This window comes from Kitasatospora sp. NPDC001660 (assembly GCF_053596725.1).
This window is the reverse complement of record NZ_JBSFGU010000033.1, coordinates 1-55,731: the sequence shown is the minus strand read 5'-3', so window position 1 is coordinate 55,731 and position 55,731 is coordinate 1. Positions and strand designations below refer to the sequence as shown.

Annotated in this window: 51 protein-coding genes and 1 riboswitch (1 of these 52 only partly in view); of the genes, 26 read left to right on the top strand and 25 right to left on the bottom strand. The window is 73.6% G+C overall.

Going from position 1 to position 55,731, the window contains the following annotated elements; genetic code table 11:
- Positions 1-433 carry the 3' portion of an ABC transporter ATP-binding protein gene (locus ACWCXH_RS28510; RefSeq protein ID WP_449804340.1) on the top strand. The gene continues 254 nt to the left of window position 1, outside the view, so the window shows 433 of its 687 coding nt (coding positions 255-687); its start codon lies off the left edge, out of view; its stop codon occupies positions 431-433.
- Complete coding sequence (locus ACWCXH_RS28505) at positions 430-2,670, top strand: FtsX-like permease family protein (protein ID WP_449804339.1); 2,241 nt, start codon at positions 430-432, stop codon at positions 2,668-2,670. Before ACWCXH_RS28510 ends, ACWCXH_RS28505 begins: the two co-directional genes overlap by 4 nt.
- 68 nt (positions 2,671-2,738) lie before the next feature.
- On the opposite strand, the gene ACWCXH_RS28500 is transcribed toward ACWCXH_RS28505, so the two are convergent.
- Together ACWCXH_RS28500 and ACWCXH_RS28495 are read right to left on the bottom strand one after the other, a co-directional pair.
- Positions 2,739-3,218, bottom strand: coding sequence for a nucleotide triphosphate diphosphatase NUDT15 (locus tag ACWCXH_RS28500; protein ID WP_449804338.1), 480 nt, complete (start codon positions 3,216-3,218; stop codon positions 2,739-2,741).
- 21 nt (positions 3,219-3,239) lie between these two features.
- The gene (locus tag ACWCXH_RS28495; protein ID WP_449804337.1) at positions 3,240-4,748 is read right to left on the bottom strand and encodes an SDR family NAD(P)-dependent oxidoreductase; all 1,509 of its coding nucleotides are present in this window, start codon (positions 4,746-4,748) and stop codon (positions 3,240-3,242) included.
- A 281-nt stretch (positions 4,749-5,029) separates the two neighbouring features.
- Between ACWCXH_RS28495 and ACWCXH_RS28490 the strand changes: the two genes are divergently transcribed.
- Complete coding sequence (locus tag ACWCXH_RS28490) at positions 5,030-6,469, top strand: GuaB1 family IMP dehydrogenase-related protein (protein WP_449804336.1); 1,440 nt, start codon at positions 5,030-5,032, stop codon at positions 6,467-6,469.
- Here ACWCXH_RS28490 and ACWCXH_RS28485 read toward each other — a convergent pair.
- The 3 genes from ACWCXH_RS28485 to ACWCXH_RS28475 all read right to left on the bottom strand — a co-directional run bounded on the left by ACWCXH_RS28485 (position 6,430) and on the right by ACWCXH_RS28475 (position 8,945).
- On the bottom strand, positions 6,430-7,263 hold the full coding sequence (locus ACWCXH_RS28485) for a DUF5995 family protein (protein ID WP_449804335.1): 834 nt from the start codon (positions 7,261-7,263) through the stop codon (positions 6,430-6,432). The two genes, ACWCXH_RS28490 and ACWCXH_RS28485, sit on opposite strands and share 40 nt — an antisense overlap.
- A 102-nt stretch (positions 7,264-7,365) precedes the next feature.
- Positions 7,366-7,755 carry a DUF3224 domain-containing protein gene (locus tag ACWCXH_RS28480; protein WP_449804334.1) on the bottom strand — a complete coding sequence of 130 codons (390 nt, stop codon included), beginning with the start codon at positions 7,753-7,755 and terminating at the stop codon, positions 7,366-7,368.
- A 98-nt stretch (positions 7,756-7,853) separates the two neighbouring features.
- Positions 7,854-8,945 carry a PP2C family protein-serine/threonine phosphatase gene (locus ACWCXH_RS28475; protein ID WP_449804333.1) on the bottom strand — a complete coding sequence of 364 codons (1,092 nt, stop codon included), beginning with the start codon at positions 8,943-8,945 and terminating at the stop codon, positions 7,854-7,856.
- 117 nt (positions 8,946-9,062) lie between these two features.
- Between ACWCXH_RS28475 and ACWCXH_RS28470 the strand changes: the two genes are divergently transcribed.
- Positions 9,063-10,013, top strand: coding sequence for an RluA family pseudouridine synthase (locus ACWCXH_RS28470; protein ID WP_449804332.1), 951 nt, complete (start codon positions 9,063-9,065; stop codon positions 10,011-10,013).
- Between the two features lie 190 nt (positions 10,014-10,203).
- Here ACWCXH_RS28470 and ACWCXH_RS28465 read toward each other — a convergent pair whose 3' ends face one another.
- The 4 genes from ACWCXH_RS28465 to ACWCXH_RS28450 all read right to left on the bottom strand — a co-directional run bounded on the left by ACWCXH_RS28465 (position 10,204) and on the right by ACWCXH_RS28450 (position 15,978).
- Positions 10,204-11,652, bottom strand: a complete 1,449-nt coding sequence (locus ACWCXH_RS28465) for a multicopper oxidase family protein (RefSeq protein ID WP_449804331.1) — start codon at positions 11,650-11,652, stop codon at positions 10,204-10,206.
- 577 nt (positions 11,653-12,229) lie between these two features.
- Positions 12,230-13,087 (bottom strand): DUF1259 domain-containing protein, encoded by an 858-nt coding sequence (locus ACWCXH_RS28460; protein WP_449804330.1) that lies wholly within the window; start codon positions 13,085-13,087, stop codon positions 12,230-12,232.
- Positions 13,088-13,388: 301 nt separating this feature from the next.
- Positions 13,389-14,444 carry a type III polyketide synthase gene (locus ACWCXH_RS28455; RefSeq protein ID WP_449804329.1) on the bottom strand — a complete coding sequence of 352 codons (1,056 nt, stop codon included), beginning with the start codon at positions 14,442-14,444 and terminating at the stop codon, positions 13,389-13,391.
- 328 nt (positions 14,445-14,772) lie between these two features.
- Positions 14,773-15,978, bottom strand: coding sequence for a cytochrome P450 (locus ACWCXH_RS28450; protein ID WP_449804328.1), 1,206 nt, complete (start codon positions 15,976-15,978; stop codon positions 14,773-14,775).
- A 435-nt stretch (positions 15,979-16,413) separates the two neighbouring features.
- Here ACWCXH_RS28450 and ACWCXH_RS28445 point away from each other — a divergent pair, with 435 nt between their 5' ends.
- Positions 16,414-17,199: an SDR family NAD(P)-dependent oxidoreductase gene (locus ACWCXH_RS28445; protein WP_449804327.1), complete on the top strand. Its 786-nt coding sequence runs from the start codon at positions 16,414-16,416 to the stop codon at positions 17,197-17,199.
- 105 nt (positions 17,200-17,304) lie between these two features.
- Here the strand turns inward: ACWCXH_RS28445 and ACWCXH_RS28440 are convergent, their stop codons facing one another.
- From ACWCXH_RS28440 to ACWCXH_RS28430, 3 genes are all read right to left on the bottom strand, one after another.
- A complete protein-coding gene (locus ACWCXH_RS28440; protein WP_449804326.1) occupies positions 17,305-17,712 on the bottom strand; it encodes a nuclear transport factor 2 family protein in 408 nt (135 codons plus the stop codon).
- Positions 17,713-17,900: 188 nt separating this feature from the next.
- Positions 17,901-21,584: a SpoIIE family protein phosphatase gene (locus tag ACWCXH_RS28435; RefSeq protein WP_449804325.1), complete on the bottom strand. Its 3,684-nt coding sequence runs from the start codon at positions 21,582-21,584 to the stop codon at positions 17,901-17,903.
- Positions 21,585-21,757: 173 nt separating this feature from the next.
- A complete protein-coding gene (locus tag ACWCXH_RS28430; RefSeq protein WP_449804324.1) occupies positions 21,758-23,218 on the bottom strand; it encodes an MFS transporter in 1,461 nt (486 codons plus the stop codon).
- A gap of 119 nt (positions 23,219-23,337) precedes the next feature.
- Here ACWCXH_RS28430 and ACWCXH_RS28425 point away from each other — a divergent pair, with 119 nt between their 5' ends.
- Positions 23,338-23,871 carry a winged helix-turn-helix transcriptional regulator gene (locus tag ACWCXH_RS28425; RefSeq protein WP_449804323.1) on the top strand — a complete coding sequence of 178 codons (534 nt, stop codon included), beginning with the start codon at positions 23,338-23,340 and terminating at the stop codon, positions 23,869-23,871.
- Between the two features lie 74 nt (positions 23,872-23,945).
- Here the strand turns inward: ACWCXH_RS28425 and ACWCXH_RS28420 are convergent, their stop codons facing one another.
- The 3 genes from ACWCXH_RS28420 to ACWCXH_RS28410 all read right to left on the bottom strand — a co-directional run bounded on the left by ACWCXH_RS28420 (position 23,946) and on the right by ACWCXH_RS28410 (position 26,384).
- On the bottom strand, positions 23,946-24,197 hold the full coding sequence (locus ACWCXH_RS28420) for a hypothetical protein (protein WP_449804322.1): 252 nt from the start codon (positions 24,195-24,197) through the stop codon (positions 23,946-23,948).
- A gap of 166 nt (positions 24,198-24,363) precedes the next feature.
- Positions 24,364-25,416 (bottom strand): serine hydrolase domain-containing protein, encoded by a 1,053-nt coding sequence (locus ACWCXH_RS28415; RefSeq protein ID WP_449804321.1) that lies wholly within the window; start codon positions 25,414-25,416, stop codon positions 24,364-24,366.
- A gap of 272 nt (positions 25,417-25,688) precedes the next feature.
- Positions 25,689-26,384, bottom strand: a complete 696-nt coding sequence (locus ACWCXH_RS28410) for an MSMEG_1061 family FMN-dependent PPOX-type flavoprotein (RefSeq protein WP_449804320.1) — start codon at positions 26,382-26,384, stop codon at positions 25,689-25,691.
- Between the two features lie 128 nt (positions 26,385-26,512).
- On the opposite strand from ACWCXH_RS28410, the gene ACWCXH_RS28405 reads away from it, so the two are divergent.
- Positions 26,513-26,827 (top strand): antibiotic biosynthesis monooxygenase family protein, encoded by a 315-nt coding sequence (locus tag ACWCXH_RS28405; RefSeq protein WP_449804319.1) that lies wholly within the window; start codon positions 26,513-26,515, stop codon positions 26,825-26,827.
- A 54-nt stretch (positions 26,828-26,881) separates the two neighbouring features.
- On the opposite strand, the gene ACWCXH_RS28400 is transcribed toward ACWCXH_RS28405, so the two are convergent.
- Positions 26,882-27,127, bottom strand: coding sequence for an SCO4226 family nickel-binding protein (locus ACWCXH_RS28400; protein ID WP_449804318.1), 246 nt, complete (start codon positions 27,125-27,127; stop codon positions 26,882-26,884).
- Positions 27,128-27,374: 247 nt separating this feature from the next.
- Positions 27,375-27,502: riboswitch (FMN riboswitch) on the top strand.
- Positions 27,503-27,711: 209 nt separating this feature from the next.
- Here ACWCXH_RS28400 and ACWCXH_RS28395 point away from each other — a divergent pair.
- The 10 genes from ACWCXH_RS28395 (at position 27,712) to ACWCXH_RS28350 (ending at position 36,504) form a co-directional block, all read left to right on the top strand.
- Positions 27,712-28,407 (top strand): riboflavin synthase, encoded by a 696-nt coding sequence (locus ACWCXH_RS28395; RefSeq protein WP_449804317.1) that lies wholly within the window; start codon positions 27,712-27,714, stop codon positions 28,405-28,407.
- Positions 28,404-29,051 carry a nicotinamide mononucleotide transporter family protein gene (locus tag ACWCXH_RS28390; protein WP_449804316.1) on the top strand — a complete coding sequence of 216 codons (648 nt, stop codon included), beginning with the start codon at positions 28,404-28,406 and terminating at the stop codon, positions 29,049-29,051. Before ACWCXH_RS28395 ends, ACWCXH_RS28390 begins: the two co-directional genes overlap by 4 nt.
- Before the next feature lie 14 nt (positions 29,052-29,065).
- On the top strand, positions 29,066-30,331 hold the full coding sequence (locus tag ACWCXH_RS28385) for a bifunctional 3,4-dihydroxy-2-butanone-4-phosphate synthase/GTP cyclohydrolase II (protein WP_449804364.1): 1,266 nt from the start codon (positions 29,066-29,068) through the stop codon (positions 30,329-30,331).
- A 49-nt stretch (positions 30,332-30,380) separates the two neighbouring features.
- Positions 30,381-30,854: a 6,7-dimethyl-8-ribityllumazine synthase gene (ribH, locus tag ACWCXH_RS28380; protein ID WP_449804315.1), complete on the top strand. Its 474-nt coding sequence runs from the start codon at positions 30,381-30,383 to the stop codon at positions 30,852-30,854.
- Between the two features lie 177 nt (positions 30,855-31,031).
- Positions 31,032-31,304, top strand: coding sequence for a phosphoribosyl-ATP diphosphatase (locus ACWCXH_RS28375; protein WP_030242547.1), 273 nt, complete (start codon positions 31,032-31,034; stop codon positions 31,302-31,304).
- A gap of 53 nt (positions 31,305-31,357) precedes the next feature.
- Complete coding sequence (gene hisG, locus ACWCXH_RS28370) at positions 31,358-32,206, top strand: ATP phosphoribosyltransferase (RefSeq protein WP_449804314.1); 849 nt, start codon at positions 31,358-31,360, stop codon at positions 32,204-32,206.
- A gap of 126 nt (positions 32,207-32,332) precedes the next feature.
- On the top strand, positions 32,333-32,770 hold the full coding sequence (locus ACWCXH_RS28365) for a PH domain-containing protein (protein WP_449804313.1): 438 nt from the start codon (positions 32,333-32,335) through the stop codon (positions 32,768-32,770).
- 236 nt (positions 32,771-33,006) lie between these two features.
- Positions 33,007-34,350 carry a hemolysin family protein gene (locus ACWCXH_RS28360; protein ID WP_449804312.1) on the top strand — a complete coding sequence of 448 codons (1,344 nt, stop codon included), beginning with the start codon at positions 33,007-33,009 and terminating at the stop codon, positions 34,348-34,350.
- Positions 34,347-35,393, top strand: a complete 1,047-nt coding sequence (locus ACWCXH_RS28355) for a hemolysin family protein (RefSeq protein ID WP_449804311.1) — start codon at positions 34,347-34,349, stop codon at positions 35,391-35,393. Before ACWCXH_RS28360 ends, ACWCXH_RS28355 begins: the two co-directional genes overlap by 4 nt.
- A gap of 115 nt (positions 35,394-35,508) precedes the next feature.
- The gene (locus ACWCXH_RS28350) at positions 35,509-36,504 is read left to right on the top strand and encodes an NAD-dependent epimerase/dehydratase family protein (protein ID WP_449804310.1); all 996 of its coding nucleotides are present in this window, start codon (positions 35,509-35,511) and stop codon (positions 36,502-36,504) included.
- Positions 36,505-36,527: 23 nt separating this feature from the next.
- On the opposite strand, the gene ACWCXH_RS28345 is transcribed toward ACWCXH_RS28350, so the two are convergent.
- Both ACWCXH_RS28345 and ACWCXH_RS28340 read right to left on the bottom strand, forming a co-directional pair.
- Entirely contained in the window at positions 36,528-38,495 is a 1,968-nt protein-coding gene (locus tag ACWCXH_RS28345; RefSeq protein WP_449804363.1) for an AAA family ATPase, read from the bottom strand.
- Positions 38,496-38,894: 399 nt separating this feature from the next.
- Entirely contained in the window at positions 38,895-39,506 is a 612-nt protein-coding gene (locus ACWCXH_RS28340; RefSeq protein ID WP_449804362.1) for a uridine kinase family protein, read from the bottom strand.
- A gap of 249 nt (positions 39,507-39,755) precedes the next feature.
- Here ACWCXH_RS28340 and ACWCXH_RS28335 point away from each other — a divergent pair, with 249 nt between their 5' ends.
- Positions 39,756-40,919 (top strand): acyl-CoA dehydrogenase family protein, encoded by a 1,164-nt coding sequence (locus ACWCXH_RS28335; protein ID WP_449804309.1) that lies wholly within the window; start codon positions 39,756-39,758, stop codon positions 40,917-40,919.
- Between the two features lie 104 nt (positions 40,920-41,023).
- Here the strand turns inward: ACWCXH_RS28335 and ACWCXH_RS28330 are convergent, their stop codons facing one another.
- Positions 41,024-41,479, bottom strand: coding sequence for a hypothetical protein (locus ACWCXH_RS28330; protein WP_449804308.1), 456 nt, complete (start codon positions 41,477-41,479; stop codon positions 41,024-41,026).
- Between the two features lie 229 nt (positions 41,480-41,708).
- Here ACWCXH_RS28330 and ACWCXH_RS28325 point away from each other — a divergent pair, with 229 nt between their 5' ends.
- From ACWCXH_RS28325 to fxsA, 4 genes are all read left to right on the top strand, one after another.
- Positions 41,709-42,149 (top strand): Lrp/AsnC family transcriptional regulator, encoded by a 441-nt coding sequence (locus tag ACWCXH_RS28325; protein ID WP_030058365.1) that lies wholly within the window; start codon positions 41,709-41,711, stop codon positions 42,147-42,149.
- A 30-nt stretch (positions 42,150-42,179) separates the two neighbouring features.
- On the top strand, positions 42,180-43,826 hold the full coding sequence (locus ACWCXH_RS28320; RefSeq protein ID WP_449804307.1) for an amidohydrolase: 1,647 nt from the start codon (positions 42,180-42,182) through the stop codon (positions 43,824-43,826).
- Positions 43,827-44,416: 590 nt separating this feature from the next.
- Positions 44,417-46,057 carry an apolipoprotein N-acyltransferase gene (gene lnt / locus ACWCXH_RS28315; protein ID WP_449804361.1) on the top strand — a complete coding sequence of 547 codons (1,641 nt, stop codon included), beginning with the start codon at positions 44,417-44,419 and terminating at the stop codon, positions 46,055-46,057.
- A gap of 55 nt (positions 46,058-46,112) precedes the next feature.
- Complete coding sequence (gene fxsA / locus ACWCXH_RS28310; RefSeq protein WP_449804306.1) at positions 46,113-46,691, top strand: FxsA family membrane protein; 579 nt, start codon at positions 46,113-46,115, stop codon at positions 46,689-46,691.
- A 139-nt stretch (positions 46,692-46,830) separates the two neighbouring features.
- On the opposite strand, the gene ACWCXH_RS28305 is transcribed toward fxsA, so the two are convergent.
- The 3 genes from ACWCXH_RS28305 to ACWCXH_RS28295 form a co-directional block, all read right to left on the bottom strand.
- Entirely contained in the window at positions 46,831-47,205 is a 375-nt protein-coding gene (locus tag ACWCXH_RS28305) for an RNA polymerase-binding protein RbpA (protein ID WP_030243354.1), read from the bottom strand.
- A 275-nt stretch (positions 47,206-47,480) separates the two neighbouring features.
- Positions 47,481-49,097 carry a hypothetical protein gene (locus ACWCXH_RS28300; protein ID WP_449804305.1) on the bottom strand — a complete coding sequence of 539 codons (1,617 nt, stop codon included), beginning with the start codon at positions 49,095-49,097 and terminating at the stop codon, positions 47,481-47,483.
- Positions 49,098-49,273: 176 nt separating this feature from the next.
- Entirely contained in the window at positions 49,274-49,468 is a 195-nt protein-coding gene (locus ACWCXH_RS28295) for a hypothetical protein (RefSeq protein ID WP_449804304.1), read from the bottom strand.
- Between the two features lie 388 nt (positions 49,469-49,856).
- On the opposite strand from ACWCXH_RS28295, the gene ACWCXH_RS28290 reads away from it, so the two are divergent.
- From ACWCXH_RS28290 to ACWCXH_RS28280, 3 genes are all read left to right on the top strand, one after another.
- Positions 49,857-50,261, top strand: a complete 405-nt coding sequence (locus ACWCXH_RS28290) for an ankyrin repeat domain-containing protein (RefSeq protein WP_449804303.1) — start codon at positions 49,857-49,859, stop codon at positions 50,259-50,261.
- A gap of 24 nt (positions 50,262-50,285) precedes the next feature.
- The gene (locus ACWCXH_RS28285; RefSeq protein ID WP_449804302.1) at positions 50,286-50,819 is read left to right on the top strand and encodes a GNAT family N-acetyltransferase; all 534 of its coding nucleotides are present in this window, start codon (positions 50,286-50,288) and stop codon (positions 50,817-50,819) included.
- A 64-nt stretch (positions 50,820-50,883) separates the two neighbouring features.
- Positions 50,884-51,957: a serine hydrolase domain-containing protein gene (locus tag ACWCXH_RS28280; RefSeq protein ID WP_449804301.1), complete on the top strand. Its 1,074-nt coding sequence runs from the start codon at positions 50,884-50,886 to the stop codon at positions 51,955-51,957.
- A gap of 152 nt (positions 51,958-52,109) precedes the next feature.
- Here the strand turns inward: ACWCXH_RS28280 and ACWCXH_RS28275 are convergent, their stop codons facing one another.
- The 3 genes from ACWCXH_RS28275 to ACWCXH_RS28265 all read right to left on the bottom strand — a co-directional run bounded on the left by ACWCXH_RS28275 (position 52,110) and on the right by ACWCXH_RS28265 (position 54,477).
- The gene (locus ACWCXH_RS28275) at positions 52,110-52,763 is read right to left on the bottom strand and encodes a vitamin K epoxide reductase family protein (RefSeq protein ID WP_449804300.1); all 654 of its coding nucleotides are present in this window, start codon (positions 52,761-52,763) and stop codon (positions 52,110-52,112) included.
- Between the two features lie 68 nt (positions 52,764-52,831).
- Complete coding sequence (locus tag ACWCXH_RS28270; protein WP_449804299.1) at positions 52,832-53,641, bottom strand: DsbA family protein; 810 nt, start codon at positions 53,639-53,641, stop codon at positions 52,832-52,834.
- Between the two features lie 164 nt (positions 53,642-53,805).
- Positions 53,806-54,477: a hypothetical protein gene (locus tag ACWCXH_RS28265; protein ID WP_449804298.1), complete on the bottom strand. Its 672-nt coding sequence runs from the start codon at positions 54,475-54,477 to the stop codon at positions 53,806-53,808.
- 250 nt (positions 54,478-54,727) lie between these two features.
- Between ACWCXH_RS28265 and ACWCXH_RS28260 the strand changes: the two genes are divergently transcribed.
- Positions 54,728-55,606 (top strand): CHAD domain-containing protein, encoded by an 879-nt coding sequence (locus tag ACWCXH_RS28260; RefSeq protein WP_449804297.1) that lies wholly within the window; start codon positions 54,728-54,730, stop codon positions 55,604-55,606.
- Positions 55,607-55,731: the final 125 nt, after the last annotated feature.

The window sequence follows — 55,731 nt, the reverse complement described above, 5'->3', positions numbered from 1 at the left end:
CTTCGTGTTCCAGTTCGGCCAGCTGGTACCGGAGTTGACGGCCGAGGAGAACGTCGCCCTGCCGCTGCTGCTGAACGGCGTGCGCCGCGCCGCCGCGCTGGCCGACGCCCGGCCGTGGTTCGCCCGGCTCGGCCTGGACGGCATGGAGAAGCGCCGCTCCGGCGAGCTGTCGGGCGGTCAGGCGCAGCGCGTCGCCCTCGCCCGCGGCCTGGTGGCCCGTCCACAGGTCCTGTTCGCGGACGAGCCGACCGGCGCCCTGGACTCGCTGACCGGCGAGCAGGTGATGGACCTGATGGTCGCCTCGGCCCGCGAGCAGGGCACGACCGTCGTCCTGGTCACCCACGAGCCCCGGGTCGCCGCCTACGCCGACCGCGAGGCGATCGTCCGCGACGGCCAGGCCCGGGTGCTCTCGGCGGGACCGGTGGCGCCGTGATCGCCTTCTCGCTCCGCCTGGCCGTCAGCGGCGGCCGGGAGGCGCTGGCCCGGCTGGCGATGATCGCGGCGGCCGTCGCGATCGGCGTCGGGCTGCTGCTCTCCACGTTCGCGAGCGTCAACGCGATCGGCCGGGCCAACGAGCGCCAGCTGTGGATGAATTCGGGCGCCAAGAGTCGCACCGAGGCGCCCGCCGCCGTCGACCCGCTCTGGTGGTACGCGCACGGCGACTTCTACGACGGCAAGGAGGTCTTCGAGGTCGAGGTCGCCCCGACCGGGCCCACCTCGCCCGTCCCGCCGGGCCTGACCAGGCTGCCGGCCCCCGGCGAGTACGACGCCTCGCCCGCGCTGGAGAAGCTGCTGCGCGACGTCCCGGCAGTCCAGCTGGGTGACCGCTTCCCCGGCCGGCTCGCCGGCACCCTGGGCGACGCCGCACTGCCTTCCCCGGACAGCCTGTCGGTGGTCATCGGCCGCACGGCCGACGAGGTCAGGGCCGGGCCGCGCGCCCGGCAGATCACGACGATCGCCACCGCCCTGCCCGCCGAGTGCGACAACGACTGCTTCGGCCACGGCGTGCGCGGCGACGCGATGACGCTCATCCTCACCGTGGTGGCCGGGGCGCTGATCTTCCCGGTGCTGATCTTCATCGGCACCGCGACCCGGCTGTCGGCCGCCACCCGTGAGCAGCGCTTCGCCGCGATGCGACTGGTGGGCGCGACACCGCGGCAGGTCTCGGTGATCTCGGCGGTCGAGTCCACGGTGGCGTCGGTGGCCGGCACGGCCGTCGGCTTCGGCCTCTACGCCGCGCTGCGCCCGCTGGTGGCCACCGTCCCGTTCACCGGGAGCCGGTTCTTCACCGCCGACCTGACCCTGACCGCCCCGCAGGTGCTCGGTGCCCTGGTGGGAGTGCCGGTCGCGGCGGCGCTCGCCGCGCGGTTCGCGCTGCGGCGGGTCACGATCTCGCCGCTGGGCGTCTCCCGCCGGGTGACGCCGCGGCCGCCGCGCGCCTGGCGGGTGGTCCCGCTGCTGGCGGGGCTCGGTGAGCTCGGCTACTTCGTCGACAACCGTCCGCCGACCTCCAACGGCCAGTCGGCGGCCTACCTGACCGGCTTCCTGCTGGTGATGCTCGGTCTCGTGATCGCCGGTCCGTGGCTGACGATGGTCGCCGCCCGGGGAGTGGCCCGGCGGACCAGCCGTCCGGCGGCGCTCATCGCCGTGCGCCGACTCGCTGACGACCCGAAGGCCGGGTTCCGCTCGGTGGCGGGCCTGGTGCTGGCGCTGTTCGTGGTCACCGCGACGGTGAGCATCATCGGCACGATCAACGCCAACCGCGGCGCGCTGAGCGGGGATCCGGAGGTGCGCAAGTCCGTCGTCCACGCCCCGTCGTTCGATCTGTTCCGCTCGGACCCGATGGGTGCCGTGCCCGATGGCCTCCTGGCTTCCGCCCGGGCCGTGCCCGGCTTTCGCGGACTGGCGCTGGCGCGCGACAACCCGGCCGGGTTCGGCAGGGAGTTCCACGGGCCCGACCCCATGCCCGCGCCCGCACTGGTGCTCTGCTCGGAGCTGGCGCAGGTCCCGGTGATCGGTCACTGCGCGCCGGGCGCGGCCGTCGCCCTCGTCCCGCTCTGGCAGTTCGTCGACCTGCGGGAGGCGAGTTCCCGGGAGTGGCCGGCCGCCCCGGTCTCCGCCCAGGAGGCCGCCGCGCTGCCGGTGCGGCTGATCTACACGACCACCGACGGCTCGTCGGCGGCGATGGAGCAACTGCGAACCCTCTTCACCAAGGCCTACCCGACGTACGAGGCCCGGATGGCCGCCGACTGGGGCACCATGTCGCAGCAGCAGCTCCAGGGCTGGCGCCAGCTCGCGAACGTCGTCCTGCTGACCACCCTGCCGATCGCCGGGTGCAGCCTCGCGGTGAGCGTGGTCGCCGGACTCTCCGACCGCAGGCGGCCGTTCGCGATCCTGCGGCTGACCGGGGCGCCGCTGCGGCTGCTGCAACGGGTGATCGGGCTGGAGAGCGCGATGCCGCTGCTGCTGGTCGCCGCGATCGCGATCGGGACGGGCTTCGCGGCGGCGGCCATGTTCCTCAAGTCGCAGATGGAGTACGACCTGGTGTCGCCGGGCGCGCTCTACTACGGGCTGACGGCCTTCGGCCTGCTCGCCTCGCTCGGCATCATCGCCTCGACGCTGCCGCTGCTGCGGCGGATCACCGGCCCCGAGGCCGCGCGCAACGGCTGACGGACCGTCAACCGGCTTCTGTCGAAAGGTGTCCCGGGGCAGCAGGGGAGCCCCGGGACACCGGCGTTTCAACCGATCCGGTACGCGTGCGTCCCCGGCCGGTGCACCACGTCCGTGCCCGGCAGCCACGCACCGAGGACGAGCGCGGACGGGTAGAACATCGGCTCCGGCAGGGCGTCCACCGGAAAGCGCTCCCAGCCCCCGCACGCGTGCGGCTCGGTGACCACCGCCTCGGCGACGCTCGGCGGCGCGAGCACGGCGGCGGTCAGCCGGGGCCGACCGAGCTCGTGGTCGAGCAGCACGGCGAGCACCCGCATCTCGTCGGCCGGCAGCACGATGCCGGTCTCCTCGGCGAGTTCGCGCGCCGCCGCCTGCTCGAAGGACTCGCCGGGGCCGTCCACCTTCCCGCCCGGCAGGCTCCAGGTGGGCGGCTCGCCGGCGGTCGTGCGGCGGCCGATCAGCACCCGGCCGTCCCCGGTGGGCACGATGACGCCGGCGCCGAGCATCGGCGCGGCCGTTGTGGTGGGCGCGGTCGGTGCGGAGGTCAACTCGCGGTCTCCTTCGGGGGCTTACCAGTTGGCGCGCTCGTAGTCCTTGAGGAAGCAGCCGTACAGGTCCTCGCCCTGCTCACCGCGCACGATCGGGTCGTACACCCGGGCCGCGCCGTCGACCAGGTCGAGCGGGGCGTGGAAGCCCTCGTCGGCCAGACGCATCTTGTCCGGGTGCGGGCGCTCGTCGGTGATCCAGCCGGTGTCGACGGCGGTCATCAGGATGCCGTCGCTCTGGAACATCTCCTGCGCGCTCGTGCGGGTCAGCATGTTGAGCGCGGCCTTGGCCATGTTGGTGTGCGGGTGGCCGGCGCCCTTGTAGCCGCGGGAGAAGACGCCCTCCATCGCGGACACGTTCACCACGTACTTGCGGCGGGACGAGGACGCGGCCATCGCCGGGCGCAGGCGGCTGATCAGGATGAACGGCGCGGTGGAGTTGCAGAGCTGCACCTCCAGCAGCTCCACCGGGCCGACCTCCGAGACGGTCTGCACCCAGCTGTTCGTGTCGGCGAGGTCGGGCACCAGGCCGCCGGCGTCGATCGCGGTGCCGGCCTCGATCCGGGCGGGCGTCGCCGAGCCGGTGACGAGCGCGAGCGAGGTGACGTCCTCGGCGGCCATCCGGTGCTCGCCGCCCGCCTGGTGGGGGAGCGCGGGCAGGTCGACGCTGCCGCTGCCGAAGCGGCCGATCGTGGTGGACTGCGGCAGCTCGCCGGCCGGCAGCGGCGCGGACTCGGCGGCGATCAGCTCGCGGTAGGACTCCGGCGGGCGGCGGACGGTCTGCGCGGCGTTGTTGATCAGGATGTCCAGCGGGCCGTCGGCGGCGACCTCGTCGGCGAGCGCCATGACCTGGGCCGGGTCGCGCAGGTCGATCCCGACGACCTTGAGGCGGTGGATCCACTCGGCACTGTCCGGCATCGCCGTGAAGCGGCGGATCGCGTCGTTCGGGAAGCGGGTGGTGATCGTGGTGTGGGCGCCGTCGCGCAGCAGCATCAGCGCGATGTACATGCCGATCTTGGCCCGGCCGCCGGTGAGCAGCGCGCGCTTGCCGGTGAGGTCGGCGCGGGCGTCCCGGCGGGTCCGGTTGAGCGTCGCGCAGGGCTGGCACAGGTTGTGGTAGAACGCGTCGACCTCGACGTACCGCTTCTTGCAGGTGTAGCAGGAGCGGGGCCGCTCCAGGATGCCCGCGATCTCGGTGGTGGTGACGGTGGTGAGACCGAACGCACCGGCCGTCTCGTCGTCGATCCGGGTGGGCGCGCCGGTGGCGGTGCGGGCGGTGACCGCGCGGTCGTTGGCGGTCTTGCGGGCCCGGGTCTCCTGGCGGCGGCGCTGCTTGAGCGTGCGGAATATGCCGCCGACGGCCCTGCGGACGGTGATCGCGTCCGGGTGGTCGACGTGCAGCTCGTCCAGCTCGGCGATCACCTCCAGGCAGAGCCGTAGGCGCTCGGGGTCGAGGCCGGGACCGTAGTCGATCTCCTCCTCGGCGCCCTCGTCCCGACCCTGGTCCTGCGTGATGTCCGTGCCCGCCGTCATGCCTGCTGCCGCTTCCCGTATCGCCTCGCCGTTACCGCGTGAATGCTACGGGAGCGGGCCCCGCCGGGGCGAAAAGTCGACCCTTTGGATGATCATCCAAGTCTACGCGCGGAGGACTGATCTTGGTTTGTGCACAGTGCCAGCAATCGTCCTCGAACTGGCTTTTGTCCCGACCGTCCCGGAGAATCGAACGTTGGGTGCCGGGCGCCCGAGTGCGCCCTGGCGGCATCGCCGCAACCGCACCCGAGGTGTAATTTCTCCCAGCCAGAGAGCCCCCCTTCATGCGCTTCCTGAACGACCTCAAGCCCTCGTACGACCTGACGTACGACGACGTCTTCATGGTCCCCAGCCGTTCCGCCGTGGGCTCCCGGCAGGGCGTCGACCTCTCCTCCAACGACGGCACCGGCACCACCATCCCGCTGGTCGTCGCCAACATGACCGCCATCGCGGGCCGCCGGATGGCCGAGACCGTCGCCCGCCGCGGCGGCCTGGTCGCCATCCCGCAGGACATCCCCACCGAGGTCATCGCCGAGGTCATCTCCTGGGTCAAGCAGCGCCACCTGGTGTTCGACACCCCGATCACCCTCGCCCCCGGCGCCACCGTCGCCGAGGCCCTGTCCCTGCTGCCCAAGCGCGCGCACGGCGCCCTCGTCGTCGTCGAGGACGGCAAGCCGGTCGGCGTCGTCGCCGAGTCCGACTGCCAGGGCGTCGACCGCTTCACCAGCCTCGCCGACATCATGTCCCGCGACCTGCTCGTGCTCGACGAGAACGTCGACCCGCGCGCCGCGTTCGACAAGCTCTCCGGGGCGCACCGCAAGCTCGCCCCGGTCGTCGACGCCGAGGGCCGCCTCGTCGGCATCCTCACCCGCAAGGGCGCGCTGCGCGCCACCCTGTACACCCCGGCCGTCGACGCCGCCGGCAAGCTGCGGATCGCCGCCACCGTCGGCATCAACGGCGACGTGGCCGGCAAGGCCAAGGCCCTCCTCGACGCCGGCGCCGACGTGCTGGTGGTCGACACCGCGCACGGCCACCAGGAGAACATGATCAGCGCGCTGCGCGCCGTGCGCGGCCTGGACCCGCAGGTCCCGATCGTGGCCGGCAACGTCGTCTCCGCCGCCGGTGTCCGCGACCTGGTCGAGGCGGGCGCCGACATCCTCAAGGTCGGTGTCGGCCCGGGCGCCATGTGCACCACCCGCATGATGACCGGCGTCGGCCGCCCGCAGTTCTCCGCCGTCCTGGAGTGCGCCGCCGAGGCGCGCCGGCTCGGCAAGCACGTGTGGGCCGACGGCGGCGTCCGCCACCCGCGCGACGTCGCCATGGCGCTGGCCGCCGGCGCGTCCAACGTGATGATCGGCTCCTGGTTCGCCGGCACCTACGAGTCCCCGGGCGACCTGCAGACCGCCGCCGACGGCCGCCAGTACAAGGAGAGCTTCGGCATGGCCTCGGCCCGCGCCGTGAGCAACCGCACCGCCCAGGACTCCACCTACGACCGGGCCCGCAAGGCGCTGTTCGAGGAGGGCATCTCGCACTCCCGGATGTTCCTCGACCCGGCCCGCCCGGGCGTCGAGGACCTGATCGACTCGATCGTGGCCGGCGTGCGCAGCTCCTGCACCTACGCCGGTGCCAGCACGCTGGAGGAGTTCCACGAGAAGGCGATCGTCGGCGTCCAGAGCGCGGCCGGCTACGCCGAGGGCAAGCCGCTGCACTCCAGCTGGGCCTGATCCGGCCGGGCCCGACCGCCCGCGTCGATCGCGCCTGCCGGCCGGTTCCTCGCTTCGGGGAGCCGGCCGGCGGCCGTTCGCGCCCCCGCGTCATGGTGGAGCCCGAGCGGCAGCAGGAGCGCGCGGCCGAGCAGCCCGACCGAGCCGTCCAGCGCGGTGGCGAAGGCGTGCGCGGCGCACGGCATCCGGCGCAGCTCCCACAGGGCCCGCACGGCCGACCAGGCCGCCTCGCGGGCGGCGTCCACCGACCAGGCACCCAGCAGGTGCGCGAGCGGCTCCGCCGGCTCCGGCAGCCCGGGCCCGGGCAGCAGTTGCTCCCGGACGGCGGCCTCCACCTCGGCGAGCACCCCGTTGACCCGGTGGTAGTCCTCCTCGACGTCGTCCGGCTCGCAGCCGAGCCGTCCGCACGTGTCGAGGACGGCCAGCGGGAGGTCGTGCTGGATGTGCGCGTTCATCCCGGCCAGTGCGAACTGCACCGGGTGCACCCCGGTGTGGGCGCGCAGCTCGAACAGCGGCCGCCAGCAGGCGGGCGGCTCCTGCCCGGCGGCGTCGGCCGCCACCGCGAGCAGGTAGCGCCCCGCGAACACCACGTCCAGCTCGGCCACCGCCGCCGGATCGGCGAAGTACGGGCCGCCGAGCCGCTCCCGGACGGCCTCCGTGACGGTGAGGTAGGCCCGGTTGAACACCGCCACCCCGTCCTCCGGCGGCAGCCCCGCCCCGAGCGCCCGCAGCCGGGCGACCACACCGTCGACCGTTGCGTCGTCCACCGCCGTGCCGTCCGCCGCACCGGGCATGGGCCACCCTCCGATGTCGATCGTGCACTGATCGCATCATCGTGGCAGCGCGTACGGCCGCCCGGTGCGCGCGGCGCGCAGCCGACCGGGGGACCGCGGCCGTCAGCCCAGCTCGTACTCCAGGACGTAGGTGTGCGAGCCGTCCTCGCCGACGGTCAGGTGGAACTCCCCGGTGAGCCCGGCCAACTCGCCCGAGCCGGTGCCCGGGACGACGCGTATCGTCACGCCGGTGGTGTCCCACGCCGCGTGCTGGAGCACGAACGAGCCCTTCCGCCCGTCCAGTTCGCCCGTCACGTGCTCCACCGCGACGTACGACGCCGGAGCACCCGCGGTGTCCCCGACGGACGTCATCCGCACCTCGCTCGTGCCGGTGATACCGCCCGTGAACGTCTTGGCGATCCGGATCCGGCCGAACGCCGCGCCCGCCCGCTCCTCCGTCTCCACCGGCTCGAAGGCGGTCAGCTCGAACGCCCCGCTCGCCCTGTGCCCCATGGCCCTCTCCCGCCGACGATCGTCTCCGCGGCTGACACCCCGTCGACCGCGATCAGAGCCTTGCACACGGCACTGACATCGATGCCCGCAGCCGTCGCTCACGGCTCCCAGCGGAGCGCGAGCAGGGCGGCGTCGTCGGCCAGCCCGGCGGCGCCGACCCAGTCGTCGACGTCCGCGAGCAGCGCGTCCAACAGGTCTGCCGGGCTGCCCGCGTACAGGCCGGACAGGCGTTCCGCAAGCGGGTAGAACCGGCCCCCGGCGTCCCGGGCCTCGGACACGCCGTCGGTGTGCAGGAGCAGCAGGTCACCGGGCCCCGGCTCGAAGCGGCCCGCCGGGTAGTGGTCGCCGGTCAGCCCGAGCAGGCCCAGCGGCGGCGCCGGGAACGGCGGCTCCAGCTCGCTCACACGGCCCGCGCGGCGCAGCAGCGGGTGCGGATGGCCGCAGTTCACGATCGTCACCGGTCCCCGGTCCGGTGGCACGTCCAGCAGCAGCGCGGTGGCGAACCGTCCGTCCTCCTGCCGGGCGGTGAGCGCCGCGTCCAGCCGCGCCGCGAGCCGGGTGGGGTCGGGCTCGGTCCGTGCGGCCTCCCGGAACACGCCCAGCACGTCCGCCGCCGTCTCCACCGCCGGAAGCCCGTGCCCCTGTACGTCGCCGAGCAGGATCCGCACCCCGAATCCGGTCTCGACGACGGCGTACAGATCCCCGCCGATCCGCGCCTCGGCCGCCGCCGCGACGTACCGCACGGCCACGCGCAGCCGCCCGATCCGCTCCGGCGGCGGGCGCAGCAGGGCCCGCTGGGCCGCCTCGGCCACCGTCCGGACCTGGAACAGCTCCCGTTCCCGGGCCGCCACCAGGACGACGTTGGCGGCGCTGGCCAGCGTCGCGGCGAGCACCGTGATCAGCGCGGTGACGTGCACCTCGGTCGGCAGCTCGGTGTTGGTGGACTCCAGCAGCCAGACCGCGAGGACGGCGACCCCGCCGGCGATCAGCGGCACCCGGGCCGTCCGGGTGCCCGCTCCGGCCAGCACCGGCGCCACCGCGAGGACGGGGGAGAGCGTCGTGCCGGGGCCGGTCACCAGATCGGCCACGACGGCGCCGACCAGCAGCGCGAGGGAGCCGCACAGCAGCAGCCGGGTGCGTCGCGGCAGGTGCAGCGGCGGCACACCGTCCGGACCGTCGTCGGCGGTCACGCGTCCTCCAGGGCTGAGCGGCTTGAGCGGGCCTACCTTCCACTCTGCTCTGCGCCCCCGGCGGGCGGCACCTCGGACGAGGACGGCCGGCCGTACCCGACTAGGCTGGTCCGCGAGATGAGACGCAAGAACCGCCGCCCGGCCTCCCCGCTCCCGCAGCGCAACGGCGTGGACCCGGTGCACCTGCGGCTGCCGGCCGAGGGCCCCTGGCCGACCGTCCGGGCCTACCTGGCCGAGAGGCTGCCGGCCGTGGCGGCCGCGCGGATCGACGCGGCGCTGCACGGGAGGGAGATCGTCGGCGAGGACGGTCCGGTCGCGCCCGACGCGCCGTTCCGGCCGGGCGCGCACCTCTGGTTCTACCGGGACCTGCCGGACGAGGTCCGCGTCCCGTTCGACCTGGAGGTGCTGCACCGGGACGAGCACCTGGTCGTCGTCGACAAGCCGCACTTCCTGGCCACCACCCCGCGCGGCAGGCACGTCGCCGAGACGGCCCTCTCCCGGCTGCGGCACGTCCTCGACCTGCCCGCGCTCAGCCCTGCCCACCGGCTCGACCGGCTCACCGCCGGCCTGGCCATGTTCGTGGTCAGGCCGGAGGACCGCGGCGCCTACCAGACCCTGTTCCACGACCGGCTGGTCCGCAAGGAGTACCAGGCGATCGCCCCCTACGATCCGGCGCTGAGCCTGCCGCGCACCGTCCGCAGCCACATCGTCAAGGAACGCGGGGTGATCGCCGCCCGCGAGGTCGACGCCCCGCCGAACAGCGAGAGCCGGATCGACCTGCTCGACCACCGCGACGGCCTCGCCCGCTACCGGCTCCGCCCGCTCAGCGGGCGCACCCACCAGCTGCGCCTGCACATGAGCGGGCTCGGCGTGCCGATCCTCGGCGACCCGGTCTACCCGGTGGTGCTGCCCGAACCGGCCCCGGACGACTTCCGCCGCCCGCTCCAGCTCCTCGCCGCCGCCGTCGAGTTCACCGACCCGCTGACCGGCCGCGAGCGCCGTTTCGAGAGCCGCCGCACCCTGTCCGCCTGGGCCGACCCTGAGGGTTGGGCTCTCGGCGCGTCCTAGGTTCGGCGAACGACGGGCCCCGGCCCGGTGGCCGATCCGCCGCCCGGCCCCGTGGCGCGATCGTGGGGGGCATGAACCCAGCACTGCCCACGGCCCCGCACTCCTCGGGAGTCTCGCGGGCCCCGGATACCCGCGAGACTGGCTCACGACCGTGATCACAGGTGGTCGAACGCCAGGACTCCCGACAGTGTCAGGCCCGGATGCCGGCGCGCCCGTGGCGGTGGTGCCGACGGTGCCGTCGCCGCCGTCGCCGCCGACCGGTTCCGGACGCCGACGATCCGGACCGGCTGGATCCGGACCCGGAGGCCTCCGAGGACGAGGACGAGCCGGAGAAGGCCTCGTCCGACTCCTTGCCGGGGCCTTCCGATTCCGCGGGCAGCACGTCGATCCGGCCCATCTGGCCGTGCGAGGAGTGCACCATGTGGTGGCAGTGATAGACGTACTGGCCCGGATAGTCGCCCCAGGTCATGGCGATCCGGACGGTCTGGCCCGGATAGATCGGGACGGTGTCCTTCAGCCCGGCCTCGGCCGGGCCGACCGGCTCCCCGTCACGGTCGAGCACCCGGAACCGCACCAGATGGGTGTGGAACGAGTGGGGGGCGTGGAAGACCCCGGCCGGCCGTTGGGTGGGGTGGTTGTGGATCGTCCAGATCTCGCTGGTGCCGAGGGTGGTCCGCACGTCGGTCCGGTCCGGGTCGTACTTGCGCCCGTTGATCCTGGTGTCCGGGAAGGTCGTCAGCCAGAACTCCCGGTGCACCGTCGCCTGCGGGATCGGCGGCAGGGTGGCCAGGACGTCCGGTATCCGGCTGTGGTCCTCGGCCGTCCGGGTGATGTCGAAGCGCAGCACCTCGGGCCGCTCGGTCTCCAGCGCGGCCGTGTTCTCCAGCACCACCGATTCGCCGACCGGGTAGCGGGCGAAGTCGACCACGATCTCGGCGCGTTCCGCGCCGGCCAGGGTCAGCTCGTCCCGCTTCACCGGCTCGGCGAGCAGTCCGCCGTCGGAGGCTATCTGGGTGAACGGCTCGCCGTCGGCGAAGCGCAGCGATATGTGGCGGTTGGGCGAGACGTTGAAGACCCGCAGACGGTACTTGCGCGCCGCCACCTCGAAGAAGGGCCGCTCCTTGCCGTTGACCAGCATGTGCGGGCACTCGTACGGGTCGGTGTAGACCAGCCTGCCGTCGGTCTCGATCCGGGCGTCCCGGATGAGCAGCGGGATGTCGAACTCGCCGCCCGGCAGCGGCAGGCTGCTCTCGTGCGGGTCGCTGAGCAGGTAGGCGCCGGCCAGGCCGCGGTAGACGTTCTCGGCCTCCAGCCGGTGCGCGTGGTCGTGGTACCAGAGCGAGGCGGCCACCTGATCGTTGAGATAGCGGTACTCGCGGGTCCCGCCAGGCTCGATGACATCCATCGGCAGGCCGTCGTACCGCGACTGCACCTGGCCGCCGTGCAGGTGGACGGAGGTGTTCACGCTCAGGTCGTTGGTCTGCTGGATCACCACCTCCCGGCCCTTGACCGCCCGGATGGTCGGACCGGGGAAGCAGTCGCCGTAGGCCCGGACGGTGGTCAGCAGCCCCTTGACGACCTCCACCCGGGTCTCGGCCATTCGCAGCCGGTACAGGTCCGAGGTATCCGTCCGCTCCACCGGACTCAGTACCGGGGGCAGCCGCATGGCGTGCGCGAAGGGGACGATCCGGGCGGCCCGCCCCCCGGGCTCCGACCTGGCCGTCGCCGGCAGTGTGACGGGCCCGGCCCAGGCCCGGCCCGATGCGTGGCCCCATGGGAGGAGGGCCGCGGGACCGCCTATGGTGGCGGCCCTGAGGAGGTCTCGTCGGTTCAGCATCCTCGGTCTTTCTGTCCGGGACCCGGCGGTCGGTATGTCGCCGGGTAGGTGGTAGCCGGCCGTGGTCGCCGGCCGCTCCGCCCCGTGGCTGCCGCGCACACGACGGCGCGCGGGCCCTGGCGGTGGCTGACCGTGCGGCTCGCGCCGCGCTTGGTAACCGCCCGCTGGCTCAGTATCAGCGGGCTTCGCGCGCTCTGCATCGCGACCGCATCTGCCCGGGACCCCGGCATCCCCGGGGCAACTCGCGTTCCCGGGACGTTCGGCGGCCACTTCGTGCAGGGGCGAGCACCCGGTGCGCGCTCCGGGCGTCCGGCCGCGCCCGTCGGGCCCGACACTCGTCGGGCACGACGGGGGAGGGCCGGGTGTCGCCACCGGTCGGTCAGGTGGTGGCCGGCACGACATTGGTGGCGGCGACCGCGCGGCGGACCGATCTGGCCAGGTCCACGGCATCGCCCTGGGCCCAGATGTGGGTGAAGAAGAGGCGCGGCTCGTCCGTCAGGCCGTGGTTGTGGAGTTCGACGAGTTCGATGCCGCCCTGCCGTAACAGCGCGAGCACCTCCTGGACCTCGGTGGCGACCATGGCGAGGTCGCCGCTGAGCGCGGCCCGTCCCCCGCCGAGCGGCTGGAAGTTGAAGGCCGAGGTCGCGCCCAGGCCGGGTGGCAGGACGTGCCCCTCGTCGACGAGGGTCTCGCGGCGGACGAAGACGCACGCATGGACGTCTTCGCCGCTCGTGCCCGTGGCCCCCAGCGCGGCGTCGATGCCGGCGGTGTCCAGATCGAGGGGCTGGGGCGCTTTGGGCGGGCGTGGTGGTGGAGTGCCGGTGCGGTCGAGCGCGGTCCGCAGCCCCTGGGCCAGTGCCATGGGGTCGTGGCCGTGTGCGCACACATGGGTCCACCAGACGTCCGGCGACTGCGCCGGCAGGTGTTTGTGGATGGCGGTCAGGGCGATCCCCTGCGCCTGAAGGGCGTCGGTGAACGCCGGCAGCTCGTCTCCGGTCACCACCAGATCGCCCATCATCAGGGTGCTGCCGTCGTCGTACCGGGCGAAGGAGGCGTGCGAGCCCAGCGCGAGTCCGGGGGTGATGTCGACGCCGCGGCTGACCACGCGCAGGTCGTGCCGCGGGAAGGGCGTGTGGTGGTAGGTGCTGCGGATGAGGTTGCCCGGTCGGCCGAGGGTGTGCGTGATGTCGCCCCACTCCGCCGCGCTGGTGGTCACCGGGATGGGGGCCGGCCCCATGGTGCCGGAATCATGGGCTGCGGCCGGCCCCGTGGCCGCATCCCCCGCCAGGCCGACCAGCATCGGTATCAGCCCGGCCGCCGCCAGCAGTGGCCGTCGCGGTACAGCGGGGGGAACAGGGTTCCCGGGGGTTGCGTCTTCGGTTTTCACAGGCACCTCCAGAGCCCGGGGAAGTAGGGGTGCCGGTCCCCGCGTCGTGGCCACGGCGGCGTGCGGGTGACGGCTCCCGCCCGGATCGGCCGACAGGGGTGTGCCGGCGGCCGGACGAACGATCGGATGGGGGAGCGGCTCGACTTCCCGGTCAGGAACCGGACGACGCCCAGGTGCCCAGGGACATCTCGGCGGTGATACCCGGGCCGAACCCGGCCAGCAGTCCCTGGTGGCCGTTGAGGGCCGACTTCTCGTCGAACATCCGGGCCAGGGCGTCGAGCACGACCGCACTGGCGATGTTGCCGTACTGGGTGAGGGTGGCCCGGCTGAAGCGGAACGCCTCGGGCGGCACCTCCAGGAAGCGGCTCAGGTCGTCCAGGATCCGTGGACCGCCGGCGTGGACGATGTAGAAGTCCAGCGCGCCCACGTCCCACTGGTGCTGCTCCGCCACCGCACGCAGGGCCGGGCTGAGCGGCTCCATCGTCCCTGGCACCCGTTTGTCCAGCTGGAAGTGGAATCCGGTGGAGCGGACCGCGTAGGAGATCCAGTCCTCGGTGTGCGGGATGAGGTACGAGCCGTTGCGCTCCAACCGGATCCCGGTCCCGCCCTCGCCCCGGACCACGGCGGCGGCGATCCCGTCGCCGAACAGGCCGTTGGACAGGAGCGAGCCCACGCCCAGGTCGGTGGGCTGGTAGCACAGCGAGCAGAACTCGCAGGCCACGATCAGCACACTGGCGCCCGGGTAGGCGCAGCAGAAGTCATGGGCCCGGTTCACCGCCGCGCCGCCGGCCGCACAGCCCAGTTGGGCGATCGGCAGCTGCCGGGTCTCCGGCCGGAAGCCCAGTTTGTTGATCAGCCATGCGGTGAGCGACGGCATCATGAAACCGGTGCACGACACATAGACGATCAAGTCGATCTGGGACGGCTCCACTTGGGCCTGTTCGAGGGCCCTGATGACCACCGCCGGGACACGGGCCTTGGACTCCGACTCGAAGATGGCGCTCCGGGCGTCCAGCCCCGGGTGCTTCAGCACCACGTCGATGGGCTGGACCAGATGCCGCGTCTGCACTCCGGTGTTCTTGATCAGACGTAACGCCAGTTCGAGTTGCGGATGGTCGTGGTGGAGCCTGCGCGCCAGTTCGAGGGTTTCCTCGTTGGTGATGACGTGCTCGGGTACGGCTATCGCCGGTTTGCACAGAACTGCCATGGGACTTCCTCCTGACCGGGCGGTGTTCCCGGTGCGACCCTGGCGGGGCGGGGATTCACCTCTCGACGGCAGCCGCTGCGAGCCCAACGCGTGGAGACGGCTCGACGGCGGGAGTCACCGGGCGGGACCCAACACAGTGACGGACGATCCGCCAGAGCGAGGATCGGATACTCGCCGTGCGGGCGGTCGTGCCGTCCGTGAGTTGGTTCGGGCCGCGTCAGCCCAATCTACGAAAGGTGTGTCCATCACGCACGTCGGCCCGCACACTCCGAGGTGTGCGGGCCGACGTGCGCGGCGATGCCGCCGGGTCAACCGTCCGCAGCCGCCGTCACCAGGTGACCGGCAGCGCGAGCGGGTAGCGCCAGATCGACGTGGTGTTCCACGCCACTTCCGCGGCAGGCTTCGCCAGCGCGATCCTGGGGAAGCGCTCCAGCAGTGTTCCGAGGGCGACTTCGAGTTCGGTGATGGCGAGCGGTGCGCCGAGGCAGTGGTGCGCACCCCAGCCGAAGGTCATGTGGGAGGGGCTGGTCCGCTCCAGGTCCAGCTCGTCGGGCCGGTCGAACTTGCGGCCGTCCCGGTTGGCGGTCAGGTAGGAGACGTGCACGATGTCCCCCGCCCGGATCGTCACCCCGCTCAGCTCCACGTCCTCGAGGGCCACCCGGGGGATGCCGACGCCCTTGCGGAAGGGGATGAAGCGCAGCAGCTCGTGGATCACCTGGGTGAGCGTCTCGGGCCGCTCGCGCAGTGCGGCGCGCACGTCGGGACGGGTGAGGATGGCGTACGAGAGGTTGCCGAGCTCGTACGTCGTGGTGTCCTGGCCGGTGATCAGCAGGACCATGGCCATCACGGTGAGTTCCTTCTCGTCGAGGACCTCGTCGCCGTCGCGGGCCGTGGCCAGCGCGCTGATCAGGTCGTCGCCGGGGTTCCTGCGCCGCTCGGCCGTCAGCTCGGCGAAGTACGCCCGCAGGTCGGCCTTGGCCCGTACCGCGTCCGGCTTGTTGTCCAGGCCCACGTTCATCATCGTCCGGGCGTTGGCGCGCAGTTGCGCGCTGTCGGCCTCGGGGATCTCCAGAACCTCGCAGATCGTGATCAACGGGAGCGGGTGGGCCAGGTGCTCCATGAGGTCGGCCGGGGGACCCTGGTCCTGCATGCGGTCCAGCAGCTCGTTCACCACGAGCTGGGTACGGTCCCTCATCCGCTCGATGTGGTCGGGTGTGAAGCCCTTGGACACCAGGCTGCGCAGGCGGGCGCTGGCGGGCGGGTCCATGACGTTGATCGCCTCGGCCTGGACGATCGGCTCGGGAGTCATGCGCGGGAAGTCCCGGCCGACGATGGCGTGGCGGCTGAAACGCCGGTCAGTGGTCACCGTGCGCACGTCGTCGTACCCCGTGACGAGCCACGCCTCCTCCTTGCCGTAGGGAAGGCGGATGCGGCTGACCGGTGCCTCGTTCATGAGCTGCCGGAGCGTCGGGTCGAAGTCGAGGGCCTCGGCGAAGTCGAACGGGCAGTTCCGGGCGCTGGAGTCGGTGGACATGCGGACCTCCAGGTCTGGGCTGTGCGGGCTGGATTGGAAGGCGGACGGAACGGACGGAGCAGCGGTACCCGATCGGTCGCCCGCACACACCGGTGGAGGTGCGGGACCGCCGGTAATTCATCCGTGCTGATCAGTGCCGGTGGCGGGCGGAGCGCTCGGTTTGCCTTCCTTCACCTGGATGGGCGCGCCGTTCCCTCCGGGGTGCTGCCCGGATTCCATCGGTCGGAGCCGGAGCGTCCCTCTCTGCGGCTGTCCCCACCTGTATGGAGCAGCAGTCCCATCAGCCGAAAGGCTGCGTCGACGGTACGGCGTTGCCGGAGGGAGTGACCCGGAGGGCTGGGTTCTCGGCGCGTCCGTCCTAGGTCCAACGAACGACGGCGCCCCCGGCCCGGTGGCCGATCCGCTGCCCGACCCCGCAGCGCGATCGTGGGGGGCATGAACGCAGTACAGCCCATCGCCCCCACGGCCCCCGTCGCCGTCGTCACCGGGGCCTCCCACGGCCTCGGGCTGGCCCTCGCCGAGGCCCTCGCCGCCGACGGGTGGCAGCTGGTGATCACCGCCCGCGGCGCCGCCGGACTCGCCACTGCCGAGGCGCGGCTGGGCGCCGTCACCAAGGTCGTCGCGCTGCCCGGCTCGATCGTGGACGACGACCACCGCGCCCGCCTCGCCCTGGCGTCCGCCGGGCTCGGCGGCGCGAGCCTCCTGGTCAACAACGCCGGCACCCTCAACGGCACCGACGACGCCACCGCCGAACCACTGCCCCGGCTCGCGGACGCCCCGCTGCCCGCGCTCCTGGAGACCTTCGAGGTCAACGCCCTCGCCCCGATCGCGCTCACCCAGCTCGTCCTGCCGCAGCTGCGCGCCCATGCCGGCGCGGTGCTCAACATCAGCTCGGAGGCGGCCGTCGTGCCGTACGTCGGCTGGGGCGGCTACGGCGCGAGCAAGGCCGCGCTCGACCTCGCCACCGCCGTACTCGCCCGCGAGGAGCAGGAGTTGAGGGTCTGGGCGGTCGACCCGGGCAGCATGCGGACCCGAATGCTCCAGCAGGCGAGCCCCGGCGAGGACATCTCCGGCGAGCCGCTGCCCGAGGAGGTCGCTTCCGTCCTGTTCGCCCTGCTCCGCGACCGCGTCCCCTCCGGCCGGTACCGGGCGGAGGACCTCGCGGCGCGAGCCACGGCAGAAGTCGCGGCGGACCGCACGACGGTCCGGGGTGGGCGATGACCGTTCTCACGCACCTCGGCGCTGTGCGCGGTGTGCGCGGTGTGCGCGGGGCGAGGACGGCGGTCGAGCCGCGCACCACGGGCAGGGAGGGCGATCGACGTGCGTTCAGGCGAACAGCGTCCGCGCGACGTGGTCGGTGTCGAGGTACTCCCGGACGGCGGTGATCAGCCCGTTCTCGACGGTGAACACGGCCGCGCAGTGGTTCTCGTACGCGCCGCCGTTCGCGGCCGTCCCCTTGGCGGTCCACTCGGCGACGGCCTTCGGGCCGTCCGCGAGGACCTGGGTGAGCGTCACCTCCAGCGGGGTGTCGGGGGCGAACAGGGTGCGCACCCCGCCGAGGAAGTCGCCGAGGATGGCGTCCTTGCCGCGCCAGACCCGCGACAGCGGCAGGTTGCCCGGGTACTCCCAGGTGGCGTCGTCGGCGAAGCAGGCGGTCGCGGTGTCGAGGTCGCCCTCGGCGATGGCGGTGACGTAGGCGGTGACGACGGTACGGGCGTCGAGCTGCTGGTTCACGGTGGCTCCTCTGGCTTCCTCCGGTCGGGGCTGTCCCGCCGTGCCACCAGACAACCGCGCGGCCGCCGCCCCGGGCCAACAACCGCAACGGGATGCCGACAACCGGCCGTTGTCGTGCCAGATCAGAGCTGGCTCAGGGCCGGCTCAGGGCTGGCTCGGCGTCGGCTCGGGGCCGGCCGAAGGCCCGCTCAGCGCGCGCTCGCGGTCCCGGGCGGCAGCTCCAGCTCGAACCAGACCACCTTGCCGTCCCTGGTCAGCCGGCTGCCCCACCGGTGGGCGAGCTCGTTGACGAGGTGCATGCCGCGCCCGCCCTCGTCCTCGGCCAGGGCGCGCCGCATGCGCGGGGCCTCGCTCTCCCGATCGGCCACCTCGACGGTGAGCATCCGGTTGCAGAACAGCCGCAGTTGGGTGGGGGATCCGGCGTGGACGAGGGCGTTGGTGATGAGTTCGCTGGCGAGCAGTTCGGCCCAGTCGGCGAGCGCGCCGAGCCCCCAGTCGGTGAGCGTCCTGCGGGTGAAATGACGGGAGTGCGCGACCATCGCGTGGTCACCGGTGAGCGGCAGGGTCGCGATCCGGTCGGAGCCGACCGGGCGGACCTGGGCCATGATGACGGCGATGTCGTCCTCGGGGGTGCGGCCGGTGAGTTCGGCGAGGACGGCGTCGCAGGTCTGCTCCAGCGAGCGGTGCCGGTCGGCGATCGTGCGGCAGAGCAGCCGCAGGCCCTCGTCGAGGTCGCGGCCGCGGCGCTCGACGAGTCCGTCGGTGTAGAGCGCGAGGATGGCCTCCTCGGGGAGGCTGAACTCGACGCTCTCGAACGGGACTCCGCCGACGCCGAGGGGTGCGCCGGGCGGCAGCTCGACCGTCCGGGCTCGCCCGGCGGGGTCCGCCACGACCGGTGGCAGGTGCCCGGCGCAGGCGGCGTTGCAGCGACGGTCGACGGGGTCGTAGATGACGCACACGCAGGTGGCGAACTGCCCTTCGCCGAGTGCGCTGGTGGCCTCGTCCAGTCGGTGCAGGACGCGCGCCGGGTCGATGTCGAGTGTGATCAACGTGCGGGCCACGGTGCGCAGTTGGCCCATGGTGGCGGCGGCCCGGATGCCGTGTCCCATGACGTCGCCGACGATCAGCGCGACCCGCCCGGACGGCAGCGGCACGACGTCGAACCAGTCGCCGCCCACCTCGCTGACGACGCTGCTGGGCAGGTAGCGGTAGGCGATGTCGAGGCCGAGCGTGCGGTGGATCTCCTGGGGCAGCAGGCTGCGTTGGAGGGTGAGCGCGGTGTCCCGCTCGCGCCGGTAGAGCCGTCCGTTGTCGATCGCGAGGGCGGTGCGCGCGGCCAGCTCCTCGGCGAGGGACTGGTCGGCCGGCCCGAACGGCACCGGGTTGTTGGTGCGGATGAACTCGGCACCGCCGAGCACGAGCCCGCGCGCCACGAGCGGCACCATCAGGTACGAGTGCACCCCCGCTGCCAGCCCGGGCTCGATCCGGTCGGGCGAGGCGGCGATCCTGCGCACGTCGGCCTCGGTGACCTCGGAGACGAGGATCGAGCGCCCGGTGCGCAGGCTCTCGGCGTACACCTCGGCGGACTGCGAGGTCTCGCCGACGGAGTCGGCGGCGCCGGTCATGGTGCCGGAGAGGGCGGTCTCGCCGATCGCGACCGCCCGCATCAGCACCGAGCCGTCGGAGGGGACGGGCCCGGGCTCCTCGCCGCCGAGCACGGCGTCGCGCAGGTCGACGGTGACGAAGTCGGCGAAGCGCGGGATCACGACCTCCAGCAACTCCCGTGCGGTGCGGTGCAGATCGAGCGTGGTGCCGATCCGGGCGCTGGCCTCGTTGAGCAGCGACAGCCGCTGCTGTGCGGCCCACGCCTCGTCCAGGGCGCGCTGCCGGGCGGCGGCCGCGTCGCGTTCGCGGGTGAACAGCAGCGCGTTGTCGATGGACACGGCCGCCCGCACCGCCAACTCCCCGGCCAGTGCGAGGTCTTCGTCCTCGTAGGGGCGGTCGGCGAGGGTGCGGTAGAAGCCCGCGACGCCGACCGGAGTGCCGCGCGCGATCAGCGGGACGACCATGAACGAGTGGACGTTCTGCTCGCGCGCCGCGGCCGTGCGCACCGGGTCGTCGGCGAACCAGGCCATCCCCTCCGCGTCCATCCGCGGCACCAGCACGGGCCTGCGGTTGGCCAGGCACCACGCGTACGGCGAGCCGGGCCGGAAGCGCTGGACGTCGCCGGTCCGGTCGATCGGGCGCAGGGTGGAGCCGTGCACGGAGTGGAAGGCCATCCGTCGCAGGAGCGCGGAGCCGTCCGCCGAGGCGCGGGCCTCGCGCTCGCCGCGGACGAGGTCGTCCAGCACCTCGACGACCACCGTGTCGGCCAGCCTGGGAGTCGCGACTTCGGCCAACTCCTGCGCGGTGCGGTCGATTTCGAGCGTGGTGCCGATCCAGGTGGAGGCCGCGTTGACCAGCGCGAGCCGCTCCTGCGCGGCCTTCGCCTCGCGCAGCGCCTGCTGGCGGGCGAGGACGGTCTGGTGCTGGCGCAGGTACAGCCGGGCGTTGTCGATCGCGACGGCGGCGCGGGAGGCGAGCTCGTCGCCGAGGGTGATGTCCGCGGCGGCGAAGGCCTCCCGGGCGCCGCGCCGCGAGTACACGATCATGCCGAGCGTCGTGCCGCGCGCCACCAGCGGGGTGATCCGCACCGACCGGGGCCGGTCGCCGAGGAAGGCCTGGCGGCGGCTCTCGGTGATGCCCGTTCCGAGCAGGGGCAGCTCCCAGGACGGCACGACGACCGTCCGCCCGGTGGCGAGGGCCCGCGCGTACGGGGAGTCGGGCGGCAGCTCGTACACGGCGTTGACGGGCAGGGACTCCGCCGGGTACAGCGGGTCGGTGGAGGCGAGGGCCAGGCGGCGCACCAGCAGCGGCGTGCGCGGGTCGGGCGGTTCGACGTTGCGCCCGGCGACCAGCGCCTCCAGGGCGAACACGCCGCTCATGTCGGCCACCCTGGGGACCATGGCGTCGGCCAGCTCGCGGGCGGTCTGCCGCAGGTCGAGCGTGGTGCCGATGGAGGCCGTCGCGTCGACGAGCAGGGCGAGGCGCTCCTGCGCCCGGGCGGCGCGGGCGTCGGCGCGGAACCGCTCGGTGATGTCGATGACGGTCGAGCTGACCCCGAGCACCCGCCCGCCCGGCTCCTCCAGCCGGAAGTACGAGGCGGACCAGGCGTGGTCGTGCCGCGGATCGCCCGGGGGGCGGCCGTGTGAGCGGGTGTCCACGACCGGGGTGCCCGTCTCCAGCACCCGGCGCATCACCGCCTCCGTGTCGGCGCCGTCGATGCCGGGCAGCAGCTCGGTGAGCCGGTGGCCCACGTGCGCCTGGACGGACAGGCCGGTGACCCGGGCCAGCGCCTCGTTGAGGCGGACGAACCGCAGGTCGGCGTCGAAGACGCCCATGCCGATCGGGGACTGCGTGAAGAAGCCGTCGAGGACGGCCAGGTCCGCCTCGATCCGGCGCAGCGTCGTCACGTCGGCGGCGATGGCCAGCACCAGCGGGCGCTCGCCGGGGCCGTCGATGGGGTGGGTGCGGAACTCCAGGTTCACGTGGTGTCCGTCCCGGTGCCGGACCGGGAACACGCCGGACCACGGCCGCCCGTCCAGGATCTGCCGGAACAGCTCCAGGACCTCGGGCCGCTCCTCCTCGGAGGTCAGCAACTGGGCGGCCTTGGCGCCGACGGCCTCGGCGGCGGTGTAACCGAGCAGTGCCTCCGCGTCGCGGCTCCAGTGCAGGATCCGCCCGTCGGCCTCGATCAGCGCGGTTGCGATCGGCACCATCAGCAGGGCGTCCTGCCGCGGCTCCCCCTGGCGCGGCTCGTTCTCGTTCACCATGGCCAGAGAACCGTCCGGAGATCGCTTCCACCAGCCCTGCTATCTTCGCACGCAGCCCCCGCGCACCGCTCACCGTGTCGACGGGCACGAGAAGTCGGCGTGACCGACTTCCTGCTCCGGCCCGGCAGGCCCGAGCGCGGGAAAGTCGGGCGGGCCGACGTCCCGTGCACCCCTCACCCTGCCGTGACCCGCTCTCGTGCGGGTGCTGCCGACGCCTCCGCCGTCCCGCTCGCGCGGGACTCGGCGGTGCGGGTGGCCATGGCCAGCAGCGCGCCCGCGAAGCACAGGCCGGCCGCGACCAGGACGGCCCGGTCGGTGCCCGCCGCCAGGGCGCGGGCCGCCGCCTCGTGGCCGGGGCCGCTCGGGTGGGCGGAGGCCGCCACGGCGACGGTGACCGCGACGCCGAGCGCCGAACCCAGGTACCGGGACGTGTTGTTGGCGCCGGACCCCATCGCCGCCCGGTGCGCCGGCACGCTGCTCACCGCCAGCCGGGCCAGCGCGGCGTTCAGCACGCCGCTGCCGATGCCCGCGACCACGAGCCCCGGTGCCGGCCGCACCCACGTGGAGTCCGGCCCCAGCCCGTACAGGCCGGCCTCGCCGACCCCGCAGATCAGCAGCCCGAGCGCGACCTGCGCGGTCGCCGACAGGTGTGCCGCCAGCCGCCGGGCCTGGAGCGCGGAGACCACCGAGAGACCCGACCAGATGGCCAGCACGCCGCCGACCGCCGGCCCGGACAGGCCGAGGACGCCCTGGAGCAGGGTGGGCAGGTAGCTCATGAAGCCGACCATCGACAGCCCGGTGAACATCGCCCCGCCGGTGGCCGCGATGAAGCCGGGGCTGCGGAACAGCGAGAGGTCCAGCATCGGCTCCCGCACCTTCACCTCCACCACCGCGAACAGCGCGAGCAGCAGCACCCCGAGCGCCAGCAGCACCAGCACAGGGGGTCGGCCCCAGCCACTGCGGCCCTCGGCCAGCCCGGCGATCAGGAGGGTCGTCCCGGCGGCGAGCGTCAGGACGCCGTACGGGTCGAGCGGGCGCGGACGGTCCGCGCGGGACTCGGTGAGGACGGCCGCCGCGAGCGCCGCGAGCGCCGCGGACACCACGGCGAGCCCGCCGCCGACCGCCCGCCACCCGGCCCACTGCCCGACCAGCGCACCGTAGACCGGGCCGATCGCGATGCCCAGGCCGACCGCCGCGCCCCACACGCCGAGCGCCCTGATACGGGCAGGTCCGGGCGGGAAGGCGTGGCTGATCAGCCCGAGCGCGGGCGCCAGGATCGCCGCCGAACCGGCGCCGAGCAGCACCCGGGCGGTGAGGTAGGCGGCGCCGCCGGGGGCGAGGGCGGCGAGCGCCTCGGAGGCGGCGAAGAGCAGCACGCCGAAGGTGAACACGCGCTTGCGCCCGTGGTCGTCGGCCGCGCTGCCGGCGGTGAGCAGCAGCGCCGAGATGCCGACCAGGGTGCCGGTGAGGATCCAGGTGCGCCCGGTGGCCCCGAGGTGGGCGGCCTCGGCGGTGGCGGCGAGCGAGGCGGTGGGGGCGGTGTAGGCGACCGTGACCAGTGCGGTCGCGACCGCGGTGGTGAACAGGGTGGCGCCGGGCCGGACGGGCGCGGCGCCGGTTGGTGCGGCGGACATGGGTGTTCCCTCCGGGGAGCGGCAGTGAGTCTGATGAATGAACCTGTTATCCGGGTGGCACGCTACCATCAAGAGTCTGTTGATTGAACCCACCCTGCGACTGGACTACGCTGACCGCCATGGCGCTCGGAACCGACTACGAACTGCAGGACTGCGCACTCGCCCGCGCCCTGGAGGTGGTCGGCGAACGCTGGAGCCTCCTGATCGTGCGCGACGCCTTCTACGGCGTGCAGCGCTTCAACGACTTCCTCACCCACCTCGGCATCCCGCGGGCCGTCCTCACCTCCCGGCTGGGCGCGCTCGTCGCCGCCGGTGTCCTGCGCAAGGAGCCGTACCAGCAAGCGCCGCTGCGCCACGGCTACCTGCTCACCGAGGCCGGGCTCGAACTGTGGGCGCCGCTCTACCTGTTGAGCCGCTGGGGCGGCCGGCACGCCACCCCGGACGGCCCGCGCCACCTCTTCGCGCACGCCGCCTGCGGCACCGACCTCGACATCGCGGGCGCGTGCCCGCACTGCGGAGGCCGGGTCGTCCCGCCCACCGAGGTCGTGATCCGGCCCAACCCGGGCCGCGAAGGCGCCCCGCGCACGGACCCGGTCTCGCTCGCACTGGCCCGCCCCCACCGGCTGCTGGAACCGCTCGCCTCGGCCGCCTGACCCGCCCGGCGGCGGGAACGCCGACGGGGCCGCCGGCAGCATGCCGACGGCCCCGCGCCACTCGCGGTCGACGCCTACGGGTGGAAACTGATCTCCGGGTTCTCCGCCGTCGGACCGTCCAGGACCGGCTGGTCGATGCCCTTCAGGTGCAGGTCGAAGAAGGCGGCGACGTGCTCGCGGGCGAGCTCGATCCCGCGCGTGGCCGTCATCGTGCTGCCGGGAGGCAGCGGAAGGCCGAGCACGAATGCGGTGGGAGGGGCCGGGGAAGCGGCCAGTGCGGGTGCGGCGACGACGGACAGCGGCAGGGCGAGCAGAAGGGCCGCCACCGCGGTCTGAGGGACGCTCCGATCGCCCTGCTCGCTCTGCTCGTCCGAGGCCGGGCGGCCGACGTTGGACGTAGGTCCAGGGGCTACCTCCTTCCTTGTCGCACCTCCTCGATCTCAGCACCACCTCTCCGGCTCGCACTCCTGCTCACTCGCCGGTTCCCCGGCTCTACGCCGACGCCGCGAACTCGTTCTGCAGCCTGCGCAGCAGCGCCGTCCCCGCCGAATCGACCGACCGCCCGCTGTTGACCAGGACCACCACCCCCACCTGCTTCTCCGGATCGAAGGCCACGAAGGACCGGAACCCGCCCGTACCGCCGTTGTGCCAGATCTGCAGGTGGCCGCCCTGCTGGGTGTGCAGGCGGTGGGCGAGCCACCCCAGGTGTATCCAGGCGAACGGGTTGACCCGGTGCCGTACCTCCCTGGTGAGCGAGATCGCGGGCGCCAGCGGCCCGTCCGGCTCGCGGCCGGCGGCCAGCTGGGCCCGCACGAGTGTCGCGAGGTCGGCGGCGGTCGAGCGGAGCGCCCCCATGCCTCCCAGACCGGCGAGGTTCCAGTGCGGCACCGCCCGCGCGCCCGTCGAGTGCCCCCGGGCGAGCCGGTCGGACTGCTCCTCGCCCGGCGTCACCACGGTGTCCGCGAGCCTGAGCGGCCCGCAGACCTCGCGCCGCACCAACTCCTCGTAGTCGACCCCGGCCCGCCCGGCGAGCGCGAGACCGAGCAGCCCGGCGCCGAGGTTGGAGTAGCGGAAGCTGCGTCCGGGCGTCGATCGCAGCTTCGTCCGGGCGAGCCCGGCGAGGACGTGCTCCGCCGTGCAGTGGGCGTACGGGTCGGACCGGCGCGAGGTGAACAGGCTGGCGGTCAGGACGCCCCGGGGCAGCCGGGGGAGCCCCGAGGTGTGCGTGGCGAGATCCTTCAGGGTGATCTCCCGCCCGTCCCGGACGGGGAGCACGGCACCGCCGGGGAGCAGCGCGGCGACCGGCTCCTCCAACCCGGTGGAGCCGTCGAGCACCAGCCGGGCGAGTGCGAGCGAGGTGAACACCTTGGTGACGGAACCGATTTCGAACAGCGTGCGCGGTCCGGGCGGGCCGCCGACCGGACCGGTGCGCCCGGCACCGTGGATCTCCACGGCGTCGCCGGCCAGCCCGGCGACCACCACACCGACGTGCCGGCCCGCGAGCCGGTCGGCGGTCCGCTGGACGAGGCAGGCGAGTTCGTTCATGGCTGTGAGCCTAGGCTTGCCCATCTGTGAATTCGTCAGCCCTCATGGTGATCTCCACCGCCTCCCCCTGCGCCCGCAGGAGTACGCCCCGCTGCGCTCGGCCGGACGTACTCCCGCGCCCCGCCCGCGCCCTGACGCCTGCTCGTCCAGCGCCGCACGGGGCAGAAGGCGTAGTCCAACCGCCCGTGAGAGCCGCCGCCCGGGGCACCGACACCTTCACCGTGCAGGCGGACGCAGCAGGACGCAGCAGGACGCAACCGGGACGAGAGCCCCTACTCGTACCGGTACAGCAGCGCGTCCCGCTCGTCCTGCTCGATCATCTCGATGGTCAGCGCGTCGTCCCGCAGGTGCGAGAGCGTGACCTCCGCCGAGCTCGGCTGGGCGTCCTTGGCGAGCCAGTTCCCGGGCTTCCACGCCGAGCCGCGCAGGAACGACTTCGGGCAGTGCGCGTACACCTCCTCGACGCCCACCACGATCGCGCTGCGCGGCGGCTTGCCGACGGCCGTCAGCTGCCGCAGCAGCTCCGGGTCGGTGGACACGCAGGCCCGCCCGTTGACCCGCAGGGTGGTGTCCCGCCCGGGGACGACGAAGAGCAGCCCGACCCGGCCGTTCTCCAGGATGTTGTGCAGTGTGTCCAAGCGCTTGTTGCCGGTGGCGTCCGGTATGGCCAGCGTGTACTCGTCGAGCACCGAGACGAGTCCGGCCGGCCCGCCGCGGGGCGAGACGTCGCAGCGGCCCTCGGCGTCGGAACTGGCCACGAAGACCATCGACGAGCAGGCGATCAACTGCCGCGCCACCTCGTGCAGCCGGTCCACCTGTTTCTGGCGCGCACGTTCGCCGGGCTGCTCGTAGACCTCACGCAGCTGCTCCGGGGTGTGCAGGGCCCCGGCCCGGAGCGCCGCGAAGAGGCCGTGTGGCCCGTCCTGCAAGGCGGTTGACGGAAGGGAAGTTTCCGATGTGCTGGTCATACCGGGGAATGTAGCCGGGCCAGTCAAGACACCCCCGGTGGCGGATCCGCCCCCACCCCTCCCCACCAGCGCTTTTCCGCCGGTTCCGCTGATAATGGGGCCAGGGACTTCCACGGGAGGTGGTGGTCGTGATCGTCAGGATCTGGGCCGGGCAGGTCATGGCCGGGCGCATCGAGGAATTCTGCATGCTGCTCACGACGCAGGTGATCCCGCAGCTCGGCCGCACCGACGGCTGCCTGGGCGGTGAGCTGCTGCGCTCGGTGACCGAGGACGGACACCGGGTGCTCGTGGTCAGCCGATGGCGCGACGAGGAGGCCCTGCGCGGGTACGCCGGGCCGATGTGGCGGATTCGGCCGGTCTGCTCCGAGGGCGAGCTGTGCTACCTCGTGCACCCGCCCGTGGTCACCCACTTCATGCCGATCGCCGCACCCGCCACGCTCTGAGCCACGGCCCTCCGAAGGAGCACGGCCCTCCGAAGGAACACGGCTCGCCGGAACTCAGATCGAGATCGGCACCGGATGGATCTCGTCCGCCGGGTGGCCCGTGCGCGTGTGGACCCGCTGCACGGCCTCCTTGGACGGCGCCTCGGACAGGCAGTACATCGTGCCCGAGTCGGGGTCGGCCCACGCCTGCTCGAACCGCACGCCCTCGTCGCCCTGGACCGCGAGGTCGGCCTCGTGGGCCTGCCTGAGCTGCTCCCCGGTGATCCCGTTCATCCCGTGGTGGATGTCCATGAACTTCATCGCTCTCGCCTCCGCAGCGTCCGGACCTCCGGACGTCCGGACCTTCCTCACCTTCCGTGAGTGCCCCTTCCACCAGCCTGCGCTCCCCACCGGCCGGCTACCACCCCACCGCGACCCCACCCCATCGCGGCCCCGCCCCGCCACCCCGGCGCAAATTCCCCGCCCCCGCGTGAAACAGCCCACAGCGAAAGCCTCTCCCCCGCCTTGCGCGCGCCGTGGCACAATGACCGCAACAGCAGTGACGTTCAGCGCACTCCGGGGTCGGTGAAAATCCGAACCGGCGGTTACAGTCCGCGACCCGTCCGCAGCCAGCGGCCGGTTGACCAGGTGAAATTCCTGGACCGACGGTTAAAGTCCGGATGGGAGGCGTGCGCGGGCGGACGAAGAGCAGTACCCGTGGCCCACGGTGGTCCACGGTCAGGTGGACGGCGGGAGCGCACGCGCTTCCGTGCCGGGCGAGCGATCTCCCGGCGGCCGCGGTACCCCGGCGACGGGTGTGCCACCGGCTCCGTGCACCGGTGCCCGTCCGTGTCATCTCCCCCTGCCGCCCCGGAGTCCGCGCCCCAAGCGCGAGGAGAACCCGGGTGTTCACCGGCATCATCGAAGAGCTCGGCGAGGTCGTGTCGATCGAGGAGATCGGCGACTCCTCGCGAATCCGCCTGCGCGGCCCGGTGGTCTGTGCGGGTGCGCGTCACGGCGACTCCATCGCGGTCAACGGCGTGTGCCTGACCGTGGTCGACACCCCCGAGCAACTGGCCGCCGAAACCGGCGAGTTCAGCGCAGACGTGATGGCGGAAACGCTTCACCGCTCCAGCCTCGGCGAGCTCAAGCCGGGCTCTGCGGTCAACCTGGAGCGCGCCATGGCGCTCGGCGACCGGCTCGGCGGCCACCTCGTGCAGGGCCACGTCGACGCGACCGGCACGCTGCTGGGCCGCGAGCCCGGCGAGCGCGACGCGGCCGGCGAACTCCGGTGGGAGGTGCTGCGGTTCAGCCTCCCGGAGACCATCTCCCGCTACCTGGTGGAGAAGGGCTCGATCACCGTGGACGGCGTGAGCCTCACCGTGGTCGAGGCCGCCCGCGACAGCTTCACCGTCAGCCTGATCCCCGCCACCCTCGCGCTGACCACGCTCGGCGCGAAGGCCGTCGGCGAGAGCGTCAACCTCGAAGTGGACGTGCTCGCCAAGTACGTGGAACGGCTGCTCGAATCCCGCACCCTGCCCAACCTGCCCGGCATCGGCATCGACAGCACTGGCACCGACACCACGGGGGAGTCCAAGTGAGCTGGCTCAGCGGTGAGGCCTTCACCGTCCTCGGCGAGCACGTGAAGTGGGCCGACATGATCGGCAACGTGCTCGGCCTGACCGCACTGGCGCTCGGCTGGCGCCGATCGGTGTGGAGCTGGCCGGTCCAGCTGCTCTCCGGCGCCGTGCTGATCGCCGCCTACCTGGGCGGCCACGTCCCGGGCCTGATCGGCAAGCAGCTGATCGTCATCGTCACCGCCGCCTGGGGCTGGGCGCAGTGGCAGCGCGGCCGCCGGGACACCGGCACGATCGCCGTCCGCTTCGCCACCTGGCCCGAGCGCGCGGCCCTGGTGGCCGGCACCGCCGCCGGGACGGTCGGCCTGGCGCTGCTGTTCCAGGCGTACCCCACCCTGTCCTGGAGCCCCTGGTCGGACGCCTACATCTTCGTCGGCACGCTGGCCGCGATGGTCGCCCAGGCGCGCGGCTGGCTGGAGTTCTGGTTCGCCTGGATCGCCGTCGACGTGGTCGGCGTCCCGCTCGCCTTCAACAGCGGCTACACCTTCTCCGGCCTCACCTACTCGATCTACTTCGTCCTGGTGCTGCTCGGTCTGCGCGCCTGGTGGCTGAGCACCCGTGAGCCGCGCACCCAGTCCGCCACCGTCCCGCAGGGAGTCACCGCATGAGCCGCAAGAGCAGCATGACGGCCAGTCAGTACGAGGGTCACGGCGAAGAGTTCGTGCTCGACCCGGTCGAGCGGGCGATCGCGGACATCGCCCTCGGTCGCGCCGTGATCGTGGTCGACGACGAGGACCGCGAGAACGAGGGCGACATCGTCTTCGCGGCCTCCGCCGCCACCCCCGAGCTGATGGCCTTCACCATCCGCTACAGCTCTGGCGTGATCTGCGCCCCGATGACCGGCGACGAGCTCGACCGGCTCAAGCTGCCGCCGATGACGCAGGTCAACGAGGACCGCAAGGGCACCGCGTACACCGTCTCGGTGGACGCCCGCGAGGGGGTCGACACCGGCATCTCCGCCGCCGACCGCGCCCGCACGGTCCGCCTGCTGTCCTCGCCCGGCACCGAGCCCGGCGACCTCACCCGCCCCGGCCACGTCTTCCCGCTGCGCGCCGTCGAGGGCGGCGTGCTGGTCCGCCCCGGCCACACCGAGGCCGCCGTCGACCTGGCCCGGCTCGCCGGGCTGGCGCCGGCCGGCGCGATCGCCGAGGTGGTCAACGACGACGGCACCATGGCCCGGCTGCCCGAGCTGATCGCCTTCGCCCGCGAGCACGGCCTCGCGATCATCTCCATCGAGGACCTGATCGCCTACCGCCGCCGCACCGAGCTGCACGTCGACCGGGCCGCGACCACCGCCCTGCCCACCGTCCACGGCGAGTTCACCGCCGTCGGCTACAGGGGCACCATCGACGGCGTCGAGCACATCGCCCTGGTGGCCGGCGGCCTCGGCCCGGACGGGCGGCTGCCGGACGGCGAGGACGTGCTCGTGCGCGTCCACTCCGAGTGCCTCACCGGCGACGTCCTCGGCTCGCTGCGCTGCGACTGCGGCCCGCAGCTGGAGGCCGCACTGCGCCAGGTCGCCGAGGCCGGCCGCGGCGTGGTGCTCTACCTGCGCGGCCACGAGGGCCGGGGGATCGGCCTGGCGCACAAGCTGCGCGCCTACGAACTGCAGGAGCAGGGACGGGACACCGTCGACGCCAACCTCGACCTCGGCCTGCCCGCGGACGCCCGCGACTACAGCATCGGTGCACAGATGCTCGTCGACCTCGGCGTGCGCTCGCTGACGCTGCTGACCAACAACCCCGAGAAGCTGACCGCGCTCACCGAGCACGGTCTCAAGGTCAAGGGGCGCGAACCGATCGAGATCGCGCCCGGCGAGCACAACCTGCGCTACCTGCGCACCAAGCGCGACCGGATGGGCCACGACCTGCCCGGCCTCGGCTCCTGACCACGCCCACACCCACTCGTACGACGAAGACGAACAGGAAGTAGCGAACATGAGCGGCCACGGAGCCCCCGAGCTGACCATCGACGGCGCCGCCGACCTCAAGGTCGCGGTCGTCGCCGCCCAGTGGCACGACCAGGTGATGAACGGCCTCCTGGACGGTGCCCACCGCGCGCTCAAGGAGCTGGGCGTCGCCGAGCCGACCGTCCTGCGCGTCCCCGGCACCTTCGAGCTGCCGGTGGCGGCCAAGCGCCTCGCCGACCGCGGCTACGACGCCGTGATCGCCCTCGGCGTCGTCATCCGCGGTGGCACCCCGCACTTCGACTACGTCTGCCAGGCGGCCACCGCCGGCCTCACCCAGGTCAGCGTGGACACCGGTGTCCCGATCGGCTTCGGCGTGCTGACCTGCGACAACGAGGAGCAGGCGATCGACCGCGCGGGCCTGCCCGGCTCCGCCGAGGACAAGGGCCACGAGGCCGTCACGGCCGCCGTCGCCACCGCGGTGACGCTGCGCGACGCCCGCTGACCGCCTGCCGACAACCCGCTGACGATCCGCCGACCAGCCCTGATCACTCCCTGATCATTCGCTGATCATGCGGCGACCATACGCGCCCGGTCCCGGACCGTGGACGTCCAATGGACCGTCCACGGTCCGGGACCGTTTACCGTGGGTCCGCCCGCACGCCGTAAGGTGAGTCCCATCATGGCTTCGAAGACATTCGAGGAGCTCTTCGCCGAGCTCCAGCAGAAGGCCGCCACCGGCGACCCCTCGTCCTCCCGCACCGCGCAGCTCGTCCAGCAGGGCGTCCATGCGATCGGCAAGAAGGTCGTCGAGGAGGCCGCCGAGGTCTGGATGGCCGCCGAGTTCCAGTCGGACGAGCAGACGGCCGAGGAGGTCTCGCAGCTCCTGTACCACCTTCAGGTGATGATGATCGCCCGCGGCCTGACGCTCGACGACGTCTACAAGTACCTCTAGAACACCCCGCTCCACAGAGCACACCCTCCCAACAGGTAAGGAACTGACCTCCCATGCTGCGCATCGCCGTCCCCAACAAGGGTTCTCTCTCGGGTCCCGCGGCGGAGATGCTCCATGAGGCCGGCTACCGCCAGCGGAAGGACCCCAAGGAGCTCGTCCTCGTCGACCCGAACAACGAGGTCGAGTTCTTCTTCCTCCGCCCGCGCGACATCGCCGTCTACGTCGGCTCCGGCCGCCTGGACGTCGGCATCACCGGCCGTGACCTGCTGCTGGACTCGCACTCCAACGCCGAGGAGGTGCTCGCCCTCGGCTTCGCCGGGTCGACCTTCCGCTTCGCGCGCCCCGAGGGCGTCGCCGTCGAGGACGTGAAGGGCCTGGAGGGCCTGCGCATCGCGACCTCCTACACCGGCCTGGTCGAGCAGCACCTCGCCGACCACGGCGTGAAGGCGACGGTCACCAAGCTGGACGGTGCCGTGGAGACCGCGGTGCAGCTGGGCGTCGCCGACGTGATCGCCGACGTCGTGGAGACCGGCACCAGCCTGCGCAACGCGGGCCTGGAGGTGTTCGGCGAGCCGATCCTGGTCTCCGACGCCGTCGTGATCCGCCCCAAGGGCGCCGGCGAGGACCCGGCGGTGGAGCAGTTCCTGCGCCGCCTCCAGGGCGTGCTGGTGGCCCGCCGCTACGTGCTGATGGACTACGACATCCGCGCCGAGAGGGTCGGCGCCGCCGTGGCGCTCACCCCGGGCCTGGAGTCGCCGACCGTCTCCCCGCTGCACACCGAGGGCTGGGTGGCCGTCCGCGCGATGGTGCTCCGCAAGGAGGCCCAGCGGATCATGGACGACCTGTGGGGCATCGGCGCCCGGGCCATCCTGGTCACCAACATCCACGCCTGCCGCCTCTGACCTCGCGCGTTGTGCGGGCCTCGGGCCCGCCGCGCAGGTAAGCAACGGTTGAATGGGGCGGGGCCGCCGACCGGCGTCCCCGCCCTCGCGCTGTCCGTCACCGAACCACCCCCACCGGAGACCCACGTGTCCACGCCCGTCGAGTACCCCGTCACCTGGGCCCCGCGCCGCACCCGGGCCGTGTTGCTGCCGGTCTGCGCGCTGCTGGTGGTGCTGTTCGCCGGGATGGCGATCGTGCTCCCGGAGAGCTGGCAGCTCAACGACCGGATCATGATGCTGTGCAGCGGTTTCGCGTTCGCGTGCGTCGGCCTGATGCTGGCCCGCCCCCGGGTGACGGCGGACGCCGACGGCGTGACGGTGGTCAACTTCGTGCGCCGCCGCCGGCTGGCCTGGGCCGAGATCGTCCGGGTCAACTTCCGCCAGGGCGACCCGTGGGCCACCCTCGACCTCTCCGACGGCACCTCGCTGGCCGCCGTCGGCATCCAGTCCGGCGTCGGCAAGGCCCAGGCGATCGCCAACGCCCGCGCCCTGCGCGACCTCGTCGAACACCACGCCAAGGTCTGACCCTCCGGGCCTGCGTCCAGGCCTCCCGCTCACCTGCGATTCCACGGCCCCGCAGCCCCCGTGGGGTCGAACGCACCTCCTACGGTCGAAACCGCTATGGTCTACGCTGGTAAAAGCGGGGCAAAGCTCCAGCTCTGCCCGAAACGACCTGAGGAGTGACACTCCCCCTCGATGGACGATCCGTCCGGTAGTACCTGCGCCGCCTCACTTCCGGTCCCCGGAAGGCGGGCGGCACTGTGATCACCGCCTGGCTGCTGTTGCTCGCGGCCGTCCTGCTCATCCTCGCCAACGGCCTCTTCGTGGCCGCCGAGTTCGCCTTCGTGACCGTCGAGCGCGGGGCGGTGGAGCGCGCCGCCGAGGCGGGCGACGCCAAGTCCGGCCGGGTCGCGCGGGCCCAGCGGCACCTCACCTTCGAACTCTCCGGCGCCCAGCTGGGCATCACCGTCACCTCGCTGGTGGTCGGCATGCTCGCCGAGCCGGCGCTGTCCACCCTGCTGAGCCCGGTGTTCACGGCCGTCGGCCTGCCCGACCCGGCCGCCCGCGGCACCGCGGTGATCGTCGGCATGGCGCTGGCCACCGTCCTGCAGATGGTGATCGGCGAGCTGGTCCCGAAGAACTGGGCCATCTCCCGCCCGCTCCAGGTGGCCCGCGCGGTCGCCGCGCCGCACATGGCGTTCTCGCACGCCTGCCGTCCGCTGATCAGCTTCCTCAACGGGGCCGCCGACCGTACGGTCCGCGCCTTCGGCATCGAGCCGCAGGAGGAGCTGGGACACGCCCGCACCCCCGCCGAACTGGTCGCGCTGGCGCGGCACTCCGCCAGGGCCGGTGCGATAGACGAGGAGTCGGCGACCCTGTTCGTCCGCACCCTCGGCCTCGGCGAGCTCACCGCGGAGTCCGTGATGACCCCGCGCGTGGACGTCGCCGCCCTCCAGCGCGGCGCCACCGCCTCCGACGTCGTCAACCTCACCCGGGCCACCGGCCTGTCCCGCTTCCCGGTCTACACCGACAGCCTGGACGAGGTCACCGGCATCGTCACGCTCAAGGACGCGCTGGCCGTCCCGGCCGTCAACCGCGGCCAGGTCCGGGTGGGCGAGCTGGCCTCGCCGCCGCTCCTGGTGCCCGAGACGCTGCCCGCCGAGCGCCTGCTCGACCAGTTGCGCCGGCTCCAGCCGATGGCCATCGTGGTCGACGAGTACGGCGGCACCGCCGGCGTCGTCACGGTCGAGGACATCGTCGAGGAGATCGTCGGCGAGGTGCAGGACGAGCACGACCCGGCCGACACCCCGGAACTGGTCCCGCTGCCCCCGGTGGACGGCCGGCCGGCCTGGGAGGCCGACGGCCGCGCCCGGATCGACCAGCTGGAGGCCATCGGCCTGCACGCCCCGGACGGCCCGTACGAGACGCTGGCCGGCCTGGTCGCGGACCTTCTCGGCAAGCTCCCCGAACCGGGCGAGCAGGCCCACCTGCCGGGCTGGCTGCTGACCGTGGAGGCGGTCGACCGGCACCGCACCAGCAAGGTCCGGCTGGAGCGCAGCACCGCGCACCCGGAGTACGCCGATGACGAGGACGGGACTCGATGACCGCGCTCCAACTGGCCGTCGCCGTCCTGCTGCTGCTCGGCAACGCGTTCTTCGTCGGCGCCGAGTTCGCGGTGATCTCGGTGCGCCGCAGCCAGATCGAGCCGCTCGCCGAGGCCGGCCACAAGCGCGCCCGCACCGTGCTGCACGCGCTGTCGAACGTCTCCGCGATGCTGGCCGCCGCCCAACTCGGCATCACCGTCTGCTCACTGGGCCTCGGTGCGCTCGCCGAGCCGACCGTCGAGAGCCTGCTGGAGGGCCCGTTCCACGCGATCGGGATCCCGTCCGGCCTGATGCACCCCCTCTCGTACGGGATCTCGCTGGCCGTGGTGGTCTTCCTCCACATGGTGATGGGCGAGATGGTGCCGAAGAACATGGCCCTGGCCGGCCCGGAGAAGGCCGCGCTGTGGCTCGGCCCGCCGCTGGACCGGCTGGCCCGCTGGCTCGCCCCGGCGATCAGCTTCCTGAACGCCTTCGCCAACGGTGTGCTGAAGCTGTTCCGGGTCGAGCCCAAGGACGAGGTCGAGTCGGTCTTCACCACCGAGCAGCTGATGTACCTGCTGGTCGACTCCCGGGACGCGGGCCTGCTCGACGAGGAGCGCCAGGAGCGCCTGGAGGACGCGCTGGAGCTGGGCCGCCGTCCGGTCACCGACGTCCTGCTCAGGCCCGAGCAGCTGGTCACCGTGGACACCAAGGTGACCGCCGCGCAGGTCGAGGAGCTGGCGCTGCGCACCGGTTTCTCGCGCTTCCCGGTCACCGACGGCGATCCGGCCGGCCACGGCTACCTGGGCTACCTGCACCTCAAGGACATCCTCGACGTGGAGGACCCGTCGCTGCCCGTCCCGGCCCGCCTGTGGCGCCCGATCACGGTGCTGCGCGGCAGCCTCCCGCTGGACGACGCGCTCGGCGCGATGCGCCGGGCGACCTGCCACCTGGCGGCCGTCCTCGGCCAGGACGGGCGCACGCTCGGCGTGGTCATGCTGGAGGACGTCCTGGAGGAGCTGGTCGGCGAGATGCACGACCCGGACCACCGCTCCGTCGCGTAACCTTCCACCGCCCCCGGCAACCCCCGTTTCGCTGACGGCGTGTCCGCTGCGGGCGATTCTGCCCAGAGCATGCACCCGTTCCCATGCCGGCCACCCGAGGAGCAGGGTGGTCGGCATGAGGCTTCTTTTGCTGGGCGGAACGAAGTTCGTCGGACGCGCCGTCGCCGAGGAGGCGCTGGCCCGGGGCTGGGAGGTGACGGCCCTCAACCGCGGTACGCAGCCCGCGCCCGAGGGCGTGACGGTGCTGCGGGGGGACCGCACCGCCGAGGGCGGGCTCGACGCCCTGCGGGCGGGGGAATGGGACGCGGTGGTGGACACCTGGTCCTGGGCCCCGGCGGCGGTGCGCGACAGCGCCGCACTGCTCAAGGACCGGGTCGGGCACTACGCGTACGTGTCGAGCTGCTCGGTGTACGACTACCCGAAGCCGCCCGCCGCCGACGAGTCCGCCGCGGTCGTCGGGGCCTCGCCGGACGCCGCGGGGGAGGTGCCGTACGCCGAGGCCAAGCGCGGCGCCGAGCTCGCCCTGGAGGAGGAGTTCGGCGGGCGCGCGACGTACGCCCGCGCCGGGCTGATCCTCGGCCCGTACGAGAACGTCGGCCGGCTGCCGTACTGGCTCGACCGGATCGCCCGGGGCGGCGCGGTGCTCGCCCCCGGCCCGCGCGACCTGCCGCTGCAGTACATCGACGCCCGCGACCTGGCGAACTGGATGCTGGACGCCTCCGTGGCCCGCCTCGGCGGCGCGTACAACGTGGTCGGCCCGGCCGGGCACGCCACCATCGGGACGCTCCTGGAAGCCTGTGTCCAGGCCGCCGGCTCGGACGCCGAACTGCGCTGGACCGACCCGGAGCGGATCGTGGCGGCCGGCGTCGAGCCGTGGACCGAGCTGCCGATCTGGATCCCGCCGGGCGACGTGTACGACTACATCCACAACGCGTCCGTCGCCCGCGCGGTGGCCCACGGGCTGCGCTGCCGCCCGGTGGCCGAGACCGTCCGGGACACCTGGGCCTGGCTGCAGTCGATCGGCGGCAGCGCCCCGCGGCGCACCGACCGGCCGTACGTCTGGCTCGACGCCGGGCGCGAGGCCGAACTGCTCAGGGGCCCCGGGGTCTGAGCGAAGCGATCCGGCGGCCGGGCTCAGCCCCGGCCGTCGATCAGCTCCCCGTACGCCTGGACGAGGTCCGGCAGCCGCAGCGTCGCCAGGTCCTCCCGGCCCGGCGGCTCGCGCAGCAGCGAGAGCCGCAGGTCCCGGTAGGCGCAGGACTTCTCGTACAGGGTGCGGATGAACCGGCCGTTGCCCAGCTCGTCGATCCAGCCCTCGCGCACCACGTGGGTGCAGATGCTGGCCAGCTCCTCGGCCGCGTCCTCGTCCCAGCCGTCGCCGTCCCGGCCGGCCAGCGCCGCGCCGATCGCGGTCAGTTCGCCCGGGCGGTAGCTGGGGAAGTCGACCCGGGTGGTGAAGCGGGAGTTGAGGCCGGGGTTGGTGGCGAGCAGCCGGTTCATGCCCTCGGGGTAGCCGGCGAGGATCACCACCAGCCGGTCGCGGTTGTCCTCGGCGCGCTTGAGGAGCACCTGGAGCGCCTCGTCGCCGTACGCGTCGCCCTTGGCGTAGCCGGAGTTGGAGAGGCTGTACGCCTCGTCGATGAAGAGCACGCCGTCCAGCGCGGAGTCGATCAGCTCGTTCGCCTTCACCGCGGTCTGGCCGAGGAACTCGCCGACCAGGTCGGCTCGTTGGGCCTCCACCAGGTGATCGCCGGAGAGCAGCCCGAGGGCGTGGAAGACCCGCCCGAGGATCCGGGCGACGGTGGTCTTGCCGGTGCCGGAGGGGCCGGAGAAGACGAAGTGGCGCTTGGGCGGCTGGACCGGGAGGCCCTGCTCGGCGCGGAGCCCAGCCATCCGCAACTGCGCGGACAGCGCCCGCACTTGGCGCTTGACCGGCTCCAGGCCCACCATCATGGCGAGTTCGGCCAGGGCGGCGTCCAACTCCCGTTCGTTGCCTCCCAGTTGAGCGCTCTCGGCGGGGGTCGTCCGGGGCGGCGCCTCGCCGCGCAGCGGCAGCGGCACGACGGGCGTGACGGGCCCGGCCGGCGCGGCCGAGCCCGAGCCCGAGCGCTCGCCGGCGGCCTGCGGCGGGGCGTCCGTCGGCGCCGCCTCCTCGACGTGCCCGCCGCCGTCCGCGTAGCCGGGCCCCTGGCCGTACGCGTCCTGGTACTCGACATCCTCGGGGAGGCCCTCGGGGGGAAGGCCGTCAAGAGGAAGGCCCTCGGGGGAGAGCCCGTCCGGGGAGAACGCCCCGGGCGATGGAGAACCCGGCAGGAGCCCCTCCGGCGACACCTCCTCCGGGTACGCCTCCTCCGCCCCGCCCGAGCGCCCGCTCTCCAGCAGTCCGTCCGCGAGTGCGTCCTCCGCCGAGATGGCGGCCAGCCGGGCGGCGGTGTCCATGAACGCCGGATCGGCCCGGTGCACCGCCCGGTACAGCGGCAGCGCCGCCGCGCTGCGCCCGGCCCCCTCGTACGCCCGCCCCAGCCAGTACCGCAGCTCCTTGCGCTGCGGCTGCTCGGAGCGGCAGCGGGCCAGTGAGGCCGCGAGCGGGGCCTGCGCCTGGGCGCACATGTCCAGCCGGACCCGCGCCATGCCGGCGAACAGCCCGGCCTCGATGCCGAGCATCGGGTCGTCGAGCAGCCGGTCGGTGTCCCGGATCAACTGCTCCCAGTCCTTGAGCAGATAGGACCGGCAGGCGTACAGGAACTGGGCGGACGGGTCCTCGCTGGGCGCCGGGCACTGCTCCAGCGCGCGGTCGAGTTCGGCCAGGTGCCTGCCGTCCAGCCAGTGCGAGGCGTGCGCCAGCGCGAGGTCGCGGGTGTCCTCCAGCACCGGCTGCACCCACCAGCCCAGCCAGTACCAGGAGCTGAGCGGCCGCCGGTGCTGCCGGCGCTGCTCGCCGAAGCGCTTCTGGTGGCGGTACATGGCGAGCAGGGCGGCCGAGGTGTCGCTGCGCAGGGCGTGCAGGCCGAGCCACGCGTCGGCCATGCCCGGGTCGAGCCGGACGGCCGCGCGGAACTCCTCCTCGGCGCGGGCGTACGCGCCCGCCGTGTAGGCGTCCATGGCACGCAGCCAGGCCCGGTCGGCGAGCCGGTCCGGGCCGCCCGCGTTGCTGTCGGAACTGTCCACCGTCGTCACTCACGCCCCCCGCGGTGTGGCCCGGGGCTCGGCCCGCGCGCCGCATGCGCGGAGCCGGCCGGTGGTCGCAAGCCCCCGGGGCGCAGATGCGCCTGGTGGAAATCGTACCGGGGCCGCGCTGATCCGGAAGGGTGCCGTACCGGGTCAAATGCGATCGTGCGCGCGGGCGTTGAGCACGTCGGCCGGTGGGGGAGCGCATTTCGCGACGGGCGCGGACGGCACCCCCGGCTCACGGGGGAACAAGCCGGGAGTGCCGGGTCCACGGTGGCCGGAAGTTCTCGTTCCGGCGCCTGGAAAGAACTTAAGTCGCAGTGACTGCGCAGGTCAAGGGCTTGTTGAAGGTTCACCGACGGTGCCCGGTGAGATCCGTCCGGTCACTCCGTCGACGCGCGTGCCGGCGTACGGGCGGCTCGCGTCGGCGGCGAAATGCGCCGATTCGGCGCGCGCCCAACCCACCCAGAACTCGGCCAGTTCCGGTCCGTCCCGCTCCTCGCCGCGTCGCCTGGCCGTCGCGGCGTCCAGCTCCATCCAGATCATCCGCGCCAGCCACGGCCGCACCTCCCGCCGCCCGGCCCCGACGCCCTCCACCAGCACCACCGGCGCCACCGGCACCGCGGCCGTGCCCGCGAACCGCCGCAGCGTCCAGTCGTACACCTCGTACGCGGCGTCCCGCCCCGCCGCCAGCGGCTCCAGCACCTGCTCGCGCAGCCGCCCGGTCCAGCCGAACGGCTCGGCGTGGGTGGCGAGATCGTCGAGGTGGACCACCGGCGCCCCGCCGAGCACGCCGGCCAGCCGCCCGGCGAACGTCGTCTTGCCCGAACCCGCGTGCCCGTCCACCGCGACCAGCCGCACCGGCCCGCAGGACGGCGGCAGCGCGCGCAGTTCGGCGGCGAGGGCGGCGAGGACGCCGGGTGCGACCGGCGTGACCGGCGCGATCAGGCCATCGCGGGTGTTCGGGGAATCGGAAGCAGCCACATCGTCAACCCTACGGTGCCGTACCCGGCCACTCCGGACAGTTCATCTGTGCAGGTCGTGACGGCGGCGCGGCTTTCGGGCATACTCACTTCGCCACGCCTGTGAACGGCCGTTCACCGCAACCCGGTGCCGGTCGGGCCGAGCTGCCACACCCGCGCCGGACCTGCCGAACCAGGATCCCGGCGCCCGATCGAGGAGGCGACAGCCGCCATGACCACCTCCCCTGCGAAAGCCGTGGACCGCCAGCTGCCCACCGAGGAGGCCCACGAGCTGCTGAGCCTGACCCGGGAGCTGGTCCAGCGCGAGCTCCGGCCGCGCGCGGCGGAGGACGAGGCCGCCGACCGCTTCCCGCGCGAGGTCTTCCGCACGCTCGGCGAGGCCGGCCTGCTCTCCCTCCCCTACGACGAGAAGTACGGCGGCGGCGCGCAGCCGTACGAGGTCTACCTCCAGGTGCTCGAGGAGCTGTCGGCCGGCTGGCTGGCCGTCGGCCTCGGCGTGAGCGTGCACACGCTCTCCTGCCACGCGCTCGCCACCTTCGGCACCGAGGAGCAGCGCGCCGCCTGGCTGCCCGGCATGCTCTCCGGCGAGCAGCTCGGCGCCTACTGCCTCTCCGAGCCGCAGTCCGGCTCGGACGCCGCCGCGCTGCGCACCCGCGCCCGGCTGGACGGCGACGAGTACGTGGTCGACGGCACCAAGGCGTGGATCACCCACGGCGGGCGCGCGGACTTCTACAGCGCACTGGTGCGCACCGGCGTGGACGGCCCCAAGGGCATCAGCTGCCTGCTGGTCCCCGGAGACCAGCCCGGCCTGTCGGCCGCCGCGCCGGAGCACAAGATGGGCATGCGCTCCTCGCCGACCGCGCAGGTGCACTTCGACGGCGCCCGCGTGCCGCGCGAGCGGCTGATCGGGGAGGAGGGACAGGGCTTCCAGATCGCCCTCGCCGCCCTCGACTCCGGCCGCCTCGGCATCGCGGCGTGCGCGATAGGCGTCGCCCAGGCCGCGCTGGACCTCGCGGTCGAGTACGCCGGCACCCGCCGCCAGTTCGGCCGTCCGATCGGCGAGTTCCAGGGCCTGTCGTTCATGCTCGCCGACATGGCGACCCAGATCGAGGCCGGCCGGGCGCTCTACCTGTCCGCCGCGCGGCTGCGCGACGCGGGCCGTCCGTTCTCCAAGGAGGCGGCGATGGCCAAGCTGTTCTGCACCGACACCGTGATGCGGGTGACCACCGACGCCGTCCAGGTCCTCGGCGGCTACGGCTACACCCAGGACTTCCCGGCCGAGCGGTACATGCGCGAGGCGAAGGTGCTGCAGATCGTCGAGGGCACCAACCAGATCCAGCGGCTCGTGATCGGCCGCCACCTCACCAGGGGCTGAGGCCCCCGCGGTACGGCCTCCGGCCGTCGCTCCAGGGTGCGGAGCGACGGCCGGAGGTTTTCCTGCCGTTGAATTTTCTCTGACGTACCGTCAACTCCCGTGCGTCACCGGCGGATCAGTCGACGCCGCTGTTCGGGGATGGTCGGCGTGACGGCCGCGACCCGCACCGGCCGGTGCGCCACCGCGTGCGAGAACGGCTGGGTGCGCCAGTCCAGGCCGGTGGGCAGCTTGAACAGCGCCTCGAAGCCGGTCGGGAGGCTGTCCGCCGGGGACTCCACCTCGGCGAGGTCGTCGGTCGGCGTGCCCGAGCCCGGGCAGATCGCGGGGGCGAAGGGGTTCCACGCGGTCGGCAGCAGGGCGTGCAGCGGCAGCCGCTCCTCGTCCGCGACGAGGGCGATCGGGCGCCGGCACTCGGGGCAGTGGACCCGGAAGATGTCCCAGGACTCGCCGTCGCCCGGGTCGGTGCTCGGCGTGGGGAGGTTCCCGACCGCGATGTCGTCGCGGCCGGCCACATCGTCGGTCTCGTCGGAGCCCAGGGCACGCTGGTCGGTAGCAGGCATGAGGATCCCCCTCGGGTCGGGCCCGGCGTGGTCGCCCGGGGCCACAACCAGCACTTCCCTCCCGCGCAGACACATAACCCTGCGGTCCGGCGCACCGTGATGCATCGGGTGTGTCCTTGGCCACATTCGCCCGGCATGTGCCCGCCTGGCACCCCACGCTGCGCCTGGTGACACCACCTGCGCCCACCGGGGCGCCCCACGCGCCCCCGACCGGGTAGGTTTGCGCACTGTGGAGGATCTCGACCAACGCATCGTCCAGCTGCTCCTCGAGGACGGCCGGATGAGCTACACGGACCTGGGCAAGGCCACCGGCCTGTCCACCTCGGCGGTGCACCAGCGCGTGCGCCGCCTGGAACAGCGCGGGGTGATCCGCGGCTACACCGCGATCATCGACCCCGACGCCGTCGACCTGGCGCTGACCGCGTTCATCTCGGTCAAGCCCTTCGACCCCAGCGCCCCGGACGACACCCCCGACCGCCTGGCCGGCCTGCCCGAGATCGAGGCCTGCCACAGCGTCGCCGGCGACGAGAACTACATCCTCAAGGTCCGCGTCGGCGCCCCCGGCGACCTGGAGGACCTGCTCGCCCGCATCCGCAGCGCCGCCGGCGTCTCCACCCGCACCACCGTCGTCCTCTCCACCCCCTACGAGGCGCGCCCCCCGAAGCTCTGAGCAGCAGCCGGCAGGTGCAGACTTGGGCGCATGACCGAACGCACCCTCCCTCCTTGCCCGCCCTCGGGCAGGAGGGGCCCCCGGACCGTCCTGTTGCGCGGCGGCGCCGTCTACAGCCCCGCCGACCCCTTCGCCACCGCGATGCTCGTGGAGGGCGAACACATCGCCTGGGTCGGCAGTGACGGCGCCGCCGAGGCGTACGCCGGGACCGCCGACGAGATCGTCGAGCTCGACGGCGCCCTGGTCACCCCCGCGTTCGTCGACGCCCACGTGCACGCCACCTCCACCGGGCTGGCGCTCACCGGCCTCGACCTCACCGGCAGCCCGTCCCTCGCCGCCGCCCTGGAGGCCCTCACCGCCTTCGTCGACGGCCAGGCCGGGACCGGCGGCGTGCTCATCGGCCACGGCTGGGACGAGACCGGCTGGCCCGAGGGCCGCCCGCCCACGCTCGCCGAACTCGACGCCGCCGCCCGGGGCGCGGCCGTCTACCTCTCCCGCACCGACGTCCACTCCGCCCTCGCCACCACCGCGCTGCGCACCCTCACCCAGGGCCTCGCCGACCGGCCCGGGTACGCCGCCGAGGGCCCGCTCACCAAGGACGCCCACCACGCCGTCCGGCAGACCGCGCTCGCCCACCTCACCCCCGAGCAGCGCCGCCGCGCCCAGCGCGCGACCCTCGCCCGCGCCGCCGAACTCGGCATCGGCGCCCTGCACGAGTGCGCCGGCCCGGAAATCTCCTCCGAGCAGGACCTGGCCGCCCTGCTGGCCCTGGCCGCCGCGGGCGAAGGACCCGAAGTCTTCGGCTACTGGGGCGAGTTGGGTGGTGTCGAGACGGCCCGCCGGCTCGGTGCGGTCGGCGCCGGCGGCGACCTCTTCGTCGACGGCGCGCTCGGCTCGCACACCGCCTGCCTGCACACCGCCTACGCCGACGCCGACCACACGGGCACCGCCTACCTGACCGCCGACCAGGTCGCCGACCACGTCACCGCGTGCACCGAGGCCGGGCTACAGGCCGGCTTCCACGCCATCGGCGACGCCGCCGTCGGCGCGGTGATCGACGGCGTCCGGGCGGCCGGCGAGCGGGTCGGCGCCGGCCGCGTCAAGGCCCTGCGCCACCGCGTCGAGCACGCCGAGGCGCTGGACGGCAAGGCCATCGCGGCCTTCGCCGAACTCGGCCTCACCGCCTCCGTCCAGCCCGCCTTCGACGCCGCCTGGGGCGGCCCGGAGGGCATGTACGTCCAGCGCCTCGGCGCCGAACGGGCCGCCGCCCTCAACCCGTTCGCCGCCCTGCTGCGCGCCGGCGTCCCGCTCGCGTTCGGCTCCGACGCCCCGGTGACCCCGCTCGACCCGTGGGGGACCGTCCGGGCGGCGGCCTTCCACCACACGCCGGAGCACCGGATCTCCGTCCGCGCCGCCTTCACCGCCCACACCCGCGGAGGGTGGCGCGCGATCGGCCGCGACCAGGACGGCGTCCTCGTCCCGGGTGCCGTCGCCAGCTACGCGATCTGGGCCGCCGGCGACCTGGTCGTCCAGGCCCCCGACGCCCGCGTCGCCGGCTGGTCCACCGACCCGCGCTCCGGCACCCCCGGCCTCCCCGACCTCACCCCCGGCCACCCCCTCCCGACCTGCCTGCGCACGGTCGTCCGCGGCCGCACGGTCCACCTGGCCGCCGAGTAGACGAGCAGGGCGGCCGGGCCGCGTGGGTTGACCGGATGACGATCAGCCCGCTGGCCCCCGCCCACTTGACCGTCCCGCGCACGCTGCTCGCCCAGGACTTCCGCCTGGAGCCCCTGGGCGAGCAGCACAACGCATCCGGTCCCGCCGCCCGATCGGGCAGCATCGAGCACATCCGGGCCACCCCCGGCCGGGCCGCCGGGCTCTCCCCGGAGCAGAACCTCGCCGACCTGTGCCGCCACGTCGCCGACTTCGCGAACCGCACCGCCTTCACCTGCACCGCCCTGGAGCCCGACCGGGACGAGGCGATCGGCTGCGTCCACAACCACCAGGACCGCACCGACCCGTCCGTGACGGCCGTCAGCTCCTGGGTCCGCGCCGACCGGGCCGACCTGGACGCCCCCTCCATCGCGCGGTCGCCACCTGGCCCGCCGCCGGCCGGCCGCTCGGCGAGATCCGCTACGCGCCCCGCTGACCAGGCCCCGGACCCATCCGTACCCTCCCCCTCGCCTCCCGGCCACCACCCGTTCCGGGGTACCTTCTTCGGACAGCGTCCGAACAACAAGCCACAGAGAGATGGTGCGCCGGTGACCATGTCCGTCACCCAGGAGCGGTCCGCTGCCGCACCCGAGCCGCCGGCCCCCGAGGGGCGGCCCGGCCGGCTCGCCCGGGCCCTCGCCAAGGTACGCGCCGGCCTGCCCAGGACCGGCCTCGCCGCGCTGGCCGGCCTGCTGCTGGCGTTCGCCTTCCCGCCGTACGACCTGTGGCCGCTGTCGCTGCTGGGCGTCGCCGCGCTCTCGCTGCTCACCCGCGGCCGCACGGTCCGCCAGGCGGCCTGGACCGGTTTCGCCTTCGGCTTCCCGTTCTTCCTGATGCTCCTCAGCTGGCTGCGCGTGGTCGGCTGGGACGCGACGGTCGGCCTGTCGACGATCGAGGCGCTGTTCATCCTGCTGCTCGGCGCCGGCCTCGCCGTCACCTCCCGGCTGCCCGCCTGGCCGCTGTGGGCCGCGTGCCTGTGGGTCACCCAGGAGTGGGCGCGCGACCGGCTGCCGCTCGGCGGCTTCCCCTGGGGCCGGCTGGCCTTCGCCAACACGGCGACCCCGTACACCCCGCTGGCCGCGGTCGGCGGCGCCCCGCTGGTGACCTTCGCGGTCGCCCTCTCCGGGGCCCTGCTCGCCTGGGTGGCGCTGCGCCTGCGCGGCCCGCGCCGCGCGCCGAGGGCCGCCGCCCTGGCCGCCCTCGGCGCGGTGGCCGCGCTGCTGGTCGGCTACCTCGTCCCGGTGCCGACCAAGGCCGACGACACCGTGAAGGTCGCGATCGTCCAGGGCAACGTGCCCCGCCCGGGCATGGACTTCCTCGGCCGCCCGATGATGGTCCTCAACAACCACGCCTCGGCGACCGAGCGGCTGGCCGCCGACATCAACGCCGGCCGGGCCGAGCGCCCCGACGTCGTGATCTGGCCGGAGAACTCCTCCGACCTCGACCCCTTCAGCGACCCGCTCGCCTACCGGCGCATCGACGAGGCCGTGAAGACCGTCGGCGTGCCCACCCTGGTCGGCACCCTGGTGGACGGCCCGGACGAGCAGCACGTCCAGAACGAGGGCATCGTCTGGGACCCGAAGACCGGCCCCGGCGCCTCCTACACCAAGCAGCACCCCGTCCCGTTCGGCGAGTACGTGCCGTTCCGCGCCCAGCTGATGAAGGTGATCACCCGCCTGCAGCGGGTCGCCCGCGACTTCTGGCCCGGCGACCACAACGGCGTCATGCAGCTCGGCCCGGCCCGGATCGGTGACGTGATCTGCTTCGAGGTGGCCTACGACGAGATCGTCCGCGACACCGTGGACAGCGGTGCCCGCGTCCTGGTCGTGCAGACCAACAACGCCACCTACGCCAAGACCGGCCAGCCCGAGCAGCAGCTCGCGATGTCCCGGCTGCGGGCGGTCGAGCACGGCCGGGCCGTCCTGATCGCCGCCACCAGCGGCATCAGCGCCGTGATCGCCCCGGACGGCACGGTGCAGCAGCGCACCGAGGAGCTGACGCCGGCGGAGCTGTCCGCGACCGTCCCGCTGCGCGACGGCACCACGGTGGCCGACCGGGTCGGCGCCGTCCCGGAGTGGACGCTCGCCCTCGGCGGCCTGCTGGCCTGCGGCGCGGGCCTGCTGGTCGGGCGTCGGCGGAAGGCCGCCGCCGGAACACCGGCCGCCGGGGAACCGTTGGACCAGGTGGTGCCGTAGCCGGCCCGGACCTCCCGTGCGGCGCGCAGAGCACCGCCTGGAGTGGATTCGTACCGTGACCCAGCAAGCTGCCCCCACCCGTCCGGCCCCGCGCGGAAAGCTCCGCCGGGTGCTGCCGCTGCTGATGACCGCCTGGCTGGTGCTGGAGATCTGGCTGCTGGTAGAGGTGGGTTCCCGGCTGGGCGGCCTCACGGTCCTGCTGCTGCTCGTCGCCGGCGCGGCGATCGGCGGCTCGCTGATCAAGCGGGCCGGGCTGAAGGCGCTGTCGGCGGCGATCGAGCAGAGCAGGAACCCGCAGTCCCAGCAGCCGCAGACCGGCACCTCGATGACGGTCCTGGCCGGTCTGCTGCTGATCGTCCCGGGCTTCCTGTCGGACCTCGTGGCGCTCACCCTGCTGTTCCCGCCGACCCGCGCACTGTGGCGGGCGGCCGGCCGGCGGCTGGCGGACAAGGCGCTGCGCAGCACCGCCGCCGTGGGCGCCGCCCCGTTCGCGGACGCGATGCGCCTGCAGGAGCAGATACGCATCCACCGCCCGGACGGCAAGGTGATCCAGGGCGAGGTGGTGGAGCCGGAGGCCGGCCCGCGCGGCCCGCAGGGCCCGGACACCAGCTACCGCCCGCCGATCGCGGGCTGAGCCCGACGCCCGGCCGGGCCCGCGCGGGCCCGGCCCGCCCTTCCCGCCCGACCCCGGAAGTCCGACCCCGGACACGCGAAAGGGACCCTGGTTCCCAGGGTCCCTTTTCGCGTCCTCCCGCCGAGGCGGGAGCGAGGGGTCAGGCGCTCTTGCGGGTGTCCCGCGGGTGCACCGCGAGGTTCATCCCGCCGGAGCGGAGCACGGCCAGCCGTTCGGCCAGCACCTCCTCCAGCTCCTCGCGCGTACGGCGCTCCATCAGCATGTCCCAATGGGTGCGTGTGGGCTTGACCTTCTTCTCCTCCGGCTCGTCGCCGTCGAGAAGAGCCGCCTCCTGGCCACAGAAGCGGCATTCCCAGGCCGGGGGGATCTCCGCCTCGACCGAGAAAGGAACCTCGAATCGGTGTCCGTTCTGACATGCGTACTCGACGGTCTGGCGGGGAGCCAGATCGATACCACGGTCGGTCTCGTAGCTAGTGGCCCCGAGTCGCGTGCCGCGGAGAGCTCGCTCGCTCATGAATCGTGCCTCCCGGGCTTATGGCCCACAGGACTAGTGGTCGCTGTTCTTCGTCGTTCGGTCAACGCTCGGCTTCCGACGAAGATTCCCGTCCCGGGACATGCGTCGTCTGTCGTGCCGCCCCTGTTTGTACCCACCAGCGCCCGATTTGTCACATCTGGCCGGTGATGTCACTCCAGGTGCCACCTATTTCACATCTGGTGATCGTGCGGGCTTTCTGTGACGAGCGTACCGGGACGGGATTCGGCGCTCGCCGCCGCCCCCGGTCCTTGCGGTCAGGAGATCGGACGGGAACGGATCATCGGCTCGCCGCCCGCGAGGTCGACGGGCCGGGCGTCGGGGGCCGGCTCGACCGGGAGGACCAGTGGGGGCTGCTCGGGGCGCGGCGGCGCCTCGGCGGCGGCCTCGGTGCGGGTGTCGCGGTGCGGCAGCAGGGCGATCACCGCGTCCCGCAGCGCGGCCGGGGCCTCGTCGTCCAGCGGGTCGACGGTGGCGGGCACCTGGAGGCGGACCGGGGTGCCGTTGCCGATGCGGGCGTAGCCGCGGCCGATCGGGGCGTGCGCGGCGGGCACGATGTCGAGCGGGGCGCCGAGCGCGACGTGGCCCTCCTCGGGGCCGGCCGGGCCGAGCACGACCCGGGCCCGGGTGGTGGCCCGCACGGTGGGGGTGATCCGCTCCCGGGCCTCGATGTCGTCGGCGATCACCACGGTGACCCGGGCGGCGCGGCCATGCCGCAGCGGGAGTTCCAGCAGGTCCTGCGGGTCGGGGCGGCCCTCGGCGTGGGCGAGCTCGCTGAGCTCGGTCGGGTGGTCGAGCAGCAGCCACAGCGGCCGGGTGACGTCCTCCGGCGGGGCGGTGCCGGTGTGCCGGGCGGCGTTGAGCGCGGCGAGCCGTCGGTCGGTCTCGTGGGCGGCCCACTCCAGCGCGGCGATCGCGCCGTGCAGGCTGGTCTCGACGGTGTGCACGCCGGGCCGGTTGACCAGGCAGGCGTGCTCGCCGGTGCCGGCGCCGTCGATCACCACGAGGTCGGCGTACGGGAGGGCCTGGAGCGCGATCGAGCGGACCAGGCTGGAGGTGCCGTAGCCGGCGACGCCGAGCGCGAGCAGGTGCGGTTCGCCCGAGCGTGGCCCGGTGCGCCAGATCACCGGCGGCTGCTGGGTGACGGCGCCGCCCTGGCCGACCGGGATGGTGCGGGCGGTGCCGTCCTCGTCGGTGAAGCCGAGCACGATCTCGCCGGGGGCGGCGACGAAGCGCTGGGCGACGATGTCGGTCGGCAGTGGGCTCAGCGCGACGACCCCCAGCTTGTTGGACTCCTCGTCCCAGTCGAAGCGGTATTCCCGGGCCCGCCCGGCCTTGCCCTGGATGACCTGCTCGATCCGGGCCCGCGCGGCCGGCTCGGTGTCGGTGAAGTACGGGGGGTAGGTGAGCTCCAGCCGGCAGAGCCGGCCCTCGCCGTCGAACTCCCAGGCGCTGAAGGCGCTCTTGTAGCCGCCCTCGAAGTGGTAGAGCGGGTTGGCGTCCTCCGGGCCGCAGAGGTAGGGCGTCAGGGCGGAGTAGAGCGCGGTGAGCTTGACGTCGGCGACGTCGGGCGCGGGCGGGGCGGGCGGCGCCTTGGGGGCCCGTCCGGCCCAGGTGGTGCTGGCCATGAGCGCGATCAGCGCGAACAGCAGGCCGTGCGGCAGCAGGTAGATGCCGACGAGCATCGCGGCGGACAGGAACAGCGTGGGGCCGCGGCGCTCCTTGGGGGTGGCCTGCCAGCGGTCCTTGGCCCAGCCGGCGTGGTGGCGCAGACCGCGGCCGATGACGGTGAGCGGGGCGAACATGTCGGAGGCGTGGACCCCGGCGGTCCGGGCGATCTCACGGCCCTTGCCGAGGTGGCGGTGGAGCGGCATTCCTTGACTCCCCGGGCGGGTGGGACGGGTGGAGGGGGTGCTGGGGCCTGACTGCGGGCTCCCGCCCGCGCGGCGGCCCTTCGGGCGGATGACGGGGGCTCCAGGACAGGCCCCCGGTACGGCGGGGCCCGGGGCGGTGGGATCCGCGCCCGGGCCCGTGCGGGGGAGTGGCGGCGCTAGAACTTGAGGCCGCCGAGCAGGCTGGCGAGGCTGGTGCCTCCCGCGGTGATGCTCGGTGCGATCGAGGAGCCGGCGATGTAGAAGCCGAAGAGGGCGCAGACGATTGCGTGGGACATCTTCAGTCCGTCCCTGCGGAAGAAGAGAAAGGCGATGGTGCCGAACAGGACGAGCGCGGAAACATTGAGGATCACGTTCTGCTCCTCGGGGAGGGGGACAGGGGCAGTGTCACGAAAAGTGCTCTAATCGTGACAAAAAGTAATAGATGATGGAACGGTGCAAATGGGTGGTTCCACCGTTCAATACCGCCGTGGGGCTCGGGTGGAGGTATGCGAGCCGGCAGGGGTGGGGCCGTGCGGGGCTCCGTTCCGGTGCGGCGAGGCATTCCCGACGGGTGGGCGGGAAGCTTCCCGCGGGTCCGGGAAGTTCGCTCGAACGGCTGCGCAACCATCCCGCCGGCGTGTCGTGCCCCGGCACGGCCCGCATCCGCTATCCGGACGCGTGCTGGCCCGGGCGTCGCCCCGGCCGCTACGGTGCGGTTGCGCACAGTTCCCGCCACCGCCGACCAGGAAGGCCCCCGCCATGACCGACGCCGCCAGCCAGCAGCCCGACGCCGAGGTGATCGCGCTCGCCGGGAAGCTCTTCGACGCCGCCCGGGCCGGGGACACCGCCGCCCTGGCCACCGCCGTCGACGCGGGCGTCTCCGCGAACCTCACCAACGGCAGCGGCGACACGCTGCTCATGCTCGCCGCCTACCACGCCCACGCCGGCACGGTCGCCGCGCTGATCGAGCGCGGCGCCGACCCCAACCGCGCCAACGACAAGGGCCAGACCCCGCTCGCGGGCGCCGTGTTCAAGGGCGCGGTGGACGTCGTCGACGCCCTGCTGGCCGGCGGCGCCGACCCCGAGGCCGGCTTCCCGTCCGCCGTCGAGGCCGCCGCGATGTTCGGCAAGACGGACCTGCTCGCCCGGTTCGAGGGCCGCTGAGCCGAGGTCGTAGGCTCTTCGACCATGGAGAGCACCGCGGCGCAGAGCGCTACGGCCAAGGCCGCCGGCACAGTCGAGTTCCGCGTCACCGGCTACGGCCACCCCGACGCCCAGGCCCTGTCGGCCGAGGTGCAGCAGGAGTACGTCCGCCGCTACGGCGACCCGGACGAGACCGTGCTGCGCCCCGACGACTTCGAGGCGCCGGCCGGACTGTTCCTGATCGCCTACCTGGACGGCCGGCCGGTCGCCTGCGGCGGGTGGCGGGCCAAGCAGGCCGGCCCGCACGGGCTGCGCGACGGCGACGCCGAGCTGAAGCGGATGTTCGTCGTCCCCGACGCGCGCGGGCGCGGCCTGGCCAGGGCCGTGCTGCGCCGCCTGGAGCGGACCGCCGTCGAGGCCGGGCGCACCCGCTTCATCCTGGAGACCGGCACCGAGCAGCCCGAGGCCGTCGCGCTGTACCGGTCCGAGGGGTACGAGGCGATCCAGAAGTTCGGGATCTACCGCGAGCACCCGCAGAGCATCTGCCTCGGCAAGGAGTTCACCTCCGCTTCCGTCTGACCGGCCGTCCGCCGGGTAGGCTTCGGGCGGGACGGGTTCGGGGCACCTTCAGGGGGACGGACGGATGAGTCGGCAACCGCCTGCACCCGACCGGCTCCCCGCATTGGCCGCGCCCGGCGGGGAACTGGACCGGCTGGTCCGCGGCGGTGCGCGCGGGGCCGGGACGGGGGCCGTCTGGGCCGTCGGCGACGCCGGGGGAGCGGTCGGGCAGGGCGGCCACGGGCCGCTCGGGCAGGGCTCGTACGCGTGGCTGTCGCCCGGGCCGGACACCCGGTACGACCTCGCCAGCCTCACCAAGATCGTCGCACTCTGGCCGTGTGCCGGGGGGCTGTGGCAGGCCGGCCGGCTTCCGCTCGACGAACCCCTCGGGCGCTACTGGCCGGCCACCTCCGGACACCCCGCCGGCGAGGTGACGGCTCGTCAACTCCTCACCCACACCGCCGGATTGCTGCCGAGGACGAACTTCGAGCGGCTCTACGGCCGCAGCCTCGCGGCGATCCGGGCGGGCGTGATCGCCGCCCCGCTGCACCGCGCACCCGGCACGGCCGTCGAGTACACCGACCGCGCCGCCGTCCTCCTCGGCCACCTCGTCGAACACCTCGGGGGCGCCCCGCTCGACGAGCTCGCCGCGCGCTGGATCTGGCGGCCGCTGCGCATGGCCGACACCCGCTACGGCCCGCTCGGCCCCGGCGACACCGCCCACACCGCGCCCACCGAGTACGACGAGGCCCTCGGCGCCCACCTGCGCGGAGTCGTCCACGACCCCTCCGCCCGCCTCCTCGGCGGCGTCTGCGGCAACGCGGGCGCCTTCTCCACCGCCCGCGACCTCGCCCGCTTCCTCACCGCCCTGCTCGACCCACCGCCCGGACTCTCCTGGGGCGACCCGTGGATCGTCGAGTCCCTGCGCGAACAGACCGGCGGCCTCGCCCCCGCCCGCGGCCTGTCGTGGCTCTGCGCCCCCGGCACCGACCCGGCCGACGGCACCTTCGTCCACTACGGGTTCACCGGCACCGGCATCTGGATCTCCCGCCGGCTCGGCCGCTGGGCGCTGCTGCTCACCAACAAGGTCCACTACGGCCGCGAGGTCCAGCCGCTCACCGACCTGCGCAACGCCTTCCGGCGGGCCGTCTTCGGCTGAGGGCCCCGGGACACCCGATCGCTTCCCGGCGGCGCGATGGACCCCGGTGAGGGCCCGGCCGAGGAGATCGCCGAGTGCGGCGTCCTCACCCCGGCCCGGGCGACCGCGCCGCTCCACTCGACGGGGTGCCTCGGCCGACGAGTGGCGAGTCGTCAGATCAGGGTGCTCCAGTAGTACCAGAACCGGTTGAGGATCAGCAGCGCGATCACCGCCGCCCACAGCGCCGGCAGCGCCCAGTGGTAGCGCGCCGCCTCCCGCACGACCGTCCGCAGCCGCGGGCCGACCGGGATCACGCCCGACCGCAGGTTGTGCAGCGTCGTGTACCAGAACAGCGCCACCACCGTCGCCCACACCACCATGCAGTACGGGCACAGCGCGCCGATCTCGTACAGCGCCTGGTCGATCAGCCAGTGCACGAACACCAGGCCCAGGAACGTCCCCGCCTGGAGGCCCAGCCAGAACCAGCGGCGGTACGCGGCGCCGGCCAGCAGGCCCGCGCCGATCGCCGCCAGCGCGCCGAAGGCGGCCAGTCCGATCAGCGGGTTCGGGAAGCCGAACACCCCCGCCTGCTCGGTGCGCATCACCGAACCGCAGCTGATCACCGGGTTGATGTTGCACGTCGGGACGTACGACGGGTTCTCCAGGATGCGGAGCTTGTCGAAGGTCAGGACGGCGGAGGCCGCCAGCCCGATCAGCCCGCCGAGGAACAGGAGCAGCGAGAACGCCCGGCCGGCGCCGATCGGGGCGGAGCCCGGGGCGGGACCGGCGGCGGGACGGGGGACGTGCACGGAGGCAGGGGCGGTCACGGCAGCACACTCCGGTGGCTGGGAGGGGAGCCGGCCCGGCCGGGATTCGGCCGGGCCGGTGGAGCTCACTACAGGCCGGCGGCCTGCTTGACCTGCGCGGTGAACTGCTCCGGCGTCGCCGGGCTCTGGCCGGCGAACAGCGTGATCGCCTTGCCGTCCACCTTGACCGTCGGCGTGCCCTGCACCCCGCTGTCGTTGAACGCGTCCGCGACCTTCGCCGCCCACGGCGCGTAGGTCTTCTCGTTGACCGCCTTGACGAACGCGTCCGTCTTCAGCCCGGGCACCTGGTCGGCCAGTTCGAGGATCTTGTCCGTGTCGCCGAAGCCGTCGACCCGCTCGTCCGGCTGGTTCTTGTAGAGCACGTCGTGGAACGCCTTGAACTTGTCCACGCCCTCGTTCAGCGCGGCGCCGGCCGCGGCCAGCGCGGTGCGCGAGCCCTTGCCGCCCAGCGCCTTGTCCAGGAACGCGGCCAGGTGGAACTCGACCTTGATCTGGCCGTCCGCGGTGAGCTGCTTGACCGTGTCGCCGTCGGCCGCCTCGAAGTGCTTGCACACCGGGCAGCGGAAGTCCTCGTACACCTCCATGGTGTGCGGGGCGTCGGCCTTGCCGTAGGTGATCACGGTGCCGTCCGGGCCGGAGGCGTTCGCCGGCACGACCAGCGCCGTCGACGCGGCGGCCCCGGCGGACGTCTCCTTGTCCTTCTTGGCCGAGCTGACCGCGATCGCCCCGCCGCCCGCGAGGGCGAGCACGGCGACGGCCGCGACGCTGACGACGATGCGCTGACGGCGCTTGGCGGCCGTCTGCTCGCGGCGCTGCGCCTCCTGGATCCGCTCGCGGGCGCTGATGCGCTGGGACTGCTTGCTGTTGGCCTGGGCCATGGGAGTCAACTCCTGTACGCGGCGCGCGGGTGCGCGCGGGATGCCTCGCTCGGGCATGCCGAGGGGCGGGGCGGGTGAACGCGGGAGTTGTGCGCCGTGCCTGCGGTGCCCCCGGGCCTTCCGCGGCCGGGGACGTCCGTGGGAATTCGGGGGGAATCCGGAATTCAGCAGGCGGGCGCGAAGGCCGGCGGGCCGCGCCGGGGCGCGGGGCTGAGGACCACGTCCTCGCGACGGGGACGTTCCGGGCCGGACACCGGCAGCGGCACCCGCAGCACCGGGCGTACCGGCGCCGGGACCAGCAGCAGGAGCAGCGCCCGCAGCGGCACCGCCACCGACTGGCGCAGCGCGCGCAGCGCCCGGGCCAGCCCGGTCAGGGCGGCGTCGCCCAGCCGCAGCCAGGCGGAGGCGGCCAGCGCGATCAGCAGGTGCACCAGCAGGACCAGCAGTTGGGCAGCGGCGGGCGCGACCGGCCCGTCGTGCCCGAACGGCCCGGACAGCAGCGACCCGTCCACCGAACCGCCCCCGCACACCAGCAGGTTCATGCCGTGCGCGGGCACGTGCTCGCTCAGGATCGGACCACAGCCGGTCTGGCCGAGGTTGAACGTCGTGTTGAGCAGCAGCTCCACCGGCACCATCACGGCGGAGATGTGCAGCAGCCGCCGCTCCCCGCCGGCCAGCGCGGCCGACACCAGGAAGACGACGGCGGTCGCGGCGACCACGAGCGTGAGCGGCAGCGGGCGACCCGTGATGACCACCTGGCCCAGCGCGGACAGCGGCACGGCGAGCGCGGTGAACACCGCGGCCCGCAGGGCCCTGGTCGCACGGGTGTACGTCATCACGTTCGGGAGTATGCCACGATCTTTACACCCGGCACGAGGGCGCGTGGGGGACGGACCGGTGCGCCTGCCCGTCGGTGGTCCTGCGGCCATGTGGATGACGGGCTGTCAGCGGACCGCGTGGCGGGGCTGCGCACGGTGTACGGGCGGTGGACGCCCGGTGGACAACGGGGGCCGGCGGACTAGCCTGGAAGGCGCTCCGACGACTCCGACTCCGGACACCCCGACCTCGGTGAGGGGGTGAACGCTCATGGCCCGGCCCGACGCCACGGTGGGGCAGGTCCTGCTCGCCCGCATCGAGGCCCAGGCGGTCGTGCTCGCGGGGCTCGACGACGCCGTCCGCGCGGACGAACAGGACGCGGTCCACCGGATGCGGGTCGCCTGCCGGCGGTTGCGCAGTGCGCTGTGGACGTACCGGCGCCTCTTCGCGGCCGGCGCCACCGACGAGCTGGTGGCCGAGCTGAGGTGGCTGGCCGCCGCCCTCGGCCGCGCCCGGGACCGTGAGGTCCTGGCCGAACGGCTCGCGGCGCGCGCCCGGGAACTGCCCGCCGAGTGCGGCCCGGAACGGGTGGCCGCGGCGCTGGAGCGGTGGGGCGGGGCCGAGTACCGGCGGGTCTGGCCCGAGGTGGTGGCAGCCCTGGACAGCCCCCGACGCCGGGCCCTCGCCGCCGGACTGGCCGGTCTGCTGGCCGACCCGCCCCTGCGGGGCCGGGCGGGCCGACCGGCCGTCCCCGAGCTGTCGCGCGTCGCCGCCCGGGAGCAGCGGCGCACGGGCCGGCGGGTGCAAGCCGCCCTGGCCGCGGAGGCCGGGGACCGCGACCGCGCCCTGCACGAGGCCCGCAAGGCCGCCAAGCGCGCCCGCTACGCCGGCGAGACCGCCGCCCCGGCGGTGGACGGGGCGGCGGAACGGTACGTCGAGCGGATGAAGGCCGTGCAGGAGGTGCTGGGCGAACACCAGGACGCGGTCGTGGCCGCCGGGGCGCTGGCCGGCCAGGCCGCGGCGAGCGGCGAGCCGTTCGGGTACGGGGTGCTGTACGGCGGACAGCTGGCGGCGGCGGAGACGGCCAGGGAACGGCTGCCGGAGGTGTGGGCGCGGGCGTCGGGGAAGCGGCTGGCGCGCTTCGGGTAGGCCTGGCGGGGTCCGAGCGCCGGGCAGCTCTAGGACGCGTATTCGGTCGTGATCAATGGGTTCGGGTGAGGTCCTTGATCCAGATCATTGCGCCGCGAAGGTGAAGGCCGGCGAGGTAGCTTTCC

Bases quoted from the DNA above. Each gene is read 5' to 3' on its own strand.
- ACWCXH_RS28330 (WP_449804308.1), bottom strand. From the start codon at position 41,479: ATGCCTGCTACCGACCAGCGTGCCCTGGGCTCCGACGAGACCGACGAT.
- ACWCXH_RS28290 (WP_449804303.1), top strand. From the start codon at position 49,857: ATGACCGACGCCGCCAGCCAGCAGCCCGACGCCGAGGTGATCGCGCTC.
- ACWCXH_RS28265 (WP_449804298.1), bottom strand. From the start codon at position 54,477: ATGACGTACACCCGTGCGACCAGGGCCCTGCGGGCCGCGGTGTTCACC.
- ACWCXH_RS28300 (WP_449804305.1), bottom strand. From the start codon at position 49,097: ATGCCGCTCCACCGCCACCTCGGCAAGGGCCGTGAGATCGCCCGGACC.
- ACWCXH_RS28450 (WP_449804328.1), bottom strand. From the start codon at position 15,978: ATGTCCACCGACTCCAGCGCCCGGAACTGCCCGTTCGACTTCGCCGAG.
- ACWCXH_RS28410 (WP_449804320.1), bottom strand. From the start codon at position 26,384: ATGACCAGCACATCGGAAACTTCCCTTCCGTCAACCGCCTTGCAGGAC.
- ACWCXH_RS28470 (WP_449804332.1), top strand. From the start codon at position 9,063: ATGAGACGCAAGAACCGCCGCCCGGCCTCCCCGCTCCCGCAGCGCAAC.
- ACWCXH_RS28435 (WP_449804325.1), bottom strand. From the start codon at position 21,584: ATGGTGAACGAGAACGAGCCGCGCCAGGGGGAGCCGCGGCAGGACGCC.
- ACWCXH_RS28415 (WP_449804321.1), bottom strand. From the start codon at position 25,416: ATGAACGAACTCGCCTGCCTCGTCCAGCGGACCGCCGACCGGCTCGCG.
- ACWCXH_RS28375 (WP_030242547.1), top strand. From the start codon at position 31,032: ATGGCTTCGAAGACATTCGAGGAGCTCTTCGCCGAGCTCCAGCAGAAG.
- ACWCXH_RS28320 (WP_449804307.1), top strand. From the start codon at position 42,180: ATGACCGAACGCACCCTCCCTCCTTGCCCGCCCTCGGGCAGGAGGGGC.
- ACWCXH_RS28345 (WP_449804363.1), bottom strand. From the start codon at position 38,495: ATGGACGCCTACACGGCGGGCGCGTACGCCCGCGCCGAGGAGGAGTTC.
- ACWCXH_RS28260 (WP_449804297.1), top strand. From the start codon at position 54,728: ATGGCCCGGCCCGACGCCACGGTGGGGCAGGTCCTGCTCGCCCGCATC.
- ACWCXH_RS28480 (WP_449804334.1), bottom strand. From the start codon at position 7,755: ATGGGGCACAGGGCGAGCGGGGCGTTCGAGCTGACCGCCTTCGAGCCG.
- lnt (WP_449804361.1), top strand. From the start codon at position 44,417: ATGTCCGTCACCCAGGAGCGGTCCGCTGCCGCACCCGAGCCGCCGGCC.
- ACWCXH_RS28350 (WP_449804310.1), top strand. From the start codon at position 35,509: ATGAGGCTTCTTTTGCTGGGCGGAACGAAGTTCGTCGGACGCGCCGTC.
- hisG (WP_449804314.1), top strand. From the start codon at position 31,358: ATGCTGCGCATCGCCGTCCCCAACAAGGGTTCTCTCTCGGGTCCCGCG.
- ACWCXH_RS28270 (WP_449804299.1), bottom strand. From the start codon at position 53,641: ATGGCCCAGGCCAACAGCAAGCAGTCCCAGCGCATCAGCGCCCGCGAG.
- ACWCXH_RS28355 (WP_449804311.1), top strand. From the start codon at position 34,347: ATGACCGCGCTCCAACTGGCCGTCGCCGTCCTGCTGCTGCTCGGCAAC.
- ACWCXH_RS28280 (WP_449804301.1), top strand. From the start codon at position 50,884: ATGAGTCGGCAACCGCCTGCACCCGACCGGCTCCCCGCATTGGCCGCG.
- ACWCXH_RS28285 (WP_449804302.1), top strand. From the start codon at position 50,286: ATGGAGAGCACCGCGGCGCAGAGCGCTACGGCCAAGGCCGCCGGCACA.
- ribH (WP_449804315.1), top strand. From the start codon at position 30,381: ATGAGCGGCCACGGAGCCCCCGAGCTGACCATCGACGGCGCCGCCGAC.
- ACWCXH_RS28490 (WP_449804336.1), top strand. From the start codon at position 5,030: ATGCGCTTCCTGAACGACCTCAAGCCCTCGTACGACCTGACGTACGAC.
- ACWCXH_RS28455 (WP_449804329.1), bottom strand. From the start codon at position 14,444: ATGGCAGTTCTGTGCAAACCGGCGATAGCCGTACCCGAGCACGTCATC.
- ACWCXH_RS28335 (WP_449804309.1), top strand. From the start codon at position 39,756: ATGACCACCTCCCCTGCGAAAGCCGTGGACCGCCAGCTGCCCACCGAG.
- ACWCXH_RS28425 (WP_449804323.1), top strand. From the start codon at position 23,338: ATGGCGCTCGGAACCGACTACGAACTGCAGGACTGCGCACTCGCCCGC.
- ACWCXH_RS28305 (WP_030243354.1), bottom strand. From the start codon at position 47,205: ATGAGCGAGCGAGCTCTCCGCGGCACGCGACTCGGGGCCACTAGCTAC.
- ACWCXH_RS28400 (WP_449804318.1), bottom strand. From the start codon at position 27,127: ATGAAGTTCATGGACATCCACCACGGGATGAACGGGATCACCGGGGAG.
- ACWCXH_RS28485 (WP_449804335.1), bottom strand. From the start codon at position 7,263: ATGCCCGGTGCGGCGGACGGCACGGCGGTGGACGACGCAACGGTCGAC.
- ACWCXH_RS28445 (WP_449804327.1), top strand. From the start codon at position 16,414: ATGAACGCAGTACAGCCCATCGCCCCCACGGCCCCCGTCGCCGTCGTC.
- ACWCXH_RS28495 (WP_449804337.1), bottom strand. From the start codon at position 4,748: ATGACGGCGGGCACGGACATCACGCAGGACCAGGGTCGGGACGAGGGC.
- ACWCXH_RS28430 (WP_449804324.1), bottom strand. From the start codon at position 23,218: ATGTCCGCCGCACCAACCGGCGCCGCGCCCGTCCGGCCCGGCGCCACC.
- ACWCXH_RS28460 (WP_449804330.1), bottom strand. From the start codon at position 13,087: ATGGGGCCGGCCCCCATCCCGGTGACCACCAGCGCGGCGGAGTGGGGC.
- ACWCXH_RS28385 (WP_449804364.1), top strand. From the start codon at position 29,066: ATGACGGCCAGTCAGTACGAGGGTCACGGCGAAGAGTTCGTGCTCGAC.